The 57,671-nt window shown below is 63.4% G+C and carries 42 protein-coding genes, 2 pseudogenes and 2 riboswitches (1 of these 46 running past the window's edge); of the genes and pseudogenes, 11 read left to right on the top strand and 33 right to left on the bottom strand.

Annotated elements, in window-relative coordinates; all coding sequences use genetic code 11:
* The 6 genes from C6W55_RS04085 to C6W55_RS04060 form a co-directional block, all read right to left on the bottom strand.
* Positions 1-2,649 carry the 5' portion of an MMPL family transporter gene (locus tag C6W55_RS04085; RefSeq protein ID WP_286891610.1) on the bottom strand. 498 nt of this gene lie to the left of the window's left edge, so the window shows 2,649 of its 3,147 coding nt (coding positions 1-2,649); its start codon is at positions 2,647-2,649; its stop codon lies beyond the left edge, outside the window.
* Complete coding sequence (locus C6W55_RS04080; protein WP_286891609.1) at positions 2,646-3,140, bottom strand: MarR family winged helix-turn-helix transcriptional regulator; 495 nt, start codon at positions 3,138-3,140, stop codon at positions 2,646-2,648. The genes C6W55_RS04085 and C6W55_RS04080 overlap by 4 nt, the downstream gene beginning before the upstream one ends.
* Positions 3,141-3,306: 166 nt before the next feature.
* Entirely contained in the window at positions 3,307-4,845 is a 1,539-nt protein-coding gene (locus C6W55_RS04075; RefSeq protein ID WP_286891607.1) for a PAS domain-containing protein, read from the bottom strand.
* An 86-nt stretch (positions 4,846-4,931) separates the two neighbouring features.
* Positions 4,932-6,761 carry an ABC transporter ATP-binding protein gene (locus C6W55_RS04070; RefSeq protein WP_483316347.1) on the bottom strand — a complete coding sequence of 610 codons (1,830 nt, stop codon included), beginning with the start codon at positions 6,759-6,761 and terminating at the stop codon, positions 4,932-4,934.
* Entirely contained in the window at positions 6,709-8,478 is a 1,770-nt protein-coding gene (locus tag C6W55_RS04065) for an ABC transporter ATP-binding protein (RefSeq protein WP_041854000.1), read from the bottom strand. Before C6W55_RS04065 ends, C6W55_RS04070 begins: the two co-directional genes overlap by 53 nt.
* A gap of 115 nt (positions 8,479-8,593) precedes the next feature.
* A complete protein-coding gene (locus tag C6W55_RS04060) occupies positions 8,594-9,283 on the bottom strand; it encodes a metal-dependent hydrolase (RefSeq protein ID WP_286891602.1) in 690 nt (229 codons plus the stop codon).
* A 192-nt stretch (positions 9,284-9,475) separates the two neighbouring features.
* On the opposite strand from C6W55_RS04060, the gene add reads away from it, so the two are divergent.
* Positions 9,476-10,531: an adenosine deaminase gene (add, locus tag C6W55_RS04055; protein WP_286891600.1), complete on the top strand. Its 1,056-nt coding sequence runs from the start codon at positions 9,476-9,478 to the stop codon at positions 10,529-10,531.
* A 160-nt stretch (positions 10,532-10,691) separates the two neighbouring features.
* A complete protein-coding gene (locus C6W55_RS04050) occupies positions 10,692-11,039 on the top strand; it encodes an HAD family hydrolase (RefSeq protein ID WP_286891598.1) in 348 nt (115 codons plus the stop codon).
* A 2-nt stretch (positions 11,040-11,041) separates the two neighbouring features.
* On the opposite strand, the gene C6W55_RS04045 is transcribed toward C6W55_RS04050, so the two are convergent.
* From C6W55_RS04045 to C6W55_RS04005, 9 genes are all read right to left on the bottom strand, one after another.
* Positions 11,042-11,899, bottom strand: coding sequence for a carbohydrate ABC transporter permease (locus C6W55_RS04045; protein ID WP_286891596.1), 858 nt, complete (start codon positions 11,897-11,899; stop codon positions 11,042-11,044).
* Positions 11,892-12,875 carry a carbohydrate ABC transporter permease gene (locus tag C6W55_RS04040; protein WP_015256668.1) on the bottom strand — a complete coding sequence of 328 codons (984 nt, stop codon included), beginning with the start codon at positions 12,873-12,875 and terminating at the stop codon, positions 11,892-11,894. The genes C6W55_RS04045 and C6W55_RS04040 overlap by 8 nt, the downstream gene beginning before the upstream one ends.
* A gap of 67 nt (positions 12,876-12,942) precedes the next feature.
* Positions 12,943-14,355 carry an ABC transporter substrate-binding protein gene (locus tag C6W55_RS04035; protein WP_286891592.1) on the bottom strand — a complete coding sequence of 471 codons (1,413 nt, stop codon included), beginning with the start codon at positions 14,353-14,355 and terminating at the stop codon, positions 12,943-12,945.
* A gap of 209 nt (positions 14,356-14,564) precedes the next feature.
* The gene (locus C6W55_RS04030; protein WP_286891590.1) at positions 14,565-16,676 is read right to left on the bottom strand and encodes an ABC transporter ATP-binding protein; all 2,112 of its coding nucleotides are present in this window, start codon (positions 16,674-16,676) and stop codon (positions 14,565-14,567) included.
* Positions 16,673-18,454: an ABC transporter ATP-binding protein gene (locus C6W55_RS04025; RefSeq protein WP_286891588.1), complete on the bottom strand. Its 1,782-nt coding sequence runs from the start codon at positions 18,452-18,454 to the stop codon at positions 16,673-16,675. Before C6W55_RS04025 ends, C6W55_RS04030 begins: the two co-directional genes overlap by 4 nt.
* Before the next feature lie 613 nt (positions 18,455-19,067).
* Positions 19,068-19,195, bottom strand: a riboswitch (cyclic di-GMP riboswitch).
* Between the two features lie 56 nt (positions 19,196-19,251).
* On the bottom strand, positions 19,252-19,422 hold the full coding sequence (locus C6W55_RS04020; RefSeq protein ID WP_232427714.1) for a Dabb family protein: 171 nt from the start codon (positions 19,420-19,422) through the stop codon (positions 19,252-19,254).
* Between the two features lie 35 nt (positions 19,423-19,457).
* Positions 19,458-20,081, bottom strand: coding sequence for a ThuA domain-containing protein (locus C6W55_RS04015; RefSeq protein ID WP_286891585.1), 624 nt, complete (start codon positions 20,079-20,081; stop codon positions 19,458-19,460).
* Between the two features lie 35 nt (positions 20,082-20,116).
* Positions 20,117-20,830 (bottom strand): SDR family NAD(P)-dependent oxidoreductase, encoded by a 714-nt coding sequence (locus C6W55_RS04010; protein WP_286891583.1) that lies wholly within the window; start codon positions 20,828-20,830, stop codon positions 20,117-20,119.
* Position 20,831: 1 nt separating this feature from the next.
* Positions 20,832-21,764 carry a helix-turn-helix domain-containing protein gene (locus C6W55_RS04005; protein ID WP_286891645.1) on the bottom strand — a complete coding sequence of 311 codons (933 nt, stop codon included), beginning with the start codon at positions 21,762-21,764 and terminating at the stop codon, positions 20,832-20,834.
* A gap of 221 nt (positions 21,765-21,985) precedes the next feature.
* Here C6W55_RS04005 and C6W55_RS04000 point away from each other — a divergent pair, with 221 nt between their 5' ends.
* Together C6W55_RS04000 and C6W55_RS03995 are read left to right on the top strand one after the other, a co-directional pair.
* Positions 21,986-23,605, top strand: coding sequence for a glycoside hydrolase family 9 protein (locus C6W55_RS04000; RefSeq protein ID WP_286891581.1), 1,620 nt, complete (start codon positions 21,986-21,988; stop codon positions 23,603-23,605).
* A 112-nt stretch (positions 23,606-23,717) separates the two neighbouring features.
* Entirely contained in the window at positions 23,718-24,695 is a 978-nt protein-coding gene (locus tag C6W55_RS03995) for an HNH endonuclease (protein WP_286891579.1), read from the top strand.
* Positions 24,696-24,834: 139 nt separating this feature from the next.
* On the opposite strand, the gene C6W55_RS03990 is transcribed toward C6W55_RS03995, so the two are convergent.
* Together C6W55_RS03990 and C6W55_RS03985 are read right to left on the bottom strand one after the other, a co-directional pair.
* Complete coding sequence (locus C6W55_RS03990) at positions 24,835-25,494, bottom strand: type 1 glutamine amidotransferase (protein WP_286891577.1); 660 nt, start codon at positions 25,492-25,494, stop codon at positions 24,835-24,837.
* 154 nt (positions 25,495-25,648) lie between these two features.
* The gene (locus C6W55_RS03985) at positions 25,649-25,930 is read right to left on the bottom strand and encodes an alpha/beta-type small acid-soluble spore protein (RefSeq protein ID WP_286891574.1); all 282 of its coding nucleotides are present in this window, start codon (positions 25,928-25,930) and stop codon (positions 25,649-25,651) included.
* Positions 25,931-26,077: 147 nt separating this feature from the next.
* Positions 26,078-26,121: riboswitch (PreQ1 riboswitch) on the top strand.
* Between the two features lie 100 nt (positions 26,122-26,221).
* Between C6W55_RS03985 and queF the strand changes: the two genes are divergently transcribed.
* Together queF and C6W55_RS03975 are read left to right on the top strand one after the other, a co-directional pair.
* Entirely contained in the window at positions 26,222-26,719 is a 498-nt protein-coding gene (queF, locus tag C6W55_RS03980) for a preQ(1) synthase (protein WP_213486489.1), read from the top strand.
* Between the two features lie 14 nt (positions 26,720-26,733).
* On the top strand, positions 26,734-27,267 hold the full coding sequence (locus C6W55_RS03975) for a VUT family protein (RefSeq protein WP_286891571.1): 534 nt from the start codon (positions 26,734-26,736) through the stop codon (positions 27,265-27,267).
* A 132-nt stretch (positions 27,268-27,399) separates the two neighbouring features.
* On the opposite strand, the gene C6W55_RS03970 is transcribed toward C6W55_RS03975, so the two are convergent.
* The 3 genes from C6W55_RS03970 to C6W55_RS03960 all read right to left on the bottom strand — a co-directional run bounded on the left by C6W55_RS03970 (position 27,400) and on the right by C6W55_RS03960 (position 31,311).
* Positions 27,400-28,227 (bottom strand): 1,4-dihydroxy-6-naphtoate synthase, encoded by an 828-nt coding sequence (locus C6W55_RS03970; RefSeq protein ID WP_286891644.1) that lies wholly within the window; start codon positions 28,225-28,227, stop codon positions 27,400-27,402.
* A 5-nt stretch (positions 28,228-28,232) separates the two neighbouring features.
* The gene (locus C6W55_RS03965) at positions 28,233-28,946 is read right to left on the bottom strand and encodes a futalosine hydrolase (RefSeq protein ID WP_286891569.1); all 714 of its coding nucleotides are present in this window, start codon (positions 28,944-28,946) and stop codon (positions 28,233-28,235) included.
* Positions 28,947-29,079: 133 nt separating this feature from the next.
* Positions 29,080-31,311, bottom strand: a complete 2,232-nt coding sequence (locus C6W55_RS03960; RefSeq protein ID WP_286891568.1) for a bifunctional diguanylate cyclase/phosphodiesterase — start codon at positions 31,309-31,311, stop codon at positions 29,080-29,082.
* Between the two features lie 196 nt (positions 31,312-31,507).
* Here C6W55_RS03960 and pepT point away from each other — a divergent pair, with 196 nt between their 5' ends.
* The gene (gene pepT, locus C6W55_RS03955) at positions 31,508-32,749 is read left to right on the top strand and encodes a peptidase T (RefSeq protein ID WP_286891567.1); all 1,242 of its coding nucleotides are present in this window, start codon (positions 31,508-31,510) and stop codon (positions 32,747-32,749) included.
* 6 nt (positions 32,750-32,755) lie between these two features.
* Here pepT and C6W55_RS03950 read toward each other — a convergent pair whose 3' ends face one another.
* Together C6W55_RS03950 and C6W55_RS03945 are read right to left on the bottom strand one after the other, a co-directional pair.
* On the bottom strand, positions 32,756-34,612 hold the full coding sequence (locus C6W55_RS03950) for an FMN-binding glutamate synthase family protein (RefSeq protein ID WP_286891566.1): 1,857 nt from the start codon (positions 34,610-34,612) through the stop codon (positions 32,756-32,758).
* A gap of 42 nt (positions 34,613-34,654) precedes the next feature.
* Complete coding sequence (locus C6W55_RS03945) at positions 34,655-35,272, bottom strand: DNA-3-methyladenine glycosylase (RefSeq protein ID WP_286891564.1); 618 nt, start codon at positions 35,270-35,272, stop codon at positions 34,655-34,657.
* 127 nt (positions 35,273-35,399) lie between these two features.
* On the opposite strand from C6W55_RS03945, the gene C6W55_RS03940 reads away from it, so the two are divergent.
* The gene (locus tag C6W55_RS03940; protein ID WP_286891563.1) at positions 35,400-36,536 is read left to right on the top strand and encodes an alcohol dehydrogenase catalytic domain-containing protein; all 1,137 of its coding nucleotides are present in this window, start codon (positions 35,400-35,402) and stop codon (positions 36,534-36,536) included.
* A gap of 109 nt (positions 36,537-36,645) precedes the next feature.
* Here the strand turns inward: C6W55_RS03940 and C6W55_RS03935 are convergent.
* The 3 genes and pseudogenes from C6W55_RS03935 to greA all read right to left on the bottom strand — a co-directional run.
* Positions 36,646-37,848: pseudogene (locus C6W55_RS03935) on the bottom strand (SulP family inorganic anion transporter); the annotation flags it as partial.
* A 267-nt stretch (positions 37,849-38,115) separates the two neighbouring features.
* Positions 38,116-38,448, bottom strand: coding sequence for an ArsR/SmtB family transcription factor (locus C6W55_RS03930; RefSeq protein WP_213482969.1), 333 nt, complete (start codon positions 38,446-38,448; stop codon positions 38,116-38,118).
* A 121-nt stretch (positions 38,449-38,569) separates the two neighbouring features.
* Positions 38,570-39,046 (bottom strand): transcription elongation factor GreA, encoded by a 477-nt coding sequence (gene greA / locus C6W55_RS03925; RefSeq protein WP_286891561.1) that lies wholly within the window; start codon positions 39,044-39,046, stop codon positions 38,570-38,572.
* 339 nt (positions 39,047-39,385) lie between these two features.
* Here greA and thrC point away from each other — a divergent pair, with 339 nt between their 5' ends.
* Complete coding sequence (gene thrC / locus C6W55_RS03920; RefSeq protein ID WP_286891560.1) at positions 39,386-40,777, top strand: threonine synthase; 1,392 nt, start codon at positions 39,386-39,388, stop codon at positions 40,775-40,777.
* Positions 40,778-40,871: 94 nt separating this feature from the next.
* Entirely contained in the window at positions 40,872-41,729 is an 858-nt protein-coding gene (locus tag C6W55_RS03915) for an AraC family transcriptional regulator (RefSeq protein WP_286891559.1), read from the top strand.
* A 79-nt stretch (positions 41,730-41,808) separates the two neighbouring features.
* Here C6W55_RS03915 and C6W55_RS03910 read toward each other — a convergent pair whose 3' ends face one another.
* A complete protein-coding gene (locus C6W55_RS03910) occupies positions 41,809-46,227 on the bottom strand; it encodes an endo-1,4-beta-xylanase (protein WP_286891558.1) in 4,419 nt (1,472 codons plus the stop codon).
* Positions 46,228-46,470: 243 nt separating this feature from the next.
* Between C6W55_RS03910 and C6W55_RS03905 the strand changes: the two genes are divergently transcribed.
* Complete coding sequence (locus C6W55_RS03905; protein ID WP_286891556.1) at positions 46,471-48,606, top strand: TaqI-like C-terminal specificity domain-containing protein; 2,136 nt, start codon at positions 46,471-46,473, stop codon at positions 48,604-48,606.
* A 52-nt stretch (positions 48,607-48,658) separates the two neighbouring features.
* On the opposite strand, the gene C6W55_RS03900 is transcribed toward C6W55_RS03905, so the two are convergent.
* The 7 genes and pseudogenes from C6W55_RS03900 to C6W55_RS18245 form a co-directional block, all read right to left on the bottom strand.
* Entirely contained in the window at positions 48,659-49,195 is a 537-nt protein-coding gene (locus tag C6W55_RS03900) for a DoxX family membrane protein (protein WP_286891554.1), read from the bottom strand.
* Positions 49,196-49,391: 196 nt separating this feature from the next.
* Positions 49,392-51,005 (bottom strand): MDR family MFS transporter, encoded by a 1,614-nt coding sequence (locus C6W55_RS03895; protein WP_286891553.1) that lies wholly within the window; start codon positions 51,003-51,005, stop codon positions 49,392-49,394.
* Positions 51,006-51,052: 47 nt separating this feature from the next.
* Entirely contained in the window at positions 51,053-51,472 is a 420-nt protein-coding gene (locus tag C6W55_RS03890; protein WP_286891552.1) for a MarR family winged helix-turn-helix transcriptional regulator, read from the bottom strand.
* 193 nt (positions 51,473-51,665) lie between these two features.
* A complete protein-coding gene (cysI, locus tag C6W55_RS03885; RefSeq protein WP_286891550.1) occupies positions 51,666-53,387 on the bottom strand; it encodes an assimilatory sulfite reductase (NADPH) hemoprotein subunit in 1,722 nt (573 codons plus the stop codon).
* Positions 53,388-53,430: 43 nt separating this feature from the next.
* Positions 53,431-55,302, bottom strand: a complete 1,872-nt coding sequence (locus tag C6W55_RS03880) for an assimilatory sulfite reductase (NADPH) flavoprotein subunit (protein WP_286891549.1) — start codon at positions 55,300-55,302, stop codon at positions 53,431-53,433.
* Between the two features lie 217 nt (positions 55,303-55,519).
* The gene (locus C6W55_RS18250; protein ID WP_483316346.1) at positions 55,520-55,933 is read right to left on the bottom strand and encodes a LamG domain-containing protein; all 414 of its coding nucleotides are present in this window, start codon (positions 55,931-55,933) and stop codon (positions 55,520-55,522) included.
* Between the two features lie 283 nt (positions 55,934-56,216).
* Positions 56,217-57,431, bottom strand: a pseudogene (locus tag C6W55_RS18245) (family 43 glycosylhydrolase); the annotation flags it as partial.
* Positions 57,432-57,671 lie beyond the last annotated feature (240 nt).

Raw genomic sequence — 57,671 nt, 5'->3', positions numbered from 1 at the left:
GACGAGGATGAGCACCAGGCCGATCAGCATCAGCGTGACCGTGCGCGAATAGTCGTCCGCGGTCACATGCCGCAGGTCATTGTTCACGCTCGAGATGCCGCCGACCGCGACATCGGCGCCTTCCAGCGGCGTGCCTTCCGCCATGCCCGGCGCGGCGGCCGACAGCCGGTCGACCGTATCCATCGCCTCGACGGAGTACGGATGGTGTTCCAGCACGACCTCGAACTTCACCGTCCGCCGGTCGCTGCTCATATAGATGTCGAGCGCCTGCCGGAACTCTTCCGAAGCGATCGCTTCCTCCGGCAGATACCAGCCCGCCAGCTGCGGGTCGGGCGACGAGGACAGACCGGTCAAATATTCCCGCGCCGACTCCAGGCCGGCCGTCACCTGCTTGATGCCGTCCGCCGATTGCCCGAGGCCGTCGGTCAGCTCGCCGAGCTGATCGATCAGCCCGGCCAGGCCGTCCGCCAGCTCGGCCTGGCCGTCCGCGAGCTGCGCCGCGCCGCCCTTCATCTCGGGGAGGCGCTCCAGGATGGCGCCCTGGCCGGCGGCGGCCTGCGCGATGCCCGACTGCAGTTCCTTCAGTCCCGCGGCAATCTGCTTGAGCCCGCCGGCCAATTCCCGCTGGCCCGCGGCCGCCTGGCGCAGCCCCTCGTTCGCCTGCTCCAGGCCGGCGCCCAGCCCGCCGAGCTGCTCATTCAGCTGCGCCAGCGCCGCGCCGAGCCGGGCCGCGCCTTCGTGCAGCTGCTTCGCCGTGCCTTGCAGGCGCAGAAAATCTTCGTCCGCCGCCAGTTCGGGATACTTCTGCGGCAGTCCGTCAAGTCCGGCCGACAGCCCGGCCAGCCCCCCGGTCAGTTCATCGTGCTTGCTTGCGATCTCGTCATAGCCGGCCTTCAGTTGATCCAGGCCGTCTGCCATTTGCCCGTATCCGGCGAGCAATTCTTCCGCTGCGGCGGCCAGTTGTTCGGCGGCCGCCTGCGCTTCCGCGGCGCCGGACGCCAGCTCGCCCGCGCCGGCTTCGCCGCTGCGCAGCCCTTGTTCGAGCTGGCGCAGCCCGCCCTCGAGCTGCTCGAGTCCGGCCTTCAGCTCGCTCGTGCCCTGCGCCAGCTTTTCGGCGCCGCCTACCGCTTCCTCAAGCCGCGGCGCGTTCGCGGCCAGCTCCTCGCTCGCTTCCTCCAGCCCGGCGCCGATCTGGCTCAGCCCGTCTCCGCCCTGCTCGAGACCGCTGTCCAGCTCCGACACCTGGCTCACCACCTGCAGCTGCTCAAGCGGCTCGCCGGTCGGCCGGGTGGCGCTGCGCACCGACGCCACGCCTTCGGTCTCCAGCAGCCGGCGCGACACCTGTTCGACCGCAGCCAGCCCTTCCGGCGTGTCGAGCGGCGTCTCGCTGCGCCAGACGACCGTCGTGGGCAGCGTCTCCCCGGGACCGAAACTGTCCGAAATAATGTTGAACCCGCGCACCGAACCGTAGCGATCGCCGATCTCGTCGAGCTGGTTGAACGTGACGGCGTTCTTGTAGCCGACGAGCAGCGGCACGGCCAGCACGGCGATGATCGCCAGCGCGCCGAGCGGCCGCCGGAGGGCGAACGAACCGACGGTGCCCCACAGCCGGCTCTCCTTATGCTCCAGCGAACCCCGCAGCGGCCAGAACAGCGCCTTGCCCAGCACCGCCATGAAGAACGGAACGATCGTGACGAGCGCGATCAGCATGACCGCGACGCCGACCGCGACCGCGACGGCGGAACGGTACAGCGAGAACGTCGACAGCCCGATCGACGTGAAGCCGACGAGCACCGCCAGCCCCGCGAACAGCACCGTCTTTCCGGCGGTCCGATAAGTGCGGAGAATGGCGTCGACCTTGCCGCCGCCTTGCGCCAGCTCCTCCTTGAACCGGCTGATCAGCAGAATGCAGTAGTCCGTCCCGATGCCGAACATGACCGCGACCATGAAGATCTGCGTGAAGTTGGAGAGCGGGAAGTCCGCGTACTCCGCCAGGTAGGCCACGACCGACTGGGACACCAGATAGCTGAGCCCGACGGTGAGCAGCGGAATGAGCGGCGCGACGACCGACCGGAAGACCACGATCAGAATGACGAGGATGAAGACGATTGTAATGAGCTCGGTCTTCTTCACGCCTTCCTCGGAGCTCTGGATGACATCTTCCGCAATGACCCAGCCGCCGGTGATATAGTGGTCGACGTCGATGTCCGACAGCGCGCCGTACAGCACATCCTGCTGTTCCTCCGCCGTCCGGTCGCCGAACTCGACATTCAGCAAGGCGAGCACGGTCGTCCCGTCTTCGGATATCATCTTCGCCGCCAGTTCTTCGCTGTCGAACGGCGACGTCACCGACACGACGCCATACGTGCCGCCGTCGTGCTGAAGCTTCTCAATCCCGGTTTTCACCGCCTCAAGATCGTCGTCGGACAAGCCTGACTCGCGGTGGAAAACGAGAACCGTCGAATTCCCGCTTTCCCCCATATCGGCAAGCATCTCGTCAGCGATGACGGACGGATAGCCGTCCGGCACCGAAATCTGCCCGTGCTCCCGCACCAGTTCGGCCAGATTCGGCGACGTCATAAGCAGGCCCGCCGCCGCGGCAAGCCAAAGCGCCAGCACCAGCCAGCGCCATCTTACAATTTGTCTCATATGGTTGCTCTTCCCCTTCCTTCCATATCCGCCAACACTTCCGCCACCTTCTCGCAGGTGCCGACAAATTGCAGCGCTTCTTCCCGGCTGAATTGGTTCATGACCGTCGACAGCCGCTCCCTTATCCGGTCATCGATCATCTCGGCCAGCTTCCGGCCCGCCTCGGTCAGCGACAGATAGATGACCCGCCGATCTTTCACGTCCGGAATCCGCTCGATCAGCCGCTTGTCGGACAGCCGCGTCATGATCGCCGTAATTGAACTTTTGCCGACGCCGAACACGTCGGCCAGCTCCGATGAGATTGACCGGCCTTTCATGCGAAGATAGCGGATGACCAAATATTGATCCAGCGTGATGTCTTCATCGCCGATGCACCTGCGCAGCAGGGTGTTCACACGCCGATGCATGCGGTACGTCGCTTCCTCATATCTCTTGATAATGGAGGCCAGCAGATCCTGATCCATCTGCCCGTCTCCTGCCTCGCGCTTCACCGCTCGTCCCTCCCCTCCTGCCGTCCGAAGATAGTTCGACGATCGAACAATTTTACAGTAAAACTTTATCACATCCCCTCTGGCCCCGTCAAACGCGATTCCCGGCGCCCGCAAAGAATAAAAGCCGCGCTCCGCGGGAGTCTGCCACTCTCGCGGCGGGCGGCTTCTATCGTTCCGCACAAGACTGCGGCAGCCGGATTGACACGGTCGTTCCTTCACCGCTCCGGCTGACATAACGGATATTCCCATCGTGTTCCTCGATGATTTTGTGGCTGATCATGAGTCCGAGACCCGTACCCTTCTCCTTCGTCGTGAAGAACGGCTCCCCGAGCCGGCGCAGCTGGTCTTCCGGAATGCCGCTTCCCTGATCGATGACGTGCACGAGCACGTCCGTTTCATCCCGCTCGATTAAGATGATCAGCAGGCCGCCGGACGGCATCGCCTCGATCGCGTTTTTCACGACGTTCATGAACACCTGCTTCAGCTGATTTTTGTCGCAGCGGACGATGCACGCTTCCGGAGTCGCCTGCTCCTGGATGATCACGTTGTTCAGAATGGCCTGGCTGCTGAGCAGATCGGCGACCTCGTGCACGATCAGCCGGATGTCCCAATCCTGGTAGACGGAGGCCTGCGGCTTGGCCAGCACGAGCAGCTCGCCGAGGATCATCTCGATCCGGACAAATTCCTGGTCCATGATCTCGTAATACCGGTCGGCCTGCTCGCCGGTCGCCTTGCGGAGCAGCTTGGAGAAACCTTTCAGCGATGTCAGCGGGTTGCGAATCTCATGGGCGATGCCCGCGGCAAGCTGTCCGGCCATCTTCAGCTTCTCCGACGTGCGCAGCAGCTCCTCGGTCCGGCTCTCGATCGTAATGTCCCGCACGATGCCGACCAGCAGCGGGGCTTGGCGGTACTCGTCCCTCATCCATTTGCCGATCGTCTGAATGGTCCGGACGCTCCCGTCCGGCATGAAGATGCGATATTCGCACTTCAGTTCTTGGTCCGATTCGCGCCCGAGCCGCTCGACAAAATATTCCCGCAGAACGGGTCTGTCCTCGGGATGCACGATCTTCTCGTACGCTTCCCAATCGCTGGCGAAATCGGTCCGGCTGAAGCCGAAGACGGCGTACATTTCGTCGGACCAGTACAATTCATTCGTCTCGGGATACCATTCGAAATGGCCGAGACCCGCACATCGATGCGCAAGCTGCAGACTTGCCCTGCTTCGCCGCAGTTCCTCTTCCGACCGTTTCTTGTCCGAAATATCGCGGCCCACGGCGACGATCCGCTCGACCCCACCCAGCTCGTCCCGCACGATGCTGAACGTTGCCCTGCACCAGATGTAACGGCCGTCCCGATGGCGCACGCGGATATCCCGAACGCCGAAGTTCGCCTGATAATCCTCCGTCACTTCGGCGACATGCGGCACTGATGATGCTGCTGCTTCTTCCGTTCCGTCGTCTTGGTCGGCGGGCAGGAGATGAATCCCGATCCGCGACAGGTCTTCGGGCAGAATGTACAGCACGCCCGACTTGCCCGTCACTTCTTCCGGACGGTATCCCAACACGCGTTCGACCGACGGCGATACGTATTCGATAGTCATGTCCGAATTCAAGCTGACGTAGATGTCATCCGATTGCCGGATGAGCGGGGCGAACAGGTCACCCGTCATGCGGCTGCCGTGTTCCCGTTCCTTCCGATTCCGCATCGCTGCACGCTCCCGTATCGAATCCGAATGGCCTGGTTGATTGATGCTGCTTATACGCTATTCGCGGGATCCGCGTACACCACTGCTTATTCCGAGCCTGCGAATGCCGCCTGCTGCCCGCTGCGCACGAGGCTGCTGTAGAAACCGGAAAGCGCCATCAATTCCTCGTGGCTCCCCTGCTCGATGATGCGGCCTCTGTCCAGCACCAGAATGCGGTCAGCACGCCGGATCGTGTTCAGCCTGTGCGCGATGACGATGCTCGTGCGCCCGGCCATCAGCCGGTACAGCGCCTCCTGGATATGTAATTCCGTAATCGTGTCGATGCTGCTCGTCGCCTCGTCGAGCACGAGGATGGCCGGATCGGCAAGGATCATGCGCGCGATGGCCAGCAGTTGACGCTGTCCCTGGCTGATGCCGCTGCCGTCCTGCCGCAGCATCGTATCGTATCCGTGCGGCAATTTCATGATGAACCGGTGCGCGTTCGCTTCCCGGGCCGCCTGTTCGACTTCCTCATCCGTCGCGTCGAGCCGGCCGTAACGGATGTTCTCCCGGATCGTCCCCTCGAAGAGGAAGACGTCCTGGGGCACGAATCCCATCGCTTTCCGGAGCGACTTGCGCGTAATGCCGCGAATGTCCCGGCCGTCAATCAGAATCCGCCCGCTGTCCGGCTCGTAGAATCGGGCAAGCAGCTGCACGATCGTCGTCTTGCCCGCGCCGGTCGGTCCGACCAGGGCGATCATTTCACCCGCGGCGACGCGGAACGATGCGCCTTCGATCGTCGGCACGCCCGGCTCGTAGGAGAACGAGACGTTGTCGAAGACGATCTCGCCCTTCACCTGTCCGATCGGCACCGCACCCCGTTCGTCCACCGTCTCCTCCTGTTCGTCGATCACCTCGAATACCCGTTCCGCGCCGGCGACGGCCGACAGGAACGTGTTGAACTGGTTCGCCAGATCGTTCAGCGGCCGGGTGAACTGCCGCGCGTACTCGGCGAACGTCACGATGATCCCGACCGAGACGATCCCTTTCAGCGTGAGCAGGCCTCCGGCCCCGGCGACGACGGCGAAGCTCAAGTTGTTCAGCATGTTCATCAGCTTCGGGATGAAGCCGGAATAGACTTGCGCCCGGTAAGCGGACTCGCGCAGTTTGGCGTTCTTCGCCATGAACGCGTCGATGACAGCCCGCTCGCGCGAGAAACTTTTCACAATGCGCTGCCCGGATAGTGTTTCCTCAACGAAACCGTTGAGCGCTCCCGTGTTGCGCTGCGTCTCCTTGAAATAACGGCCGGTCCGGTTCGTGATCCAGCGCATGCCGGCGAACATGACCGGCACGATCGTCAGCGTGATCAGCGTCATGATCGGGCTGAGCCAGATCATGAGCCCGAGCATCCCCGCGAATGTGAGCAGGCTGGAGATGAGCTGGATGAAGGAGCTGTTCAGCGTCTGGCTCACGTTCTCGATGTCGCTTGTCATGCGGCTCATCAGTTCGCCGTGCTGCCGCTTCGTGAAGTACGCGATCGGCAGCCGGTGGAGCGCGTCGAACAGATCGGCCCGCAGCTTCGCGACAGTGCGCTGCGCGACGCCGATCATCCAGAAGTTCTGCAGCCAGCCGGCCGCGCCCTGCGCGATGTAGGATGCGCCGAGCACGAGGATCAGCAGCGCGAGCCCCTTGTAATCGCCGGGCACAAAATAATCGTCGATCGCCCTGCCCAGCAGATAGGGGCCGAGCAGCCCGAGGGTCGAGCTGATCGCCGTCATGGCGAAGATGGCCGTGAGCAGCCGTTTGTGATCGGCCAGATACGACCAGATGCGGAGCAGGGTCGGAACCCATTGTTTCGGCCGCTGCCCGCGCTTGCCGCCGCGGTCAGCCACGGTGTGCCGCCTCCTCTCCGTACTGCGACCGGATGATGCGCGCATACAGCGGCGACGTCCGGAGCAGCTCTTCGTGCGTCCCCATCGCGTGAAGCCGGCCGTCCTCAAGGATAAGGATAACATCCGCCTGCATGGCCGCCGATATCTTCTGTGTGACGAGCAGAATCGTGCAGCGGTACGCTTTCAGCGCGGCCAGCAGCGCCGCCTCCGTCTTCGCGTCGAGGGCGCTCGTGCTGTCGTCGAGCAGCAGCACCCGCGGCTTGCGAAGGAGCGCCCGCGCCACCGAGAGCCGCTGCTTCTGGCCGCCGGACAGATTGACGCCCTTCTGCCCGATCATCGTCTCGTACTGGTTCGGCAGCCGCATGATCGTCTCATGGATCTGCGCGGCGCGCGCCGCTTCCACAATCTCCTCCCGGTTGGCGTCATCCTTGCCCCAGAGCAGGTTGTCGCGCACCGTCCCCGAGAACAGCACCACTTCCTGCGGCGCATAGCCGATTTGCGCGCGCAGCCATTCCGGATCGCAGGTTCTGACATCCCGTCCGTCGATCCGCACGGCGCCTTCGTCGGGATCGAACAGCCGCGGGATGAGCTGGATGAGCGATGACTTGCCGGAGCCGGTCGCGCCGAGAATGGCCGCCGTCTGGCCCGGCCGAACGGTGAACGAGATCCGGTCCAGCGCAGGGTCGGCCATTCCCGGATAGCGGAATGTGACGCGTTCGAACGCGATCTCCGCGCCTTCGTCCGGAGCGGAAGGCGACGAGGCCGCATTCTCCTGCCTCCCGTCTTCGCCGGAGCCTTCTGCGCGAGTCGTCGTCTCCTTCTCCTCCGTCTTCAGCACTTCCGTGATCCGGCCGGCCGACGCCCTCGCCCGGGCCAGACCTGTCACGATCCAGGACAGCATGGAAAATGCGGCCATGATGCGCATCGCATAGTTGACAACGGCGACGATCTCGCCGACTTCCGCACGGCCCGCCTGCACTTCCGCGCTGCCGAACCAGAGCAGCAATAGAATGCCGACATTCATGACCATAAGCAGAGCCGGCACCGTCAGTTCGACGACCCGGATGGCGGAGATCGTGCGCGTCATCAGATCTTCATTCGCCTGCATGAACCGCTCCCGCTCGCGGGCGTAGCGAACCATCGCCTTGATGAGCCGCATGCCGAGCAGGTTTTCCCTCAGCAGCCCGTTCGTCCGGTCCAGCCGGGCCTGCACCGCCTGGAACAGCTTGAACCCGCGGTTCATCATCCAGACGAGAACCGTGAACAGCACCGGCGAGATCAGGAGCAGGACCAGTCCGAGCCGGACATTGATGGCCAGCGCCATGATAAGGCCGCCGGCCATGATCAGCGGAGCCCGCATCATGACGCGCAGGCTCATGAACACCGCGTTCTGCACCTGGGCGACATCGCTCGTCATCCGGGTCATGAGCGTTGCGGCGGAGAAGCGGCTGAACACGGCGTAAGGAAAAGACTGCACGCGTTCGTACATCCCGGCGCGGACGTCGAAGGCGAAGCCCTGGCTCACATGCGCGGCGAAGTAGCTGTTCACGATGCCCGAAGCGAAGCCGAGCAGCGCAAGCAGCGTCATCCAGGCGCCGATCCTGAGCACCGCGCCGGTATCCCGGGGCAGGATGCCTTCATCGATGATGCGGGCCATCAGAACCGGATGCCACAGCTCGACGACGAGTTCCACCAGCATCAGGATGAGGGCAATGCCCGCGGCCAGACGATACGGTTTCAAATATTTCAGCAAGTATCGCAATCCCGCTCACCCCTTTTGCGTGGTTGGAATCGTTTACATCCGGACGTCGGGATGAGGCGGCTTCATCCTGGGCCGCCGACGCGCCGCGCATGCGGCTTGCAAAGCGGCAAGCCGCTTACAGTTCGATCGATTCGCCGGGCGCCAGCGGAATCCCTTCGATGCCGGCGGCTTTCAGCCGGCCGGCAAATGCCTGCCCGTCCTGCTCAATGAGCGGGAACGTATTGTAATGGACGGGAACGACCCGGGCCGCGCGGAGCCATTCCGCGGCCGTCAGCGCATCGTCCGGTCCCATCGTGAAATTGTCGCCGATCGGCAGGAACGCGAGGTCGATCGAATGGCGCTCACCGATGAGCTTCATGTCGCCGAACAGCGCCGTATCGCCCGCGTGATAGATCGTTCGGCCTTCACTGGTCAGAAGCAGGCCCGACGGCATGCCCATATAGACGAAGCGCTGCTCGCCCGCCACTTCATAGCCGGACCCGTGCAGCGCAGGCGTCAGCTTCACCGTGCCGAAATCGAACTCGTGCCCGCCCCCGATATGCATCGGATGCATCTTGCAGCCTTGCCAGCCGGCATAAGTGGCCAGTTCGAACGGCGCGATGACGACCGCATCGCACCGTTTCGCAATTTCAAAGGCGTCGCCGACATGGTCGTTATGCCCGTGCGTGAGCAGCACATAGTCCGCCCGGACTTCGGAGGCGGCAACCGGCGCCGTCGGATTGCCGGTCAGGAACGGATCGATAATGAGTCTCCGGCCGGATGTTTCGACCAGAACACAACTGTGGCCATAATAAGTCAGCTTCAACTTTCCCCACCTCGGCATTACATTGTGTTAACACTTATATTTCCATTATCCGAAAATCCCGCGCGAATGTCTATGCTTGTTAAGCAAGTTGACACGGCCCCCGGCTGCCATTACGATGGGGGAAAAACAAGGCGCTGCCGGGAGACGTTGCCGCCCGGAGACCGCGCAGACAATGAGAGGAGGAAGTTCTTGATGACCAGGCCTTTGGACCTGATCGCGGCCATGCCGAAGATCGATCTCCATCTCCATCTGGACGGCTGCGTCCGGCCGGAGACGCTGATCCGCCTGGCCCGCGAGCGGAAGCGACCGCTTCCGGAGACGGAGCCGGAGCGGCTGCTGCCGTACATGCAGGCGGCGCCCGACAACGCGAACCTGACCGAGTACCTGACCAGGTTTGATTTCGTGCTTCCCCATCTGCAGGATGCGGAAGCGCTCGAGCTTGCCGCCTTCGAATGCGTGCGGCAGACGGCGGACAGCGGCGGCCTGTACGTTGAAGTCCGCTTCGCCCCGATGCTGCATACCCGGGAATCCTTGAGCGCGGACGACGCCATCCGCAGCGTCATCGCGGGCCTCAGGCGCGGCGAAGCCGAATGCGGCATCCCGGCGCGCGCCATCGTCATCTGCATGCGCCATCACGACGAGGCGCTGAACATCGCCGCCGTCGAGGCGGCCGCGCGTTTCGCCGGGCACGGCGTGGGCGCCGTCGACCTTGCCGGGGACGAGTCGCGCTTCCCGACATCCGCCTTCCGACGGGTGTTCGAAGCGGCCGCCGCGCTCGGCCTGCCGGTCACGATTCACGCCGGCGAAGCGGCCGGACCCGAGAGCATCCGCGAAGCCGTCGAACGGCTCGGCGCCGTTCGGATCGGCCACGGCGTCCGCGCCCGGGAGGACCCGGAGATACTCGCAATGCTCAGAGAACGCCGGATTCCGCTCGAGATGTGTCCCACGAGCAACATCCAGACGCGGGCGGTTCCCGGGTGGGCCGCGTACCCGCTCCGCCGCTACGCGGCCGAAGGGCTCGTCGTCACGGCGAACACGGACAATCCGACGGTATCGGGCACGACGATCGCGGACGAGTACCGGCTGCTGCATGAGCGGCTGGACATGGCGCCGCGGGAGATCGCGGCGCTCGTCCTGAACGCGGCGGATGCGGCCTTCCTCGAGCCGGAGGCGAAGCAGGCGCTGAAAGCGCGGGTGCTGTCCGCGCTCGCCTCCCTCGGCCTTGCCCCGGACCATAAGGGCGCATGATAACGAGAAGACCGCCCGGTAACCGGCGGTCTTGGGTCACACAAGACAGAAAGAGGCCCGACGCGGCCATTCGCATCGGGCACGACGAGAGGAAGCCTGGCTGTCCGCCGCCTGGCCCGGCCTGGATATTGCATCGGCCCGTCAGGCGCTTCTGGACAGCATGAAGCCGCTCCCGGCGCTGAATCATCTTCAGGCATGGAGCAGCCTCGCCGATCTGCATATTCTGAGCAACCACCGCGCGGAATGGCTCCTGCCGCAGCTGGATCACCGCATCCGGCTTTTCTCCGGCATTACGATTTCAAGCGAGGCCGGCTTCTTCAAGCCGGACCCGAGAATCTACGAGACGGCATCTGCGAAGATAACGCCCGGCGCGCCCGTCCTGTTCGTCGATGACCACCCGGACAACCTGCGCGCGGCGGAAACCTTCGGCTGGCATACGCTGCTTGCCGACGAGGCCGACAGCGGCTGGACGGAACAGGTCGAGCCGCTGCTGCGCAGGCTCGGTTGACCTTACTCCTTCACGCTGCCCAACGCCACGCCTTCGATGATGTATCGGGACAGCAGGAAGTAGATAATGAACAGCGGGATTGCCGTCAGCGACAGTCCGAGATAGATGGAACCGTACTCCGTCCGGTAAATGTCGCCGCGCAACAGGCTGACCATGATCGGAAGCGTGTATTTCTCCTTCTGTGTCAGCAGAATGAGCGGCATGAACAGGTTGTTCCAGTTCGCCACGAAGACGAAGATCGCCTGCGTCGCCACCGCCGGCATCATGATCGGCAGGATGATCCGGTTGAACGTGCCGAATTCGCCCGATCCGTCCACCCGCGCCGACTCCACGATCTCGAACGACAGCGCCCCGAGCAGATACTGGCGCATGAAGAACACGATCGCCGGCGACGCAATCGCGGGCAGGATGAGCGGCAGATGATTGTTCGTCCAGCCGAGCTGGTACATGAACTGATAGAACCCGACGGCGCTGGCCTGCGCCGGAATCAGCATGACGAGAATGATGAACGTGAAGAACGGCTGCCGCAGCTTCCAATTGTACGCCACAAGCCCGTACGCGGTCAAGGCCGAGAAATAGACCGCGCACAACGTCGCGCCCGCGGCGATGATGAACGAGTTCACGAACCCGGTGATCGGATCGAAGCTCTTGTCGAGCAGAATCTCCAGGTTCCTCATGAGATGCCCCGAAGGCAGAATGGCCAAGCCTTGCTGGATCTCCGACGTCGAACGCGTCGCGTTCACGAACATGATCCAGAATGGCGCGATGCTGAGCAGAGCCAGGAAGATGCAGACGATATAAATGATTGTTCGATTGATGTTCAGGGCGATGGCGTTGCTCTTCCTCAGTTGACTATGCATGCGTTACGCCCCCTTGTGACGCCGCTTTCGCCGCTTTGCGAATCCGCCGCTCTTCCCGTTTGAGACGCGCCGCGTCGCGGTCGCGCATCAGATAGAACAGGAACGCCGACAGTACGGCCGCGATCACGAACAGAATCATGCTGGCCGCGGCTGCGCGGTTGTACAGGTAGCTGCCCCTGAATGCCTGCGAATAGATGAACATCGTGGCGGTGTAGGTCGAGTTGTCCGGTTGGCCCGCCAAGAACAACTGCGGAATGTCGAACATTTGCAGACCGCCGATCATCGACGTGATCAGCGTGAACAGCATGATCGTCCGGAGGCTCGGCAGCGTAATCCGGAAGAACGTCTGGAATCCGTTCGCGCCGTCGATGGCCGCCGCCTCATAGATCGCCGGGTTGATCCCCAGCACGCCCGCGATCAGGATCAGCATCGTATGGCCGTACCACATCCAGAACTGGATGAACGCCACGATCCCCCTCGCCGTCGTCTTGTCCTGGAGAAAATTGATCGCCTCGTTCGACCAGCCGAACATTTGGTACATGCTGTTGATCGGGCCGATCGGATACGCGAACAGCGAGCTGAACAGCACGGCGATCGTGCCGGCCGTGATGATGTTCGGCATGTAGAACAGAATTTTGAACGCGCCCTGTCCCCGCAGTTTGAGGCGCTTGTTCGTGAACCAGGCGGTGAGCAGGAGCGCGAGCCCCAGTTGCGGGATGAAGTTCACGATCCAGATGAGCGCCGTATTCATGAGCGACATCCGGAACAGCTCATTTTCGAACAGCAGGTTTTTGAAGTTTTCCAGCGGATCGTCCAGAATGTGGGGCGTTTTCGGGACGACGCCTTTCATGTCGGTAAACCCGATGAATGCCGTGTACAGGATCGGATACAGCGAAAAAACCAGGAACGCCAATACGAAGGGAAGGCAGAAGAGATAGCCGTACCTGGAATAGTGGAGTTTGCTGCGCCGGCGCAAAATCGATCACCTCCCGATGATGTTAAAGGGGCGGGGGATACCTACCCGCCGCCCCGTCAAGGCGCCCTTACTCGCTGTCAATGCCCAGTTCGTCTTTGACCCGTTTCTTGAAGTCGGCAAGCGCCTGCTCACGGCTCTTGTTGCCGGCAGCGTACTCGCGGACCTGGTCGCGCCAAATGAGGTTGATCGATTCGTCATACTGCGTCAGGTTTTTGCCCGTTGCGTTGGCGTTCGCCGGCACAAACACGTCGAACATGTTCTGACCGCCGAGGATGTCGAGTTCGCCGTTCGATTTCTCCATGACGACGGAGGATGCGACGGAGTCCTTCGTGCCTTGCTCGCCTTCGACCATCGTGCCGTTCGCCCAGAAGTATTGCAGACCCGTCTCGGACGTATCCAGTGTTACCCACTTGATGAAGTCGGCGACCGCTTGCTTCTTCGCTTCGTCCTTGAGCACTTCCTTGTTGGCCAGCAGCCAGGTGCCGCCCCAGAAGAAGCCCGTCGTCGGCTCGGTGACCGCCCAGTCGCCGAAGGTGTCGCCCACATTGTCCTTCATGACATAGTTGATGAGCCATGCCGGACCGAAGAAACCGAATACCGGTTTCGGACCGCTGCCGTTCATGTCGGCGAACCAGGCTTCCTGCCAGTCGCGGGTGTCGTTGTGATAACCGTTGTCCTTCAGACGCTTGGACATGTCGAGGAATGCTTCACGCTTCGGATCAATGTGCAGTTTGCCGTCAACGATCCAGCCCTGGTCCGAGCTGTTCTCGATCGGGTGCCAGATGTCGCCGTCGCCGGAGACGATCGCATAGCCTTTCGCTTTCAGCTTCTCGGCCGCTTCGAAGAATTTGTCCCAACCCGGGCCGATCTCGTCCTTGATGACTTGCGGATCGTCTGTGCCGAAGACATCCTTAGCGATCGAGCGGCGATAGATGAACGCGCCGCCGGTTGCCTGATAGCCAAGCGCTTTCAGCACGCCGTCCTTGGAGCCGATTTCAACCGTGTACTCGGCGATGCCGGCTTCCTTCACCATGTCGTCGGTGAGACCCAGATCGGCATAAGCAGCCGCAAAATCGGACATGTCGCCTTGCGTGTACTTCAGAACGAACGCCGCTTCGGCAGCATAGATGTCCGGAGCGTCGCTGCCTCCGCCGACAATCGCCTGGTCAAGCGCCGGCTGATACGCGCCTTCCGTGGTGGCGATGATGGTCGGATTGAATTCGACGTTCTTCTCGGGGAACAGTTGAACGTACTTTTCCGCCATCTTCGGAATTTCGTCCGTGAACGACCAGAGGTTGATCTTGATCTTCCCGCCCGAGCCGCCGGAGCCGCCCGAGCTGCCGCCGGTGTTGCTCGACGTATTCGAGGAGCCGCCGTTCGAGCCCGCGCCCGATTTGTTGTCGTTCTTGCCTCCGCCGCAAGCGGCAAGCAGCGAAGCGAGCATGATGATTGCCGTAATCAGTGCCAGCGTCCGTTTCATTTTTTCTTTCCTTCCTCCCTTTTCAATGCATATCCGTCTTGCCATGCACATGTATTGTAAACGCCATCAGTATTATAGAGCCGATGTTGTAAGCGGATAAGGATACGGCCGTTGGGTATCCTCCATCTTTTTTTGTGTATGAGTTTCCGAGTTTCAGAAACAGAAAACCCCGGTCCCGCTTCATGCGGTCCCGGGGTTCCCCGTCCTCTTCACTTTGCCGGTCCGGCGCCTGCCGCGGCGCCCGCGGCGGAAGCCTCTCCCTGCTGCAGCTGATACATTTGATAATACTTGCCGCGCCGCTCCATCAGCGACTCGTGATTTCCCCGCTCCACGATGACGCCGCGGTCGAGCACGAGAATCAGATCGGCGTTCTTGATCGTCGACAAACGGTGCGCGACGATGAACGTCGTCCGCCCCTGCTTGACGACCTCGAGCGCTTCCTGGATGATCGCTTCCGTCTCCGTATCGATGTTGCTTGTCGCCTCGTCCAGGATGAGGATCGCCGGGTCGAACGCGAGCGCGCGGGCGAACGAGATCAGCTGCCGCTGTCCGGCCGACAGCGTGCTGCCCTTCTCCAGCACCGGCTCGTCGATGCCGCGCGGCAGAGCTTTCAGCACCCGGTCGCCGCCGACTTCGGCCAGCGCCTTCGCGGCCTTCTCGCGCGTGATCCGGGAATCGCCCATCGTAATGTTCGATTCGACCGTGCCGGTGAACAGGAACGGATCCTGCAGCACGATGCCCATATGCGCCCGGAGCGCCTGCCGCGGGATATCCCGCACGTCGACGCCGTCGATGGAGACGCTGCCGCTGTCCGGATCGTAGAAGCGGAAGAGCAGGTTGATGATCGAGCTTTTGCCCGAACCGGTATGGCCGACGAGCGCGACCGTCTGCCCCTGCTTCGCCTCGAACGAGATGCCTTTCAGCACCGGTTCGCCTTCCTTGTACGAGAACCAGACGTCGCGGAACGCGACATCGCCCTTATAGCGGGGAATCCGTTCATCCGACACGTCTTCGCCCGGCTCGTCGAGCAGGACGAACACCCGCTCGGCCGAGACGAGCGCCGTCTCGAGATTCGGCAGCTGGTTGACGATGTTCACGATCGGGTCGAACAGCCGGTTCAGATAGTCGACGAACGCGTACAGCACGCCGAGCGACACGATCGCCTCCGGACCGGTCAGCCGCTCCGCGCCGAAATACCAGATGACCGCCACATAGGCGAAGTTCCGGATGACGCCGACCAGGTTGTAGCCGGTCAGCGAGTTCAGACTGAGCAGCTTGTTCTTGTAGACGAAGCTCCGGTGGTTGTACGCCTCGAACTCTTCCTCCACCTTCTTCTCGCGCCGGAACGCCCGGATGACGGCCATCCCCTGGATCGATTCGTTGATCCGGCCGTTGATCTCGCTCAGCGTCGCGCGGATCACGCGGTTGTACCGCCGGGCGAACCGGCCGTAGACCCGGATCCATACCGCCAGGATCGGGATGATGATCAGGCAGATCGCCGCCAGCCGCACATCCAGCAGGAACATCGCGCCGAGAATGCCGACCATGTTGACGCCGCCGGTGAAAAAGTTCGCCAGCACCGTCACGTACAGCTCGCGGATCGCCTCCGTATCGTTCGTGATGCGGGAGACGACTTTGCCGGCCGGCAGATTGTCGAAAAAGCGGACCGCCAGCCGGTTCACTTGGGCGAACACGTCGTTGCGCATTTTCAGGATGATCCGGTTCGCCGCCGCCTGCAGATAGTAGCGCTGGCCGTAAGCGAAGAACGCCGACAGCACCGTCAGCCCGAAATAGAACAGGCAAAGCCGCAGCATGCCGTCGACTTCGGGACGGTAGAACCGGTAGATCTCCTTCGCGCCGATCCGCTCGGCCGGATAGACGGCCGTCTGCCCGCCCTGTTCGATCGTGACCGTGCCGTCTTCGTTCACCGTCCGGGCGCCGTCGAACGCGACCGGCTGCGGAATGAAGTAGTATTCCCTCCCGATCTGCAGGATGCGGACTTCTCCGCCCCGCTCCTCGCCGGGAGCGAAATGGTCCGCCCGTTTGTAAAGCTTGCCTTTGTATTCGGCCGTATGGGCATCCTCCGCGGACACTTCATGCCACGGCTGCTCGATGCCCGAAATATGCACGTCGATCAGCCGCTTCGCCACGAACGGGCCGGCCAGGTTGGTGGCGACGGATATGGCCAGCATGACGATGGCCAGGAGCAGCTGCCATTTGTACAGCATGGCATACCGGATCAGGCGCCTGACCGTCTCGCCCTTGCCGGCCGACGCCCGGTCGATGTCCAGATCCCGCCCGAAAATGTCTTCCGTGCTCATGCATGATCACCCGCTTCCGATCCGACCGCTTCTTCCATCCGCTGCCTTTCGTACTGTTCCTTGTACCAGCCGCCGCGCGCCAGAAGCTCCTCATGCGCGCCTTCCTCGATGATCCGTCCGTCTTCGAGCACGATGATCCAGTCCGCGTGCTGGACGGCGGACAGCCGGTGCGTGACGATGATCGTCGTCTTGCCCTGCCGCTCGCGCCGGATGTTCGCGATGATCTCCGCCTCCGTCCGCGCGTCCACCGCGGACAGCGCGTCGTCGAGCATCAGAATCTCCGGATCCCGGACGAGCGCCCGGGCGATCGCGACGCGCTGCTTCTGGCCGCCGGACAGGGCGACGCCCCGCTCGCCGACGAGCGTATCCAGGCCGTCCGGCAGGAAGGCCAGGTCTTTCTTGAACGCGGACGCCTCGATCGCGCGCTCAAGCTCCTCCTCGCCCGCGTCGTCGCGCGCGAACAGGATGTTGTCGCGCACCGAGCGCGAGAACAGGAACTGCTCCTGCGGCACGTAGCCGAACCACGACTTGAGCCGGTCGGTCGGAATCCGCTCGATCGGCACGCCGCCGATCGTGATCTCGCCTTCGCCCGGCGGATATTCGCGCAGCAGCTGCCGGATCAGCGTCGTCTTGCCGGCGCCCGTCCGCCCGACGACGCCGAGCGTTCCGCCCTGCCGCAGCACAAACGAGACGTCCCGCAGATTGTCGACCGGCGACCCCGGGTAGCGGAACGTCACGTTCCGGAAGACGATGTCGCCCGGCGTCTCCGGCGCTTCCGTCTCCATCGCCGCTTCCGCGTCCGGCACGTCCGGCACATCCGGCTTGTAATTCAGCGTCTCGTTCACCCGGTCGAGCGACGCGTTGCCGCGCTGCATGATGTTGATCATCTCGCCGACCGCGAACATCGGCCAGATGAGCATCCCGAGATAGACGTTGAAGGTGACGAGCCCGCCGATCGTCAGCTCGTTGTGGAAGACGAGGTATGCCCCGTAACCGAGGCCGATCAGATAGCTCGCCCCGACGAAAATTCTGACCGTCGGCTCGAACAGCGCCTCGATGCGCACGACATCCAGATTTTTCTTGTAGACGTCTTCGGTTACCGCTGCAAACCGGCGTTCCTGCGCCCGCTCCTGCACATAGGCGCGGATGACGCGAATGCCGGAGATCGTCTCCAGCACGCTCTCGTTCATGTCGCCGAACGCGTCCTGCGCCGCGGTGAACCGGTTGTGGATCCATCTGCCGTACACGCTGGCGAGCACGGCCATGATCGGCAGCGGCAGCACCGCCATCAGCGTCAGCTTCCAGGAGACGAAGACGGACATCATGAAGAGCAAGAGCGCCATCCACAGCGTGGAGTCCATCAGCGTCAGCAGGCCGAAACCGGCCGTCAGGCTGACCGCGTTCAGGTCGTTCGTCGCGCGCGCCATCAGATCCCCGGTGCGGTTTTTGTTGAAGAACGCGGGGGTCATCTTCAGGAAATGCCGCATCAGCGTGGAGCGGAGCATCCGCTCCACGACGAACGAACCGCCGAACAGGTTGTAGTGCCATGTATAGGAAATGACATAGACGATGACCGTCAGGCCGGCAAGCGCCGCCAGCGTCGTCGTCAGGCTCTGCCACGTCATCGTGCCCTGATAGATCGCGTCAATCGCATCCCCGACCATCATCGGCGGCAGCACCTCGATGAGGCCGCTGACGAGAAGCAGGGTAAAGGCGATGAGGTAACGTTTGCGTTCCAGCTTGAAGAACCAGCCCAGTTTGCGCAGCACCGCCAGCATGTCTGTCTCTCCTCTCTCCGTCCTTGGATCTCGACCGCAAAAACAAAACGCACACCGCAAAAGGTGCGATGTGCTCCCAAGTTCCCGTTATGGGTACACGCCGCGCCCCTCCCGCGGCATGCGCATGTCAGCGCTTCATTCGGCAGACCGCCGGCGATGGGCCGGAGCCGGGATGAAGCGGCCGCGGGCAATATGAACCTCGCCTCCAGATGGCATAAGGAGGATATGATCCATCCGATTGCCGTTCATCGCCCGCAGCTCCTTTCCGTTGCCAATGTGTCATCTTTATGACGTACAGTATCACGCCGTTCAACAAATTGTCAACGGATTTATCCTATAATAATCGTTCTCTGCCGATCAGTCCGATTATACCCGAACGTCCAGTTTCGCACCGACCATCAGCGCGGGCGGCACCGGTACCGGCTTCTTTCCCTGCCCCCCGTTCCCGGGCTGTTCCGACTGCTGACCCGCGGCTTTCCCGGCCGCCTCCTTGTACGAATTCGCAGCCGCCGGCCACAACCTGCCTTTTCTGTCCTCGGTCTGGTGCGCTACGGAATTTCCGGATGTTCGCTCCGGAAAAGCGGAATCCATCCCAACGCGGCCTCCTTCCTTGTTCGGCAGCTGGCTGGCATGCGGCGCGAACCGTCCGTCCGCCCGAATTGCGGAGGTCCGGTCCATCCCGCCGATTAGCCCCTGCAGCTTTGCGTCCTTGCGCTTTCGCGCAGGTTGCCTTGATCCCAAGCAGGACTTGCGCACCCCAAGTATAGGAAACGATTACACCGCCGTCAGCGCATGCCTCAGACGTTCACGAAGTCGATCTCCTGGAAGCGGACGACCTCCTTCTTCCACCGCTCCTCGACGAACTTCACGTGATCCGGATGCGCGGTGTACGCATCGTAGTCGGCCTGGCTCGCGAACTCCATCGAGAAGCCGAAGTCGAAGTCCGTTTTCTCTTCAATGGCTTTCATCTGATTTGACATCATTTCCGTCTGTGTGAGTCCGGTCAGGCCAACAGCAGCCGCAGCCGCTCCGCCAGGAACGCCTGGAACTTCGGGTCGAGCAGCGCTTCGCGGGCATGGGCGGGCGTCAGGCAGCACACCTTGCCCGCTCCGTAGTCATGCTCCCAGCCGGCCAGCGACTCGCCGTCCGCCGAGCGCGAGCGCAGGAACACGTTCGTCCTGGACTCTTCCACTTCCACAAAATAATGCTCGTCGAACAACGTCATCACTTCGGCACCGTCCGAAGCGCGCGTGTAGGTGACGTCGTTCATTTTCGGGTGGTGCAGGAAGCGGCCGCGCAGCATGTCGACGTAGGCGCCGTCCTTGTCATAGCCGGCCATTCCCGTATGCCAGGCCAGCCAGCGGCCGCCGTCTTTCACATACCCGGCGATCGCCGCCTCGATTTCGGGCGACATCCACGGCTCGAACGGTTCCTGCGGCCCGTTCAGCGGGTTCTGTTTGAACAGGACGACCGCGTCCGGCCGCTCCTTCAGCCGATCCGCAAGCTCCCCGTGCTCCGCGAACGAGAGCGCAATGCAGCCGGCCGATTCCGCCGCCTGCCCGAGCGCTTCCCGGATCATTTCCCCGGCATGCCAATAGTCGCCGACGAGGGCGATGACCTTCTTCATTCGATCCTTCCTCCCGGTCGCTGGATTCGGCCGAATCACCAGGGCAGCGGTTTGCCCGTGTAGTCCGTGTACGACGGCAGCGACGTAATCTCCTGCGGCTGAAGCACCTGCGCGATGATGCCCTTCGCCGAGTCGATCGCCTCGACCGTCGCCTTGTCGTTGAACTTGCCCGACATCCAGGAGCGCACCCACCCCGGATGGAAGCACATCACCTTGATGCCGTATTCCTGCAGATGGTTCTGCAGAATCGCGGACTGCATGTTGACCGCCGCCTTCGTCATGCAGTAGCCGTATTCGCGCTTCCGCCAGTTGTCGGCGATGCTGCCGGCCTCGGACGAAATGTTGACGAGCCGCTTCCCTTCGCCCTTCACCAGCAGGTCGATGACGGAGTTGGTGACGCGCAGCGTGCCGAGCGTGTTGACGTTGTACATGTTCAGCATGTCGTCGAAGTACAGATCGCCGAAGATGTCCTCCGAGCGGTCCCGGTAAATGGCCGCGTTGTTGATGAGGATGTCGAGATGGTCCGTCTCCGCCTTCACGATGTCCGCCGCCCGCTGCACCGATTTGTCGCTGCCGATGTCCAGCGGCACGATGCGCAGCTTCGGCTCCTTCTCCGCCAGTTCGCCGAGTTCGGGCCAGTCGGCGATGTAGCTTCCCGCAAACACACGGTACCCTTCGGTCAGCAGCACTTTCGCCAGCGCAAGGCCGAGCCCGCGGTCGCAGCCCGTTACGTAAGCCGTCTTCTCCATCTCAATTCCCGCCTCCCGTTGTTGTCGGTATCGGATCAAGCCCCGCCGCGCCGGGATTCTGGAGAAACCGCCGGCGATACTCGCGGGGCGTCACCCCTTCATTTTTCACGAAACATGCGGTGAAATAGGCGGCCTGCTGGAAACCGACATCCTGCGCAATCTGGCCGACAGGCAGATCGGTCTGAAGCAGCAGCAGCTTCGCCTGATCGAGCCGGTATTGCAGCAGATACTCCATCGGCGAGCAGCCGAACTGCCGCTTCATGCAGCGCGCGATGTACACCGGGTGAAAATTGAGCGCCTCGCCGAGATCCTTCGCCGTCAGCCGCTCGCGGTAGTGTTTCCGCAGCCAGGACGCGGCCTGGTCCGCCACCACGGCGCCCGGACGCGGCGAACGCGCGTCGGCGCCGGCGGCGAGCATCATCAGCACCTGCTGGAACAGGAACTGCTGCTCCCAGCGCACCCAATGCAGGTGGGAATCGCGCTCGAGCGCAACGAGCTGCCGCAGCACCTCGTACATCTTCGCCGGCTGCACCAGGCGGCTGAACTGCGGCACGCGGATCCGGAACGTCTGCATCCGGAACGTCCGGCCCGGCGCCGGCGCATCGTCCGCTCCGCCCGCGGCCTCTTCCCCTTCGTCATCCGTCATTCGCCATGAGCCGGCCGTATGGAAATGAAGCCAATAGGAAGCCGTCCGCTCCGTGCATTCGGCCGTCGGATAATGGTGCAGATCCGGCCGCAGAATGAGCGCATGGCCTTCCGCCACTTCATATTGCCGGTCTTCCTCCCCAATATACAAGCAGCCTTGCGTGACGACAAGCAGGTCGAACTCGCCGATCGCACACCGCTCGGGATGCTTCCGCCCCGGTCCGGCCAGGCTGTAGCCCGCGCGGATGTAGTGGGGAAGCGGAAGAGCGGTGAATTCGATCGCCGGCATGCGCGCCAGCCCCTTTCTGATCAGGTTGAATTTGTGATAGAAAAAGTTGTCCTCCTGATACTTCCATGCCCGCAAACCGCCTATAATCAGAGAACAACCGTATGTACGCGCTTTCGCAAAAAAATGTGCGCCGGTTTTGTCAGCGATATTTTTCTGCGGAACTCGCCTGCATCCTCCTGTATTATCGCATACGCAACAGATCGAATGGAAGGAGCGATTGGATGAATCACGATATCTGCTCCATCGCGGTCAATCAAATCGGATACCCCGTGCGGGCGGCGAAGATCGCCTGCTTCACGAAGGCGGGGGCATTCAGAGTCGTGGACGCCGCGACCGGCGAGGCCGTATTTTGCGGCCGAACGGGCGAAGCCGTGCCGGACCCGAACAGCGGCGTCAGCGTCGCGCATGGCGATTTCACCGGCCTGACCATGCCCGGCCGCTACCGCATCGAGATGGACGGCGAATCGTCCGCCGAATTCGAAGTGTCCGAGCGCCCCTACGACGAGCTGCATCGCGGCCTGCTCAAGGCATTCTACTATTTCCGCTGCGGCATGGACCTTGTCCCCGAGTTCGCCGGAAAATGGGCGCACGGCGCCTGCCACCTGGCGCCCGCCATCGTGTACGGCGATCCCGGGCGCCGGATCGACGGCTGCGGCGGATGGCACGACGCCGGCGACTACGGCAAGTACACGGTGCCCGCCGCGAAAGCGGTCGCCGATCTGCTGCTCGCCTGGGAAAGCTATCCGGAAGCTTTCCGCCGGCCCGTCCCGATCCCGGAGACGGACGGCCGCATGCCGGACGTGCTGCACGAGTGCCGTTACGAGCTCGATTTTCTTTTCAAACTGCAGGATGAGGCGACGGGCGGCGTGCATCACAAGCTGACGACGCTCCGCTTCCCCCCGCTGGACATGAAGGCGGAGGATGATCTTGGCGACCTGTACGTCATGCCGATCTCGCCGACGGCGACGGCCGATTTCGCGGCGGTCATGGCGCTGGCGGCCCGTGTTTACCGGCCGTTCGATCCCGCTTGCGCCGACCGGTGCCTGGCGGCGGCCCGCCGGGCGTGGGACTGGCTCGAGCGGAATCCGGACGCGCCCGGGTACCGGAATCCGCCCGACGTGCTCACCGGCGAGTACGGCGACCGGCGCGGCGACCGCGACGAACGGTACTGGGCGGCGGCCGAACTGTATCGCACGACCGGCGAGGATGTTTTCCACGAAGCGTTCAAGCGGTTCAAGCGGGACGACTTCGACAAATACGCGCTCGGCTGGGCCGACATGGGCGGCTACGGCACGATCGCCTATCTGCTGAACGGCCGCGACAAAGCCGACGCGGCCCTGTATGACGAGCTGCTCGACGGGCTGCGCGCCGAAGCGGACCGGATCGCGGCGATTGCCGCCGCCGAAGGTTATCGGGTATCGCTGGAGCGGCACGAGTACATCTGGGGCAGCAATATGCTCGTCATGAACGACGCGATGCTGCTGCTTGTCGCCCACCAGTTGCTGGGCGACATCTCCTGGCGGGCGGCGGCGCTCGACCAGATCCATTACCTGATGGGCCGCAACGTGCTGGGTGTCAGCTTCGTGACCGGCTTCGGTTCCAGGGCGTACCGGAACCCGCATTATCGTCCGGGCGTCGCGGATGGCATCGACGATCCGGTGCCCGGATTCGTCTCGGGCGGGCCGAACGCGGGCCTGCAGGACGACTGCATGCGCGGGGCTTTGCAGGGCAAGCCGCCGGCCCAATGCTACATCGACCACCAGGACAGCTACGCCGGCAACGAGGTGACGATCTACTGGAACTCGCCCGCCGTGTTCGCGGTGTCGGCGTTCGCAATCTGATTCGGGAACAATGAAGCCCGGCTGCAACCCAACGCAGCCGGGCTTTTCTCGATCACAGCCGGGAGATCGCGTATAATAAGGATGTATTGTGAATGACCGGAGGATCAGGCGCATGGATCGCAAGCGGCAGGACGCGGCGGAATATCCGCAGACCAAAAAATGCACTTATTGCCATGCCGAGCGGCCGCTCGAGGAATTTCAGCGGCGGACCGGCCAGCGCGCCGGGCCGAACTCGCGCCGCGGCGCGTGCCGCGAGTGCCGCCGCCGGATGCGGGCGGCCGGTGCGGCCGGGGCCAGGGCGACGATGGCGGCTGGAGCGGACAAGCCGTCCGCGGCTGCTGAAGCGCAGCAACCCGTGGCGCCGGAGGTGCAGCCGGACGTCGGCGGGCCCGCAGTCGACGCCGGTGCCGGAACGGGTGGCAAACGGCGCAAACGCCGCGGGAAGCGCGGCGGACGGAAGCGGAACAGACACCGGCAAGCGCAGGCCGGAGGCGCGGCAACCGTTGAAACTTCCGCGCCGGAGCAGGCAAGCGCGCAGCCATGGGCGGCGCAGACCGCCCCGGAGCCGCCCGCCGGGGATTCGGCTCGCCGGGAGGACGCGGCGACTGCGAAGCCGGAAGAGAACGGCCGCCGCACGCGCCGGAAAGCGGCGTCCATCCTGCCGCCGATGCCCCTGCCGCCTCGGCCCGTCGGGCCGGACCCCTCCGTGCTGTCCCCGGGCAAATCCGGCGTCATCTGGATGCGCGGCCGGACCGACAAGGGCCGCCGCTGGCGGCAGGAGACCGACCTCGAGACCGCCGTCACGCTGGTCCGCGAGTATGCCGCCGTCGTCGTGAACCGCCGGACGATCCGCAGGCTGTACAGCAACAAGGCGTTCCGCGAGTATATTTTGAAACGGGATAATTACACCTGCTATTTCTGCGGGAAGTACGGCGACACGATCGACCACATCGTGCCGCGGGCGAAGGGCGGCCACACGACGCCTGTCAATTGCGTGACCGCGTGCCGCGAATGCAACCAGAACAAGGCCGCGCTCGACCTGGACGAATTCATGGAGCGGCTGCAGCCGCATTCCGGCGAGCCGACGTGACAATCCGGATGCGGGGCCGGCCTGCTTCGGGCGGCGCGGCAGCTCCGTCGAATTCGGCCGCGCTCGCCGGCAGGGCAGCCGGTGTCGCCCGATCGCCGCTCACCTTGTCCGACGCATCGAAGGTCCCCCGATCGCCCGCTCACCCCGCCGCGCGTTCCCCCGCATGCGCCGCGAGCATCCGATCCAGTATCTTGCGCAGACAGGCGGCGGAATCGGCGCAGCGGGCGGTTTTCGCCAGCATCGCCGCGGCCGACTCGATCCACCGGCCCGGCACCAGTTCGTCGGCCCACGCTTCCGTCATGGCCGTCATGCAGGCCGGCGTCGTCTCCAGATGGAACTGCAGGCCGAGCAGCCGGTCGCCGAAGGCGAACGCCTGGTTGCGGCACGCGCCCGAGCTGGCCAGATGAACCGCGCCCTCCGGCAGTTCGAACGTGTCGCCGTGCCAGTGGAACGACCAGAACATCTCCGGCAGCCCGGCGAGCAGCGGATGGCGCGCTTCCGTCCGGCGCACCGGATGCCAGCCGATCTCTTTTTCCCCGTTCCGGTACACCCGGCCGCCCAGCACTTCCGCCAGCATTTGCGCGCCGAGGCAGATGCCGAGCACCCGCTTGCCGCTCCGGATCGCTTCCCGCAGAAACGCTTTCTCCGCAATCAGCCACGGATGCTTGTCTTCCTCGAAGACGCTCATCGGACCGCCGAGCACGATCAGGAGATCGAAGCTTTCCATCGGCGGGAACGGCGGTCCGGACGGCGGCTCGAATACTTCGGCGGGACACCCCCGTTCTTTTGCCCATGTCAAGAAAACTGACCCGTCATCAAAGGAGAAGTGTTTCAACAACAGCAGACGCATCATACCACCTCCAATGTGTCAACTATTTTAACACAATCTGTCCCCGATCTGCGCTTCCCGCTTTGATAAAAAAAATCAGGCACCCCGATAAGGGATGCCCGATTCACTGCCGCTCCGCCAGCCTTTCCTTCGCCATGCGAATCATTTCGCGCACCATCGGTCCGCCGATCCGCCCGCCGACGGCGCCCGCCTGATCGGTGCGCAGCTCGCCGCCCGTGCCCGGCTGAAGCGGAACGCCGATCGACCGCGCGACTTCATATTTCACGTCGCCCGGCCGCGCCGGATTGACCGCCCAGCCTTCGCGGCGCATCACTTCCGCTTTCAGCGCTTCCAGCGCCGGGCCCGCTCCGGGAACGAGCGGCCGCCTTCTGCCTCTCCGCGCCATGTCCGCCGCCTCCTTTCCCCGCTTAACTTCCCCGCGCGGCCGGAAAATAGTCCAGCGATTTGTTTCCAGCGCGGACGGGCTGGGCAGAGCAGGTCCGTTATGCTATACTGACGAAGTCAACTGCATAAGAAAATCCGGAATCACCGTCCGGGAGAGGTTCGCGAACTCCCTCTATAAAAAACTAAGGCTGAACGATCGCCCTGTCGCAATCGTTCTTTTGTGTTTTGCATGGGAATCGGTTCGTCGAATCTCGTTTCGCTGCAGGAACCACACGCGAAAGGAGATTTTTTTATGGCCGGAAGAGGACACGAAGACTTGCAGGATTTGACGCTGCTGGGCAGCCGGAACACGCGGTATGCGTACACCTACGACCCCAAGCTGCTCGAGACGTTCGAAAACAAGCATCCGGGGCGGGACTATTTTGTCAAGTTCAATTGTCCGGAGTTCACCAGCCTGTGCCCGATGACGGGACAGCCGGACTTCGCGACGATCTACATCTCGTACATTCCCGACAAGCGTCTCGTGGAGAGCAAGTCGCTGAAACTGTATCTGTTCAGCTTCCGCAATCACGGCGATTTCCACGAGGATTGCGTGAACATCATCATGAACGATCTGATTGAAGCGATGGACCCGAAGTACATTGAGGTGTGGGGCAAATTCACGCCGCGCGGGGGCATCTCGATCGATCCGTACTGCAACTGGGGCAAGCCGGGAACCAAATACGAGGCGATGGCGGAACACCGGTTGCTCCATCACGACCTGTATCCCGAAAAAGTGGACAACCGTTAAGGGAGGACGCTGACATGAGAATCGGAATCATCCTTCTGTATCTGGCATCCATCGTGATCGCGAACGTCGTCACCGCGCGCTTTGCGCCGCTCGAGTTCGGTGCGTTCCTCGTGCCGGCCGGTTCGGTGTTCATCGGCGCGACGTTCATCCTGCGCGATTTCGTGCAGCAGGCGATCGGACGGAAGCGGACGTATGCCGCGATTCTGACGGCCATGCTGCTCTCCGCCGCCACGTCGTGGCTGCTCGGCGACACGCTGTGGATTACGGCCGCGTCGGCCGTGACGTTCCTCGTCTCCGAGTCGACGGATACGGAGATCTACAGCCGGCTCAAGCTGCCGATGGCCTGGCGCGTGCTGTACAGCGGCTTCGCCGGCGGCGTCATCGACAGCGTGCTGTTCGTGCTGATCGGCCTGTCGCCGCTCGGCGCCGGCATCCTGCCGTGGGAGGCGGTCGGCAGCGCGATCCTCGGCCAGCTTATCGTGAAGACGGGCATGCAGGCCGCCGGGGCCGCCGTGGTGCGGATGCTGCCGGTCGGCCGAACGGCCTGAGGCAAGCGAAAAACGGCAGACGCCATCCCCTCGGACGGACCAAAAAAACTTCGTCTGTTCACGGCATCCTTCCATTCCGCCGGAACAGACGAAGTTTTTATCATCGGGAAGGCGCCGGATGCGGGCCGCGATTCAGCGCAGCGCCGACAGGTCGAACGCCGGCACGAGCCCTTCCCGGGCGGCGCGGCCGAGCAGCGCTTCGACCGCCGCGTAGCCTTCCTCGCCGAGATCCGCGGTGAACGCGTTGACGTACAGATCAATGTGCGCCTGCGCCACCTCGGGCTTCATCTCCTGCGCATGGCGCATGACGTAATCGCGCGACGCCTCCGGATGCGCCCAGGCGTATTCGACGGAAGCGCGGATCCAGGACGCGATCGCCCCGCGGTCGAGCGAGCGCCGCGCCACGATGGCGCCGAGCGGAATCGGCAGCCCGGTGTCCTCTTCCCACCACCGGCCCATGTCCTCGACGAGGGACAGGCCGTATTCATGGTAGGTGAATCGTGCCTCATGGATCACCAGGCCGGCGGCGATCTCGCCGTCCCGGACGGCGGGCATGATGCGGTTGAACGGCATGACGACGATCTCGCCGACACCGCCCGGCACATGCCGGGCCTCCCAAAGGCGGAACAGCAGGTACGCCGTCGACCGGTCGCTCGGCACGGCCACCCGCTTGCCCGCGAGCGCCTCCGGACCGGCCGGGCGGGCCGTCAGCACGAGCGGGCCGCAGCCGCGGCCGAGCGCGCCGCCGCACGGCAGAAGGGCATACCGGTCGAGCACCCAGGGCAGGGCGGCGTACGAAATTTTCAGCACATCGAAATCATCGGATTCGGCCGCGTAATGGTTCGTCTTGTCGACATCGGCGTAGGTCACGTCCAGCTTCGGCGCCCCGGGCACGAGGCCGTGCGCCAGCGCATGGAAGACGAACGTATCGTTCGGACACGGCGAGTAAGCAATGCGCAGCGTGTTCATCTGCTTTCGAAAACCTCCTTTGCGGCGGCGAACGCCGATTCCAATGCGGCCAGCGCGTCAGGGATGCGCCACGCGGCGCGGTCGCGCGGGCCGACCGCGTTCGAGACGGCGCGCAGCTCGGCGACCGGCACGCCGGCAGCCGCGGCGGCGGCCGCCACGCCGAAGCCTTCCATCGCTTCGGCGGCGGCGCCGGGCACGCGGCGTGCGCGTTCGGCCGCGGTGGCGGCCGTTCCCGTCGCGGTCGAGACGGTCAGCACCGGACCGCGGCGAAGCGGCAGACCGGCCGCTTCGATGCGCCGCGCCAGCCGGGCCGACCAGTCCGGATCGGCCGCGATGCGCGACGTGCCGAAGCCGAGCTCGTCCACCGGCAGGAAGCCGTCCGGCGTCTCGACGCCGAGATCGGCGGCCGCGATGACGTCGGCCAGCACGAGGTCGCCGATGCCGGCCGCACCGGCAAACCCGCCGCCGATCCCCGCGCTGATGACGAGGCGCCATCCGCCCCCGGCGAGCGCCGCCGCGGTCCGCGCGGCCGCCGATGCCGGGCCGACGCCGCCCAGCCGCACCTCCGCCCGCGGGCAGCCCGCCAGCCCGCGCAGCACCGCGTCCCGTTCCGCCTCCACCGCCGTCATGATCAGAATGTCCGGTTTCGCCGCCCGGCCGGCTTTTTCCGTCTGACCGTCCGTTCCCGCCAGACGCTTATCGTCCCTCATCGCCGCACCTCCACCCTTCGGGCATCCGCCCGCAGTATCCGCAGCATGGTGCACAAATGCACGATATTTGCTCACGAAAAGCTGAAGTATCTTGATGTGCGCTCCGCCCGGGCAACCATGCCAGGCCGAACCGCTACGTCAGCCCCGGATTGCGGTAACGGACCGCATACCGCTCGAACTCCGCCCGGTCAAGCGGCTTGCTGAGCAGATACCCCTGGGCGTGCGTGCATTGCATGCCCCGAAGCATTTCGAGCTGCTCCTCGGTCTCCACCCCTTCGGCGATCGAATCGATGCCGAGCAGCGACGCGATGGACAGGATGACCTTCACGAGCGCCCTGTCCTTGCTGCCGTCATGGATGCGCGAGATAAACGAGCGGTCGATCTTGAGCACGTCAACATCCAACTGATTCAGCACGGAAAGCGACGAGTACCCGATCCCGAAATCATCCAGCGCGATCAGGATGCCGAGATCCGACAGTTCGCGCAGCGTCCTGGCGATCACATCCATCCGGCTGATGACCGCGCTCTCGGTCAGTTCCAGCATCAGCCCGTCCGGATCACAGCCCGTTTCGGCCAGAATCGTCCGCACGGTGTCGACGAAGCCCGGCTGTTCGAGCTGGATGGCGGACAGATTGACGGACACGCGATCGATCGGCAGCCCGCTGCGCCGCCACAGACCGAGCTGAGTGCATGCCTGCCGCAGCACCCATTCGCCGATCTCGATGATCAGGCCGGTGCTCTCCGCGATCGGAATGAACAGATCCGGCCGCACCGGGCCGAGCTCCCTGGAATGCCATCGCAGCAGCGCCTCCGCGAACAGGCCGCACTTCCCTTTCGCGATCGCCTGGATCGGCTGATAGACCAGCGCCAGCTCGCCTTCGGCCACCGCTTTGCGCAGATGCTGCTCGATCGCCACCTCGCGCGTCGTCTGCTCGACCATCGATTCGTCATAGCAGACGAGGCAGCCGCCTCCCAGCTTCTTCGCGCGGTACATCGCCAGATCGGCGTTCCGCAGGAGTTCGCCGCCGCTGGCCGCATGTTTCGGATAGAAGCTGATGCCGGCGCTGCCCGTGACGATGAATTCGTGATGTTCGAGCCGAATCGGCTCGCGCAGACGTCCGAGCACCCGCTCCGCTTCGGCGATGCCTTCCCCGGGGGCCTTCAGCGCTTCGAACAGCAGGACGAACTCGTCCCCGCCCAGCCGGTACAGCCGCTGGCCTTGGCGCAAGGCGGCGCCGAGCTGGCCGGCGGCCGCGATCAGCAGCCGGTCGCCGACGTTGTGGCCCAGCGCATCGTTGACGTTCTTGAAACGGTCCAAATCGATGAGCACGAGTCCGATCAGCCGGTCCTCGGAGAACGGATGGCTGCGGATCAGCGCGTTGAGCGCCTCCCTGAGCTGCAGCCGATTCGGCAGCGCCGTCAGCAGATCGTGTCTGGCCGCGTGGCTCATCTGGGCCAGCCGCTTTTTCAGATCGCGGAACCGGGAGGCGAAGCCTTGATGAAAAATGTACAGCAGAAGCAGCAAAACGGCATCCAGAAGGGCGAAGCCCGCCGCGGTCCGCCAGAAGCCGCTGCCCGCCGATGCCAGCAGCAGCCGGCCGGGAGCGGCGGCCGCGAGCGTCCAGGGCGTCCCCGCCGCCTTTCCGTATATTAACAGAAAATCTTCACCGTCCCGCTCGAACCGGATCACCCCGGAATCCGCAGCGTCCCGCGAGCCGATCCGGCCGGCCAGGCCGGGATCCTCCGCCGGCCCGCCGCCCTCCGTCAGCCGAAACGCGGCATCGCCGGCCAGAAAGTAAACCGTCTGTTCCTCCGTCAGCGTGTATGTATAAAACGTCTCGTGCACCCAGGCCAGCGGCACGAAGCTGCCCACGGCTCCGCCGGGCGCCCCGTCCGTCCGTTGATAAGGAAAGGCCAGCACGAGACCGATCTCGCCGTGCGGGCCGTCGACCGGGCCGTAAAGCATCCCGCCGCCGTCCGCTTCATGCGGGACTGCGCCGTCTTCCTTCACGGACGCCGATGATCCGTCCGGAAAGACGATCGTTCCGTCCGGACCGATCAAGCCCAGGAGCGGAAGGTCCGCGTGCCTCGTCCGTTCTTCGGCCAGATAGGGCAGCGCTTCTTCGTCATTTCCCGACCGGACGGCGGTTGTGCCCGCCATGACGCGCAGCTCGGCGATCCGCATCTTCGTCCAGGCGGCGAATTCGTCCGCCCATGCGGCGACCGCCGCCGCAGCTTCATATTTAAGACGTTCGGTTTCGTCCAGCTTCTGTTTCTGATAAACGATCGTTCCGACAGACAGCACAAGCCATGTCGTCAAGACAGCGGCGCCCCAGAACCATCGGCGCATCCCCTTGTCCTCCACGTATGTTCCTCCCCACCGGCTGCCGCCTGTCACCATTATAACCGAAGGACCGGGGATCTGTAAGATTCATCCTGTCGATTCATGTCGAAATTTGCAAATTGGCCTAATCCCTGCCGGCCTGTTTTCCGTCGGTTGCGGCCGGTCCGGGCGAATGCCTATAATATCCCATAATCCACCTGTTTAGGAGCGATCCGTCGTGAAAAAAGAGCTTATCGAACGCCTCACGCGTTACGTTCAAGTGGACACCCGGTCGAACCCGGACAGCGGCACCTGTCCCTCGACACCCGGCCAGCTCGAACTCGGCCGCATGCTCGTGGATGAACTGAAGGCGATCGGGTTGACCGACGCGGCCATGGACGACAACGGCTATGTCATGGCCACCCTCCCGGGCAACACGGACCGCAGCGTGCCGGTCATCGGCTTCCTCGCCCATCTCGACACGGCCGCCGACTTCACCGGCAAAAATGTCAAGCCGCAGATCGTCGAAGCGTACGACGGCGGCGACATCGTGCTGAACGCTGAGCAGGGGATCGTACTGTCGCCGCGCGACTTCCCCGAGCTTGCCGGTTACCGCGGTCATACGCTCGTCACGACCGACGGCACGACGCTGCTCGGCGCGGACAACAAAGCCGGCATCGCGATCATCATGACGGCAATGCATCATCTCGTCCGGAATCCCGGGATCAGGCGCGGCGCCGTGCGCGTCGCCTTCACGCCCGATGAAGAGATCGGACGGGGGCCGCACCGGTTCGACGTCGCGAGGTTCGGCGCGTGGGCGGCCTACACGGTCGACGGCGGCCCGCTCGGCGAGCTGCAGTACGAAAGCTTCAACGCCGCCCAGGCGGTGATCGAGATCCGCGGCAAGAACGTCCACCCCGGCACGGCCAAGGGCAAAATGATTCACGCCTCCAAGATCGCCATGGAGTTCCATGCGAAACTGCCCGCCGAAGAGGCTCCCGAATACACGGAAGGGCGCGAGGGATTCTACCACCTCATCCGGTTTGAAGGCGACGTCGAGCATGCCCGGATGCAGTACATCATCCGCGACTTCGACCGGGAGAAGTTCGAAGACCGGAAAGCGTATCTCGCCCATGTCGCCGCCGAACTGCAGGCCGCATACGGCGAAGAACGGATCCGGATCGAAATGAACGACCAGTATTACAACATGCGGGACAAAATCGAGCCGGTACGCGAAATCATCGACATCGCCGAGGAGGCGATGCGCAGCCTCGGCATCGAGCCGGTCATCCGGCCGATCCGCGGCGGCACCGACGGCTCGCAGCTGTCCTGCATGGGGCTGCCGACGCCGAACCTGTTCACCGGCGGCGAGAACTTCCACGGCCGCTACGAATACGTGTCCGTCGACGTGATGGCGAAAGCCGCCGAGACGGTCATCGAGATCGTGAAGCGGTTCGCCGAACGGGACTGGCCGCAATAACCCGCTTCACCCCGTGCGTGCCGAATCGGCGGCGCGCGCGGCCGGCGACGGTTCGTCCGGGTACGGGCATAAGCGGTCCATCCGGACGGCGGACGCGTTCCGGTCCTTGAACGTGACATGCTCCCGCCTGAAGCCCGCCGGCGAATCGAGTCCGCACGAAGCGGCCAGCATGTAGACGCCTTCGCGAACCGTCGTCAGGTAGTTGGCCGTGCGGAACCTTTTCTCCTCGATGACCAGCCCCTTCTTCAGCTCCGGCTTGTGGCTGGTGACACCGGTCGGGCATTCGTTCGTGTTGCATTTCAGCGCGTTGATGCAGCCGATCGTGTTCATCGCGGCGCGGCCGACGTTGACGAGATCGGCGCCGAAGGCCAGCGCGATCGCAATGCGATCGGCGGTGGCGAGCATGCCGCTGGCGATGATCTTCACCCGGTCGCGCACGCCGTGCCGCCGCAGCGCGTTGTCCGCGAGGAGCAGCGCGGAATAGACGGGCAGCCCGAGGGAATCGGCCATCTCCATGTTCGCCGCGCCCGTGCCGCCCTCGCCGCCGTCGATCGTCAGGAAGTCCGGTCCGGTGCCGGACTCGCGCATGAAGGCGGCCAGCTCATCGATCGCCTGCTCGCTGCCCACGACCAGCTTGATGCCGACCGGCTTGCCGGACAGCTCCCGAAGCCGCTCGAGGAACGCGAAGAGCGACGGCAGGTCGCGGAAATCCTCGAACCGGTTCGGCGACTCCACATCGCCGTCGTAATCCATCGGAATGCCGCGGATGCGGCGGATCATCGGCGTCAGCTTGCTCTTCGGCAGCTTGCCGCCGCGCACCTTCGCCCCTTGCGCGAGCTTCACCTCGATCATCTTCACCTCGGGACGTCCGGCCGTCCGCATGAACGCCTCCGGATCGAACGTGCCGCGCGCGTCCGAGCGGGCGCCGTATTTGGCCGAGCCGATCTGGAAGATCAGATCGGCTGCCTTGCGCGTCAGCACGCCGGCGGCGGCCATGCGCTCCGCGGCTTGGATGTACGGATTCTCCTCCATGTCGAAGACGCGCATGTCTTCATGCGGAATGTCCGCAAGCTCCCGCAGAATCTCGAAATTCGAGACGATACGGCGCTTCCGCACGAAATCGAAAACGGCGGCTTCATGCCGGTCCCGCGGCCTTGCGGCCTGTCCGTCCCGCAGCTCGTACACCTTCGACAGGTGATAGGGCGACAGTCCGCCTTCCCCGGTGTTCATCCAGGTGTGGCCGGCGATCGCCGCGCCTTGGGCGAGCGCCAGGACCGCGTTGTCGGAGAGCGCGCCGAAGCTCATGCCCGAGATGCCGACGAAGCCTCGCGTCTTGTACGGCATCCGCACCTTGTTGTAATCGCCGATAACGACAGCATCCCGCTCGGTCAGCGCCCAGGGCAGCGATGTCGCGCGGATGCGCCGTTCCTTGCGGGAGATCAGTCCTTCGCTCAAGATTTGATATTTGTACGTCGTCGTGACGACATCCGTCTGGTCGACGGCCAGTTCGTCCGTGTTCTTCGGGAAGAGCGCGTTGTTCAGGAAGAACCCTTCCGTCTGGAAATCCCGGCGCGAGCCGAATCCGATGACGGTCGAGCCGTATTTGCCCGCCTTGGCAATATACGCCTGCGTGTCCCGGTCCACCGGCCGCCCTTCCTTGTCGCCCCAGATGAAATATTGCCGGAATTCCGGTCCGAGCATCTCGAACACGTACCTCAGCCTGCCGATGACCGGATGCGTTTTCAGAACGGAATGCTGACGCTGAAGATATTTGTCCCAGACATACAACGCGATAAGGGCAACGGGCACCGCCAGCACGATGACGGTGGCGGCAATATCGAGCAATTGACCGACAATTTGCATGGCAACCCTGCCTCCTTGTCTTGATGACGTGATCCGACAGCGTCATTCCCGCGCGGCGGCGCCTCTGCCCCTGGACACATACGGATTGCCCGCTTCCCAGAACCGCCAGGGGTAGAACCGCGCTTCGCCGCTTCCTTCGATGCCGATCCGCGGGCCGCATGCCACCGCTTCGGCCGGTCGGCCTTGCGCGATGAACAGCGGCGGCGCGGTCAGCGGACGGCCGTAGTCCGCCTTCGTGATGCCGAGCGCCTTCGTCAGCTTGCCGGGGCCGTTCGTCAAATCGAACGGCCGCTTCACCGGCCCGCGCCGCGCCCGCATCAACTCCAGTCCCAGGACAGGCTCGACGGCGCGGACCAGCACCGCTTCGGGTTTCCCTTCCTTCCCGCTCGTCACATTGAACAGACTGTGGGTATGCATGACATAGACATAGGCCCTTCCGGGCGGGCCGAACATGACTTCCGTCCGCGGCGTGCGCCGGTTGCCGCAGGAATGGGCGGCGCGATCCTCCGGACCGATATACGCTTCCGTCTCCACGATTCGGCCGGCGGCCGCGCCTTCCTCCGTAACGCAGACCAGCAGCATGCCGAGCAGCGCCTGCGCAAGCTCCAGCGTCGGCCGGTCGAAGAAGCCGTCCCGCACCGGTTCCATCCGCACGCTCATCCCGCCTCCTTGCTTCACAAGAAGCGGTCCGACCATACCGCTTCTGCCCCCAGTATAACATGGATGCGAATGGATAACCTACCGGCAGGCGATGCCATTTCGACACAGGCGGAGGGATGTCTCATCAATGAAAGCCGTCACGTACCAGGGCGCCCACAGCATCGAGGTGAAAGAGGTCGCCGACCCGCGCATTGAACGTCCCGATGACATCATCGTCCGGCTGACGGCAAGCGGCATCTGCGGCTCGGATTTGCATCTCGTGCACGGCATGGTCCCGGATCTGCCGAAGGATTTCGTCATCGGCCATGAGCCGCTCGGCATTGTCGAGGAAGTCGGTCCGGAAGTCACCCGGGTGAAGAAAGGCGACCGGGTCGTCATCCCGTTCAGTGTCAGTTGCGGCGAATGTTTTTATTGCCGGAACGGGCTGGAAAGCCAATGCGACAACTCGAACGAAAACGCGGAAATCGGCGCTTATTTCGGTTTCTCCGACAAGGGCGGGGGCTATCCCGGTGCCCAGGCCGAATACTTGCGCGTGCCGTACGGCAACTATCTGCCGTTCCGCATTCCGGACGACTGCGAGCTGACCGACGAGCAGCTCGTCATGATCTCCGATGTGCTGACGACGTCTTACTGGAGCGCTGAAAACGCGGGCGTGATGCCGGGCGATACGGTCATCGTGCTCGGATGCGGTCCGATCGGTCTGGTGACGCAGAAGATTTGCTGGCTGATGGGAGCGAAGCGGGTCATCGCCGTCGAACCCGTCGGCTACCGGCTGGAGCATGCGAGGCGGACGAACAATGTGGAGACGGTCGCGTTCGAATCACCGACGGAGACGGGAAAGCTGCTCAAGGAGATGACGCGGGGCGGCGCGGACATCGTCATCGACTGCGTCGGCATGGAAGGCAAAATGACGCCCGTCGAGTATGTCGAGACAATGCTGAAGATGCAAGGCGGTTCGTTGGGAGCGCTCATCACCGCCGCGCAGGCGGTGCGCAAAGGCGGGTTGATCCAGGTCACCGGTCTGTACGGGATGCGCTACAACGGATTTCCCTACGGGGAAATTTACTCCCGAAACATTACAATGAAAGGCGGCCTTGCACCGGTCGTCCACTACATGCCCGTCGTCTACAACCTGATGAAGCAGGGCCGCCTCGATCCGGGCGACATTGTCACCCATGTGATGCCGCTCTCGGAAGCGAAGCAAGGATATGAGATTTTCGCACAGCGGAAACAGCATTGCATCAAGGTCATTCTGCGGCCTTGACAGCCGGTCATCCGCGCCCTCTCCGCCTGGACAGCGGGACGGAATCGGCGACCGCGCCGGCGGGCGTACGGACCGCGCCGCGCCTCCGGACCGCTTCGCGGAGCCGGTACAGCAACACGAGCGCGAGGCCGCAGCCGACGCCGGCAATCAGGTTGATGAACACGGTCAGGGCGAACGTCGCGACGAGCACGACCGACTCCGGCGACCGCTTCCGCAGCAGTTCCTTGAAGGCCCGCCGCTCGCTCATGTTCCAGGCGACGACCATCAGCACCGGAGCCATGGCCGCGAGCGGGATCTTCGACGCCTGCGGGGCGAGCAGGACGAGCACGAGCAGCACGACGACGCCGTGGATGACGCCGGACATCCGGGAAGCGGCGCCCGTCCGGATGTTGGCCGCGGTGCGGGCGATCGCGCCGGTCGCCGGGATGCCGCCGAACAGCGGCGTGACGATGTTCGCGATGCCCTGCCCGACCAGTTCGCGGTTGCTGTTGTGGCGCGTGCCCGTCATGCCGTCGGCGACGACGGCCGACAGGAGTGATTCGATGCTGCCGAGCGCGGCGATCAGCAGGGCGGATGGCAGCATCGTCACGATGGTCCCCCACGACAGATCCGGCAGCGCAAGCGCCGGCAGCGACGACGGAATCGTGCCGTAGACCGACTCGATCGTCGCGGTCCGGCCATCGAACAGCAGCAGGGAAACCGCCGTGGCGGCGGCAATGCCCGCAAGCGCCGGCGGAACCTTCGTCGTCACGCGCGGCAGGATGAGCATCACGGCAAGGCAGACCGCCGCGACGCAGACGCTCTCGAAGCTTGCGGTGGGCAGCCGCCGCAGCACTTCCCCGATATTCTGCAGGAAGAACTCATGCTGCTTCATCCCCTGAAGTCCGAGGAAATTGCCGATCTGGCCCGTGAAAATGATGACCGCGATGCCCGTGGTGAAGCCGACCGTCACCGCTTTCGGAATATACGCGATGATCGAGCCGGCCTTGAGCAGCCCCATGATCACGAGCAGGATGCCGGCCAGCAAGCCGGCGGTCAGCAGCCGCTCGTAGCCGTGCTCCAGCACGATGGCGAGCAGCACCGGAATGAAGGCGCCGGTCGGCCCGCCGATCTGGTATCGGGAACCGCCCAGCAGCGAGATCAGCATGCCCGCGATCACCGTCGTGTACAATCCGTACTCCGGCTCGACGCCGGAGGCGATGGCGAACGCCATGCCGAGCGGAATGGCGATCAGACCGACGATGATGCCGGAGACCAGATCCCTGCGGAATTTCTCCCACCCGTATCCGCCTGTACGTTCCGTAGGTTGCAACCCGGATGCGCCTCTTTTCTCTGTTTTTATGGTTATCTAAATATTTAAATTTTCAAATATAAGAAACACAAGATGTATCCTACTCCCGCTTCCTCCTTCCTGTCAAAGGCGGAATTCGCGCGAAAACGGACGCGGCGCCCCGAATTTCCGATTCTTGTCCGTTCCGGGCTGTCCGGGCGAAGCTTGGAGACCGCAGCCTGCCCGAAAGACGCGGAACGGCCCGGATTCCGCCAGCGGAACCCGGGCCGTTCTTGCGTCTGCTTCCATTCACAACGGTTCGTTGCGAATCTCTTCAAGCAATTGAATCTGGTCGATCAGATGGTTGTCGAAAATCTGTCTCGCCACCTGCAGCAAATCCTTGATCAGCGGATCACGCAGGGAGTAGACGACCGTCGTCCCCTCTTTCACCCCGTACACGACGTTCTTGTTCCGGAGCACGGCGAGCTGCTGCGAAACGGTCGAGCCTTCCGATTGCAGGAGGCTCTGGATTTCGTTCACGCTGCGGTCGCCTTCGCAGAGAATCTCGAGAATGCGGATTCGCAAGGGATGCGCCAGCGCCTTGAAGAAATCCGCCTTGAATTGCTGAATGCTGTTGGCCATGTCCGATTCCCCTGTTCAGGCCTGCCGGCCCGTAATGCTTCTCTCTATAGTAACATATTGAAGCGCGGGGCAGGCAACCCCGGCGAAGGCGCGAGCGCCGCGCAGGGTGATGCGGGGACGCTCAGCTTTTGACCTCGAGCACCTTGTATTCAATGATGCCCATCGGAGCGGTGACGCTCACCTTGTCGCCGGCTTTCTTGCCGATGAGTTCCTTGCCGAGCGGGCTCTCGTACGAAATTTTGTTCTCGTTGACGTTCGCTTCCGCCGGGCTGACGATCCGATACTCGATCTTCTCGTCGAATTCGAGGTCGTGCACGAGGACGGTCGAGCCGATCTGGACCGAGCCGTCGCCCGCCTCGTCCGGGCTGACCACCTTGGCGGTCCGCAGCATCCGCTCGAGCTGCAGAATCCGCGTCTCCATGAACGCCTGCTCTTCCTTCGCGGAATGATATTCGCTGTTCTCGCGGAGATCGCCGTAACTGATCGCGACCTTGAGCCGTTCGGCGAGCGCCTTGCGCTTCGGGCCTTTCAGCTCGCGGAGCTCTTCCTCCAGCTGTTTGTACCCTTCCGGAGTCAATATCAGTTCGTCGTTCGCCATGGTTTTCCACTCCCCATTGATTGCATAACCCTCTATATTTTACCCCATGTCCGCCCGTTTCGATAATGGATTTGATGCAAAAAAATTTCGCGGCTGCCCGCCTTTCCGCGCTTGATCCTCTGTTCACGGGCACGTGGTGCATTTTTGCACCAGATCCGCCGCCCTCTGCGAAAATCGCCCGCAGGTAGTGCATATTTGCACCATATCCGCCCCCTGCCCCTCATCTCGCGAGGAGTCGACCGGAACGGGCATCCTGATGTACAATAGGGGGCATGGAGGAAGCGGGCAGGCGTGCGCCGGCGGCCGCTTCACACTCAATGCTGCGACAAGGAGATCGATATGAAGTATATCAGCACCCGGGGCGGGGTCGCCCCGATCGGATTCACCGACGCCATCCTGATGGGGCTCGCGGACGACGGCGGGCTGCTCGTGCCGGAGCGGCTGCCGCGGCTGTCGGACGACGCGCTCAAGGCGTGGCGGAAGCTGTCCTACCCCGAGCTGGCGCTGGAGCTTCTGGCGCTGTTCATGGAGGAAGACATCCCGCGAGAAGAGCTGGAGCGGCTCGTCGACGCAAGCTACGCGACGTTCCGCGATCCGCACGTCACGCCGGTCGTGAAGTTGCGCGACGATCTGCACGTGCTGGAGCTGTTCCACGGCCCGACGTTCGCCTTCAAGGACGTCGCGCTGCAGTTCCTCGGCAATCTGTACGCTTACGTCTCGCGGAAGACCGGTTCGGTCATCCATATCCTCGGCGCGACGTCCGGCGACACCGGGGCGTCGGCCATTGAAGGCGTGCGCGGCAAGGAAGGCATCAAGATCTGCATCCTCCACCCGCACGGCAAGGTCAGCCGGGTGCAGGAACTGCAAATGACGACGGTGCAGGACGACAACGTGCTCAACCTCGCCGTCGAAGGTACGTTCGACGACTGCCAGCGCATCATCAAGGAACTGTTCGCGGACGTTCCGTTCAAGCGGCAGTATCATCTGCGCGCCATCAACTCGATCAACATCGCCCGCATTCTTGCACAGACGGTTTACTATTTCTACGCGTACTTCCGTCTGGCGGAACAGGGGCATGCAGGCCCGGTCAATTTCAGCGTGCCGACCGGCAACTTCGGCGACATCTTCGCCGGCTACATCGCGAAGCGGATGGGGCTGCCGGTCGGCAAGCTCGTGCTCGCGACGAATGAGAACGACATTCTCGCCCGCTTCGTCGCAAGCGGCGTCTATCAGCCCGGCGAATTCCGCGGCACGTACAGCCCGTCCATGGATATCCAGGTGGCGAGCAACTTCGAGCGCTATCTGTACTACCTGTATGACGGCGATGCCGGCACGGTCGCGACGCTGATGGAACGGTTCAAGTCCGAAGGCCGGATCGAAGTGCCGCAGGACGTGCTGCTTAAAGTGCGGGAAGACTTCGCCGCTTACAGCGTGTCGAACGAGGAATGTCTCGACACGATCGCCCGCTATTACGAATCGTACGGCTATCTGCTCGATCCGCACACCGCCTGCGGCGTCGCGGCCGCGGACAAGCGGTCGGACGAAGGCGAGGTCACGATCTCGCTGTCCACCGCCCATCCCGCCAAGTTCGACGAGGCGATCCGGCTGCGGAACATCTCGCAAGTGTATCCCGAGCCGATCCAGGCGCTGTTCGGCAAGCCGCGCCGCGTCACGGTCGTCGGCAATGCGAACGAACAGGTGAAGGAACAGCTCGAAGCGTTCTTCGGCTGAACCGACGCCATCGCCGCCATCTGTCATCGGAGAGCAAGCCTGAACAGGCGGCTTTGGAACCCTCATGTTACGGTGGATGAGGAGGACGATGCGGATGGATTGGCTGGACAGAATGAACCGGGCGCTGGATTACATCGAGCGTCATTTGGAAGACGGGGTGAGCATCGAGGAGGCGGCCAGGGCGGCTTACTCGTCGGCGTTCCATTTCCACCGGCTCTTCCATATGGTGGCGGGACTCACGGTAACGGAGTACATCCGGCGCAGGCGGCTGACACTGGCGGCGCAGGAGCTGGCATCGACGCAGGCCCGGGTCGTCGATGTCGCGCTCAAGTACGGGTACGATTCGCCGGAATCGTTCGCCAAGGCGTTCCGCAGGCTGCACGGCATCGCGCCGTCCGAAGCCCGCAATCCCGGCGTCCGGCTCAAAGCCTTCCCCCGCATGGAATTCCAACTATCCTTGAAAGGAGTTCATGCGATGGATTATCGGATTGTCGAGCGGGAAGCGTTTCATGTGATCGGGAAAGTGCTGGATACGACGACGCGGGACGGCGAAAATTTCAGAGAGATTCCGAAATTCTGGAACGCCGGTTATGCGGACGGCTGGATCCCGCGGCTCGAATCGCTCACCGGCAAGATGGCGATGGGGGTCGTGCTGCCCATGGATCCCGGCCAGGAAGATTTTTCTTACATGATCGCCGTCGAAGCCGGACCAGAGATGGCCGGAGATGAATGGACCGGCTATACGGTGCCGACGGCATCCTGGGCCGTATTCACTTCCGTCGGCCCGCTGCCGGGCGCCATTCAGGACGTGATCCGGCGCATCTTCCAGGAGTGGTTCCCGTCAACGAACTACGAGCATGCCCACGGACCGGAGCTGGAAGTTTACCTGGACGGAGATTCGTCCGCACCCGATTACCGCTGCGAGGTCTGGATTCCGATTGTGAAGAAGTAACGTGCAAAAGCAAGGGGCCGTTCCCCGGCAGCCAAGGCTGCCTGCGGGACGGCCCGTTTCATTGCCATGCGGCTTTCGCTCAGTGCGCCCAGATTCGGTACAGGATGACGGCGGCTTCCGCGCGCGTCAGACGGTTGCCGGGAACGAGCGTGCCGCCTGCTCCCTGCACAATTCCCGCCGCCACCAGCTTCTCGGCGCTGCTCCGGGCATATGCGGCCACGTCGCCGGCATCCTTGAACCGGAGGAGAGAGCCTCCTTCCGGAAGCGGTCTGCCTGCGGCCCGGAGCGCCAGATCGACCATCACCATCATGTCCTGGCGGGTGATGGGGCTGTTCGGATTGAACCGGTTAAGCAGGTTTCCGCTGACGATGCCGTGCTGTTTGGCAATCCTCACTTCGTCATAGAATTTGTCCGTCTTCGCCACATCGCTGAACATCGCGACGGTTTTGCCCGTATCCTTCAGTTCGAGCGCGCGGACGAGCAGGGCGGCGAATTCGGCGCGGGTGACGAAGGCGTGCGGATCGAAGTTTGAACCGCCGCTTCCGTCGATAATATCGCGGGAAGCCATCGCTTCGATCGCCTGCTTCGCCCACGGCACCCGGTCAATGTCGTCGAACGTCTTCACGACGTAAGCGACGGCATAGACACTGAAATGGGTCGTGCGGAACACGACGGCGCCGGATTCGGCGTCGTAGCGGCCGTTCGGCACGGCCGTTGCGCGGCCTTCCCCGTCAATATACCAGACAACGAGATGACCCGGATTCGCGAGCTCTTCCGCCGTCGGCTCGTACGGGATGGACACGGTGACCGGCGCGTTCGGGTTGTTCCAGGCGATGGCCTCGCCGTCCGCCAGCACATTCAGGCTGATCGCCGGCCGATCGCCGATCCGGTTGCGCACGGCTTCATCCAGTTCGAGGTCGTCGACGCCGGAAATGGCGATGGTGATCGTCTCCGCATCCCCGGCAATGCCCGCCAGCATGTTCGACGGCAAGTCGACGATGCCCAGCGGCGTCCTGAGCCGGATGACATACGGCTCGTCAGCGGCCAGGAACCCGGCCGGCAATTCCACGTCGACGGCTTCGGCGTCTTCCGCATCGATGTCAAGGACGACGATCTTGCGGCCGGTGTCGTCCGCCGCCGCGAGTTCAAGCGCCTGCGAGAGCGTGCCGCCGCTCAGGCTCGCCTTCGCCCGGCCGTTCGCGATCGTCGGCTTGACGGTCACGGTGCCGTCTTCCGCCACGGCCGGCTCCGGAGCGGGCGCCGGCGAGGGCGTTGGCGACGGACCGCCGCCGCTTTGCGGCTTGCCGGTCAGGGTCAGCACGCCGAATACGGACGGATCCTGCCAGCCCTGGCCCGTCAGGTCGTTCCAGATCGCCACGCTCTGGCGCACGCCGTCTTTCGCGTCGTTGATCTGCGCGTCGAATCCGATCTTGCGGCCGTTCGCCGGCGTGATCGTCTTGAACGGAATTTTCATCTCGACGGTGTAGTTCGTGCCGTTCACGACGACCGCGGACTCGAACCCTTCGGCAATGCTCTCCGGATTGAACGTGGCGGCGTTCTCGTAGTTGACCCGGTACTGGCCGATCCCCGGGCCGTAGGACGGCGCCTTGCTGTTCGTCTCGTCAAGGAAGACTTCGACGGAATCCTGTTCGTACGGCAGATCGCTCGTCTGATCCAGCGCGGTATCCTGAACCTTGATCAGCACGTACAGATTCCGGTCATCCCAGAGCACCCGGGCCGTGCCGGTCGCGCCGTTGTGCGCCGTCTGGAAGCGTGCGATCGGCAGCTCCTCCGCCCGGCTCCATACCGCGTCCTCCGTTCCGTCCACGGCGGGTGTGCCGTAAGCGGCGGTGCCTTCCTGGTACTCTTTTTCCGCCGGCGGATGATCTTCGATGAACTTGGCGGGATCCATGACGGCGTAGTACGCCGGTTTCGCCTGATAACGGCCGTCGAACAGCAGCGGGCTGTTCTCCGATCGCCAGCTTGTGCCGTCGTCGACGCCCCAGAAGGTGACGCGCGTGATATGATCGGCATATTCCTTGTACAGTTGGAACAGCTGCGCGTACAGCCAGCCTTGCCGGATCGCCTGGTCCTCGGTGATCGTGCCGTTCGTTCCGGCCATGACGTCCAGCTCGGTGATGCCGACCTTCAAGCCGAGGCCGATGATCCGTTCGATCGATGCCCGCACATTGTCGGGGTTGGTGTTCAGGTTGTAGTGCGACTGCATGCCGATGCCGTCAATGAGCTTCTTGTCGCTGTTCGTTTCCGCCGCGTACCGCTCGTTGAGCTCTTTGACCATGTTGGCGATAGCCGTCGCCTTGTTCTGGTTGTCATCGTTGTAGTCGTTGTAGTACAGCTCGATGTCCCAGCCGTTCTCGTCGATCACTTCGCGAGCGGTCTTGTAAGCTTCATAGATGTAGTCCGGACCGATCGCGTAATACCATCCCGAACGGCGCAGCGAATCGCGCCAGTCTGCCGGGTTGGGCGGGTTGTCGTTCATCGCTTCGTTCACGACATCCCAGGAAATCACCCGGTCGCCGATCGTCTTGACGACGGTCCGGATGTGGGTGCGGAGATTGTTCAGCGCCTCTTCCTTGTCCAGATAGAGAATGTTGCCGTTCGCATCCCGGAGCGGAGTGCCGTTGGCATCCACCTGGGTATGCAGCCAATCCGGTGATTGCGAGTGCCATACGAGGACGTGGCCATGCACCTTGAAGCCGTTCGCGATGGCCTGCTCGGCCAGCGCGATCTCGTCCGTCAGGTCGAACTCCCGGGTGCCCGGTTTGTAGGCGTACTCCGGCTTCATCGCGTTCTCCGCGGTCAGCAGATTGTAATGATGCTTCAGCATCTTCGACCGGATTTCGTCGTCGAAATTGCCCGGGTTCATGATGTTGCCGATCAGGAATTGGTCCTTGTAGATGTCCTTGATCGCCGGGAGCGTGAAATCCGGATTCGGTCCGGCCACCGGCCCGATGTATTTCAGTTCGAAATCGTCGATCAGGAAGGTTCGCGGCCCGCCGTAATCGTTCGCCACTTCCACATAGGCGTTCAGGTGATCGCCGGGCGTCACGGACTGCGTGTACCGGCCGCTCAGCTTCACCCACTCCCCATCCGTAACCGTAACGTTCGGGGATACGTTCGCAAAGCCGCTCTCGCCGTACTGGATGCTGATCCGGAGTACCGTCGGCTCTTCGCCCCGGGCCATTTTCACCCACGCCGACAGTTCATACTGATGACCGCGGGCCATCTTGCCGTGCACATCGAGCAGCGGACCGTCGTATTGGGCCGAAGCGGTCGTCTTCAGGCTGTGCTTGCCGCCCTCGGTGTGGTTGTCCTCCTGCGTCACCTCGATGCCGCCCGCGCCGAACCGGCGCACCCAGTTCCCGATGCCGCTCTCAAAATCGTCGAAAATGCCGCTCGTATCGACATCACCCGGATCCTCGCCGCCGGAGGTGACGTCCACGATCAGCACTTCGTCGATGTAAATGTCCGAGGTCAGCGTGTTGCTCTCGGCTGACTCGATCCAGAGCAACACTTCGCTCGTGTCGGCCGGAATCTCGACTCCCTTGGCCGCGAACGTCGTCCAATCGTTCGCCGTGACGTCCTGGTTGCCGACCAGCCACGGGTACTGGTTGTCCAGCAGCGGTGAATTGATCTTGGAGGCAATATGGAATTGTCCCGAACCTGCTCCGAGCCTCACTTTCAGCGAGACATCGTACGTGCGTCCCGACTTCATGACGCCGGTCGCGTTCAGGAGCGGTTGGCTGTCAGCGCTTTCACGATTCGTGAATTTCAGCGACTTGGAGCCGTCCGATGCGACATCCGAAGAAACTTCCAATGTGCCCTGACCGCCCCAGCTTTTGCGCGACCATCCGGTGTAGTCGCCGTCTTCAAAACTCTGGGACAGGACGACCTTGCCGTCCGGCTCGTCCGGTCCGCCCGTTCCGGTCAGGACGAACTTGATCTCGCCGATGTAGAAAGGAGTTGCTTTGCCGGCGGCATCCGTCTGGATGCGGAATGACTTGTCATGGTCTTCCACGGTGAACGTTTCGGTCAGCGTCGCCGGTTTGCCCGGCTCGAGCTCCACCGACTTTTGCTGCCGGTATTGATCGTTCTTCGTGACCACCGCGGCGACGATCGTAAGCTTGTCCAGACCGTTCAGATCGGCCGGATCCGCATACACCGACGCGGTGACGGTGTACGTAATCCCCGTCTGCAGCGGAATGGACGAGACATAGTAGTCCGCGGCATCCCACTCATTCTTGCGGTTTGTCACGTACAGCGCGCCGCCGTCGGTGTTCCCGTCGAAGTACACGCCCGTGGCGTGCTGCAGGCTGGCTCCGCCGGATTGCTCGGTTTTGCCGATGCCATGCTCGAACGTCTCGTGGTAGACGACCACGGGATCGTCCACCGCCGACGCGGGCGCGGCCATCCCGCCGGGGATCAGCAGGAGCAGCGCCAGAAGCGATGCAACATGTTTTCGCAGTTTGCCTCTCATGAAGACGTATCGGCCTCCAATCCACGAAAAATTTTAAGCGCTTACAATCCGCACCTTCTATATATACCACCTGCTGTTAAAATGTGGAGTTGAACAATTATAGATTTTTCTTTCAAAATCTTAGATGTTCGGGAATTGAGTCGATGGTCCCGGTCTGTGAGCCACGCGTGGAGGCCGACAATTTTCGCTATAATGGAGATCATCAGTGGAGATCAACGGGTTGCGGAAAAGGGGGGACACGCCATGAAGGAGCTGATCTCGGCCGCCGAAGCGGCCCGCATCCTGTCCATCTCGGTCGCGTCGGTGCGCAACTGGACGAAAGCCGGGCGGCTGTGCAGCATCCGCAGCGGCCGGACGCTCGCCTTCGACCGCGCGGAAGTCGAAGCGCTGAAGGAAGCGCTCGCTTCGGGCCTCACGGCGCGGCTCCGCAGCCGCCGCAACAAGACGGCGGCGGACGGCGCGTTCGTTCCGGCGGGCTACGTCCGGACGAAAGCGCATGAACGGCTGGCCAGGCAGGCGGCCGAGATCGCCGCGGACCGGCTCGATCCACGGCTTGCGCTCCTCGAGCTGGCGCTTAAGCTGCTCGTGAGCCGCGGGCATCTGCCCGCGCAGCCCGAAGCCGGCGGAGCCAGCCTGGCCGAGCGGTTCCTGGACGGCCGGCTGGATGCCGGCGGCTTCGCGCCCCTGCTCGACGGGCTGTGCGGGCGCGGCGGCGAAGACGAGGCCCGGGGGGACGGCGTCCCCCCGCTCGACGCGGACGCGCGGCGCCGGCTGCGCGAGCTGGCGCGGCTGCCCGCCGCGTACGCGGAGGGCGACGACCTGCTCGGCCTCGTCCATCTGTCGCTCGCCCGCCTGCGCCGGCGCAAGCAGACCGGCGCCTACTACACGCCCTCTGCGATCGTCGAATCGCTCGCGAGCGAAGTGCTGGACGTCTGGCCGGAGGATGCCGGCCTGCCGCGCGTCATCGACCCGTGCTGCGGGTCGGGCAACATTCTGATCCGCGTCTACCTCGCGCTGAAACGCCGGCTCACCGCCCGGGGCTTGAGCGCCCGCGAAGCCGACCGGATGCTGCGGGCGCATGGCGCGCTTGCGGGCTTCGACATCGACGGGACGGCCGTGCATCTGGCGCGGCTCAACCTTGCCCTGCTCGCCGAACCCGACGGCGGCGGCATGCCGGCCGGCTTCCCGATCCGGCGGCAGGACGCGCTGCGCACGCCGTCCAGGCATCCCGAAGAGCCCGAAGGCGGCCGGTACGACCTCGTCATCGGCAACCCGCCCTGGGGCTATCAGTTCGCCCCGGAAGAAGCGGAGCGGTTCAAGCGCCGGTTCCGCACCGCGGCGAGCTTCGGTCCGGAGTCGTTCGGCCTGTTCATCGAGGCGGGCCTGTCGATGCTGAAGGACGGCGGGCTGCTCGCCTACGTCCTGCCGGAGTCGCTGCTTACGGTCGACCGGCACGCCGAGACGCGCCGCCTCATCGCGGAGCAGACCGAAATGCTCGGCATCACGCTGGCCGGCAGCCCGTTCGCGGGCGTCAGCAGCCCGGTCGTTACGCTGACGCTGCGCAAGCGTCCGCCCGACCCCGGGCACGTCGTCATCGTCCGGGACGGCCGCTGCCGGGCGGACGCCATTCCGCAGCGGCGGTTCCGGACGAACCCGGGCTGCGCGTTCAACGTGCGCGCCGCGGACGCGGAACAGGCCGTTCTCGAGCGGATGCGCGCCGCGCCCGGCGTCTGGTATCTCAAGGACCGGTGCGACTTCGCGCTCGGCATCGTCACCGGCGACAACCGCACCCATGTGCGCGAATTCCCGGACGGCCGGGTTCCCGAAGGGTGGGAACCGGTGCTGCGGGGCGCCGATGTGTCCGTGTACAACATCCGCCATGCGGGACGGTACATCCGGTTCGAACCGGACCGGTACCAGCAGACCGCGCCCGAGCCGCTCTACCGCGCCCCGGAGAAACTGATCTACCGGTTCATCAACGCAGATCTCGTGTTCGCCTACGACGACCGGCGGACGCTTACGCTCAACAGCGCGAACATCATCATTCCGCGCGCGCCGGGGTACCGCATGAAATACGTACTCGCCGCGCTCAATTCCCGGCCCGCCCGGTTCTATCACACCTACGCGCACGCTTCCGTCAAGGTGCTGCGCCGCCACATCGAAGCGCTGCCGATCCCGGCCTGCCCGCCGGCGGAGCAGGACCGGATCGCCACGCTCGTCGACCGGCTGATCGCCTGCGAAGATCCGGCCGGACGCCGGGAGCTGTACGAGGCGATCGACCGGCGCATCATGGCGCTTTACGGCCTCCGGGACGCCGAACGCCGCCTCGTCGCCGGGCGGATCGGCCTGCCCGGAACGCTGTGCCGCCCCGGAACATGAAAGAAGGCTGCGATGCACGGATGCATCGCAGCCTTTGCCGAATCATGACGGTTTATCGGTTGACCCTGCCCCACGGCGTGCCGAGGAGCGGAAGCGCCCAGCGGTCGAGACCGTACCAGCCGGCCACCTTCCAGGCCAGCACGAGCCAGGTCGCCAGAATGAACAGCAGCGGGTTCGTGCTCAGCGTCCCGGCGAACAGGAAGCTGACGTTCATGAACGAGCCGAAGAACGCCGCGATGCCGGTCAGCAGGCCGAGAATGAGGCCGAGGCCGACGAGCACTTCGCCGAAGGCGACCATGTAGCTGAACACCTTCGCATTCGGCAAGACGACATGCTCCAGGAACGATGCGTACCAGCCGGTCACATCCTTCCCTTCCTCCGCCTTGGCGAGCGCGCCGCGGACGAAGCCTTCGACCGACTTGCCGGCGTTCGCCCCGACCCAGGCGTCCGAATTGACCTTGTGCCAGCCGGCTTCCAGCCATTTCCAGCCGAGGTACAGCCGCACAATCAACCAGATCCAGGCCGAACGGGTGCTGTTAAACAGAAAATGCGATACGGGGTTTTCAGGTACAGTGATTGTTCTACTCATGCCTCATTCCTCCGTCAACCATGTGTCGGACGCCTTCCGCCGGCGCCGCAGTCCAAGTATTTCCACAGTGCCATTGTATCATTGATGGGGGCAAAGGGTAAGGTCGATTTTATGAAAATTGTATCTGCTTTTTTTCATAATGAAAAAGAACCGGCGGGGACCTGCCGATCCCCCGCCTGCCGAAACCGCCCGTCCGTCAACGGGCCGGGTGAAGCTCCGCGGAACGCTCCTTGTCCGCGCCTTCCTGCGGCGGCTTGTTGGATGTGCGGAGCGGAATTTCCCGCAGGAAGAATGTAAGCACGCCGGCTGCGGCGACGATCGCCGTACCCCACAGGAACACAACCGTCAGCGACGAAGAGAGCGCGTCCCGCAGCGCCCCGACAATCTGTTCGGCAATCAGCTGCACATCCGCCGGGAATGACGCGATGACTTCCTTCAGCTTCGGCTGATCCAGGAGCATGTTCGGGTCCATCAGCGCGGACAGCTGCGACCTCGTTTCCTCGTCGAGCTGCGCCGATGCGGCTCCGCCCTGCGCCATTTTCTCCTTCAGGTTCGAGCTGAGGCTCGTCGACATGACCGTCCCCAGCACGGCGATCCCGATCGTGCCGCCGAGGTTGCGGAACAGCTGCGAGGATGCGGTCGCGACGCCGAGATCGGCCGGGCTGACCGCGTTCTGCACCGTCAGGGAGAAGACGGGCATGCCGACGCCGAGTCCGATGCCGAAAATGATCATCGCGGCCACGGCCAGCCAGACGCTGTCCATAAACGCCATGATCAGCATGCCCGCTACCATGACCGGCATACCGAGCAGGGCATATCGCTTGTACTTGCCGGACTTCGTGATCATCCGGCCGATGACGGTGCTCATGACGACCATCGCGATCGACATCGGCATCGTCACATAGCCGGCGTACGTCGGCGCGATGCCTTCGACGCCCTGCACGAAGAACGAGATGTAGATGAGCGCCCCCATCATGCCCGCGTTCATCAGGAAGCCGATGACGTTCGAGATCGTGACGATGTCGCTCTTGAACAGCGAGAGCGGCAGCACCGGACTTTTCGCCCTCATTTCCACCAGCAGGAAAATCAGTCCGCAGACGAACGCCGCCGCGAACAATCCGATAATTTCCGGCGAACCCCAGTCATAGCGCGTTCCGGCCCAGGAGAATCCGAGCAGGAGCGCGATGATCGTCAGGCTGAGGAACAGCGATCCGAGATAGTCGATCGTCTCGGACTCGCGACGCGCCGTCTTCGGGAACAGCGCCAGGATCAGGACGAACGCGACGAGTCCGAGCGGCAGGAAAATCCAGAACAGCCAGTGCCAGTCCATATGGTCGACCAGCCATCCGCCCAACGTCGGTCCGAGCACGCTGGAGAAGCCGAAGGCGGACATCATGACGCCGCTCCATTTGCCGCGCTCGCGCGGCGAGAACAGATCGCCGACGGCGGTGAAGGCCGTCGACATGATGATGCCGGCGCCGATGCCCTGAATGCCGCGGTAGGCGATCAGTTGAAAAATATTTTGCGACAGCCCGCACAAGAATGCCCCGACCAGAAAGATCAGGATGCCGCCGAGCAGAAACGGCTTGCGCCCGTAGATGTCGGACAGTTTCCCGACCAGGATCGTCGCAATGGTCGAGGTCAGCATGAAAATCGTAATAACCCAGGTATAATGTTCCATCCCTTGCAGTATGGCGATGATGCGCGGCATGGCCGTGCTGACGATCGTCTGGTTGATGGCGGCGAAGAACATTGCCGTCAGGATGGCGGCCATGATGGCCATTTTGCGCTTGTGTGACAGTTCTTCCATGTTGTTCTCTCCTCACTCCCAAGGTGCCGCCAACGGCCGGGATTGGATCACGTTTCCGCTCCGGCCAGCCGCTCGAGCAGATCCGCAAGCTGCCGCACTTCTCCCGCATCCAGGCGGTTCGCGAAGCGGCTGAGCAGCTCGCTCCGCAGGTCGCTCGCCTTGCGCAGCACTTCCCGGCCCTCCTCCGTCAGCTCGACCCGCACGGCGCGGCGATCGTCGGGATCCTGAACCCGCTGCGCGAGCCCGCGCTTCTCGAGCCGGTCGACCATCACGGTCACGGCGCTCGGTTTCACCTCGATTTTCTCGGCCAGCGCCGTCAGCCTGATCGACCCGTGATGCAACGTCATGTTCAGCAGCATGAGCTGCGGCAGCGTAACCGGCATCTCCGGATGCTGCGCCAGGGCTGTATTGAGCTGCTTCTGCAGTCTCACCAGCGACGCGGCGATCCTGCGGACATCTGACTCCATGGTGACACCCCGTTTTAGTTCATCTATTTAAAATTTATACACTTTAACAATATAGATCGGCCCATCCGCGATGTCAACCCGCGCTTTAGTCCCAAAATAAGGAAAATTCTTCGCTTATTCGATGACGGGACAGTTCGGCAAAAGAAAACGGCCAACCCGGAATCAACATCCCCGGATTGACCGTTTTGCCATATCAACTATGAAAATCGCGTCCGTCTTTCACTTCTTTCACGTAGCCCGCGCGGATGCAGAAGTCGCCGAAACGCTCGCCTTCCCGCCGCTCCTTCGCGTAATGGAACAGAATCAGGCGCAGCTCGCGCAGGATTTCTTCCTCGCCGATATTTTCACGGTACAGCTTGTTGAGCCGCTGGCCGGCGAAGCCGCCGCCCAGGTACATGTTGTACTTGCCGACCGCCTTGCCGATGAACGCCAGCTCGGCCAGCGCCGGACGGGCGCAGCCGTTCGGGCAGCCGGTCATGCGGATGACGATGTCTTCATCCTTCAGGCCGGCTTCTTCCAGTATCGGCTCGATCTTGTCCAGCAGCGTCGGCAGATAGCGCTCCGACTCCGCCATCGCGAGGCCGCACGTCGGCAGCGCGACGCAGGCCATCGAGTTCCGGCGCAGCGCGGAGTAGTTCTTCCCGTCCGTAATGCCGTACGCCGCGATGATCTCCTCGATTTTCTTCTTCTTCTGGCTCGTGACGCTGCCGATGATCAGGTTCTGGTTCGGCGTCAGCCGGAAATCGCCCGTATGGATCTTCGCGATCTCCCGCAGCGCGGTCATCAGCTTGTAGTCGTCATCATCCTTGATCCGGCCGTTCTGGATGAACAGCGTGAAATGCCATCTGCCGCCCACACCCTTCACCCAGCCGTAGCGGTCGCCGTTGTGCTCGAAATGGTACGGCCGCGCCGGTTCCAGCTCCCAGCCGAGGCGCTTGTGCAGCTCGCCGATCAGCCAGTCGAGCCCGCGGTCGTCGATTGTGTATTTGAAGCGCGCGTGCTTCCGCTCCGCCCGGTCGCCGTAGTCGCGCTGGATGGTGACGATTTTTTCCGCCACGTCGACGACCCGCTCCGGCACGGTGAACCCGATCACTTTGCCGACCTGCGGATAGGTGGCCGGGTCGCCGTGGGTCATGCCCATGCCGCCGCCGACCACGACGTTGAAGCCGAGCAGCTTGCCTTCCTCGTGGATCGCGATGAACCCGAGATCCTGCGAGAATACGTCAACGTCATTGGACGGCGGAATGGCGATGCCGATCTTGAATTTGCGCGGCAGGTAGACCGGGCCGTAGATCGGTTCCTCCTCCGCGCCGTCCCGGCTGTCGTACACCTTCTCCTCGCCGAGCCAGATTTCGTGGTACGCCCGCGTGCGCGGGTCGAGGTGGCTGCTGATTTTCTTCGCCCACTCGTAGACTTCCGCGTGCACTTCCGACTGATACGGATTCGGGTTGCACATGACGTTCCGGTTCACGTCGCCGCAGGCGGCAAGCGTTGAGAGCAGCGCGTCGTTCACTTCTTTGATCAGCTTCTTCATGTTCCACTTGATGACGCCGTGGAGCTGGAACGACTGCCGCGTCGTCAGCCGGATCGTGCCGTTGCCGTATTTCCGCGCGAGCTCATCCATCACCAGCCACTGCTGCGGCGTCACGATACCGCCGGCCGCCCGCACCCGCACCATGAACTGGTAGGCCGGCTCCAGCTTCTGCTTCGCCCGCTCGTTCCGGAGGTCGCGGTCGTCCTGCATGTAGCTGCCGTGGAACTTGAGCAGCCGGTTGTCATCTTCGGGAATCGAACCGGTAATCCGGTCTTCGAGCGTCTCTGCCAGCGTGCCCCGCAGATAGTTGCTCCGCTTTTTGATATCCTCGACGTCGCTGTGGGGCTTGCTGTTCGGATTCAGCAGGTTGTTACCGAACATGTCACGTTGCCTCGCTTTCGCTAGTTTCATTTCAAGCAGGCTCTTAGTAAACGTCGCGCTGATAGCGCCGTTCCTGCTGCATCCGCTTCAGATACTCGGCGGCTGCTTCCTCGCTCAGACCGCCTTCCCTGCGGATGATCGTCTCCAGCGCCGCGTGGACGTCATGCGCCATCCGCGACTCGTCGCCGCAGACGTAGACGACCGCGCCTTCCTCGAGCCAAGCGTACAGTTCCTTCGCCTGCTCGAGCATCCGGTGCTGCACGTAGATCTTCTGCTCCTGATCGCGGGAGAACGCGACGTCCATGCGCGTCAGCACGCCTTCCTTCAGCCAGCGCTGCCACTCGACCTGGTAGAGGAAGTCGGTCAGGAAATGCTGGTCGCCGTAGAACAGCCACGTCTTGCCGGATGCGCCGGTCTCCTCCCGTTCGCCGAGGAAGGCCCGGAACGGCGCGACACCCGTGCCCGGCCCGATCATGATGATCGGCGTATCGGGGTCGGACGGCAGCCGGAAGTTCTCGTTCTGCTGGATGAAGACCGGAATTTCCGTGCCCGGTTCGGCCCGCTCGGCAACGTACGTCGAGCAGACGCCGTACCGCGTGCGGCCGTGCGCTTCGTAGACGACTTTGCGGATCGTCAGATGCACTTCGTCCGGGTAAGCCTTCGGGCTGCTCGCGATCGAGTAGAGCCGCGGCGGAATCTTGCGGAGAAGCGGCACGAACGTCTTCGCCGGCACGCCCTTCAGATCGAAGCCGCGGATCAGGTCGACGAGATCGCGTCCCGCGATATATTCGCGCAGCGCCTGCTCCTGTCCCGGCGCCGTCAGCTCCTTCAGCTTCGAGCTGCCGGTCAGCTCCGCCGCCTGCTGAAGCAGCGGTTTCGTCAGCTGCGTAATCTCGTAATGGCGGGAGAGCGCCTCGCGGAGCGGCAGCTCGCCATCCTTGCCGGCCGGCACGAGCTCATCCGCCCGCCAGCCCGCCGCCTCGATCAGCTCTTCGACGAGCTGCGGATGATTCTCCGGATAGATGCCGAGAGCGTCGCCCGGCTCATAGGTCAGCCCCGAACCTTCGAGCGAGAGCTCGAGGTGGCGCGTCTCGCGCGCGGAGCCGCGGCCGTTCAGGTTCAGGTTCTCGAGCACCGCGGCGCGGAACGGATTCGAGCGGGAATATTCGATCGCTGCCGGCGCCGCCGCGGAGACGGCTGCCGCGGCCGGACCCGCTCCCGCCGGAGCCGGTCCGGCCGACGCTGCGGCCTCCTCGCCGGCCAGCGCGGCGAGCACGCTGTCCATCCACCCGTTCGCCGCATCTTCGAAGTCGACATCGCAGTCAACCCGCGGCGCGATCCGTCTGCCGCCGAGCTCCTCGAGCCGCTTGTCGAAGTCCTTGCCGGTCTGGCAGAACTTCTCGTAGGACGTGTCGCCGAGCGCCAGCACGGCGAACGGCATGCCGTCGAGCTGCGGCGCCCGCTTGCTGTGCAGAAACTCGTAGAAGCCGAGGGCGTTGTCCGGCGGGTCGCCTTCGCCGTGCGTGCTGACGACGATGAACAGCCGGACCACTTTCTTCAGCGTGTTCGGCTTGAAATCGTTCATCGCGCTGACCGTTACCTCGTAGCCCTGGCCTTTCAGGCGCTCGGCCAGCCGGTTCGCCAGCTTCTTGCTGTTGCCGGTCTGCGAACCGTAGAGCACGGTTGCTTCCTTCGGCAGCGCGGGCGCCGCGGGCGCGGCGGGCAGAGCTTCCGCCAGCGCTGCCGCCGCCTGCGGCGCGGCAGGCGCGGAAACCGCCGTGACGGCGCCGCCGACGGAGGCGGCCAGATAGCCGCTCAGCCAGATGCGCTGTCCGTCCGTCAGCGTCGGCAGCAGCTTGTTCAGCAGCTCCGCCTGATCCTGACGGAACGGGCTGTTCGTCTCGTGAAGAACCAACGTTTCCACCTCGCTGTGTTGCTTTCCGGTTTCTATTCCAAGTAAAGAGGTATGCATTATTTATTTAGAGTAGCACAGGGTGGAACAGGATTCAATGAAAAGGATCTTATCGAATTTATTAGTTTTCAATATAAATGAGAGAAGCCGGCGGAGGACCGTTTGGCCTTCCGCCGGCTTGTGCTTGCAACATGCCGTTGTGTGCGCTTTACGCGGCTGATCACCCGCCCGCGCCCGCGAGGGCGGCAACTTCGTACGGCTGCAGCGCGCCTTCATAGATGCGCAGCTCATCCATCAACCCCTGGTACGGCGGGTCCCACCAGTTCACGCCGAGCGCAAAGACCGCGTCCGGCACGGTGAACACGTGCGGGAAGTTCGCGCCCCTGAACCGCTCTTCGCCGTTCACGTAGACGACGAGTTCCCCGCCGTCCACCGTGAACGCGAGATGCGACCATTCGCCGGTCGGGATTGTGAGGCCCGCGGCGCCGTCATACCACGCGCTGCCGGACCAGACCATCGTCTGCCCGCCGGCCGGGCCGCGCGGCACGAGGCTGACCCAGTTGTCGGGATTTCGCGCGCCGAAGAACGTCGTCGTGTACATCGTGAGTTGCTCGGGCTTCAGCCAGACCGACACGGAGTACGCGTCGCCCTGAATCAGCCCGTTCGGCAGCCGGACGCCCGATGCACCGTCGAACACGGCGGCGCGGCCGATCTTCCCTTCGGCATAGCCGATCGTCCCGCCGACGCTGTCGATCCGGTCGCCGATTGGCGTGCCGGAGGCGAACGATTCCGTAGCATCGTCCAGATTGCCTTCGAACGCGTAGTGCGCGGCCAGCGTCGCCGGCCGGCGCGGCAGCACCGTGATCGGGAACGTCTTCACCGCGCGCTCCGGGCCGTACGTGATCGTCGCGGTCAGCACCGCTCGCGCGAACGTAGTAGACGGAGTTGTGGCCGGGCGAAACGTAGCCGTAGCCGATTCCTTCGCCGGGTTCGCCGATGCGACGCTCGAACAGGAAGTTGCCCATCAGCTTGATGCCGTAGGGGGTATGGTCGACGTTGCCGGGCAGCACGGCATTTTGCCCCAGCGTGTCCACATACGGCCCGTCCGGCCGTCTCGAACGGAACACCCGGATGTTGTAGCCGCCGTCCGAGCCGAGCCAGCCGTAGGACATGTACAGATAATAATAATCCGTCTCCCGGTCGTAGACGATGTACGGGCCTTCACCGGATTTCGTGTAGCCGCCGGCGATCTTCGTGCCGAAGTAGCGGTCGATCATCCGGCCGTCGGGCGTCGTGCCGTCCTCGCCCGGATAGATCGGCCGTCCGGTCTGCTTGTCCAGTTCCAGAATGAAAATGCCGCCCGACCACGAGCCGTATGTCATCCAGAGCCGGCCGTCCTTGTCATAGAACACGTTCGCGTCGATGGCGTTCGGATACAGGGTGTTGTTGTACGAACCGTTCGCGTTGAACCAGTTCGGATTCGGCCCGTCCAGGACGCCCCTCTCGACGAGCGCGGACAGGTTCGTGTTCGTCCACTTCTTGTTCACCCTGCTGTTCGCGTCGTACGCCTCGTCGCGGGTGAAGCCGGAATAGACGATCGTATCGACGTAGGTGTAGGGGCCTTCAATATGCTTCGATGCGGCGAAGCCGATCGCCGAGCGGATGTAGGTCGACGACGCGCTGTAATAGATCAGCCACGCCCCCTTCGTACCGTCTTCGTTCACGAAATGTTCGTTCCAGAAGACGTCGGGCGCCCAGACGGCGAAGCCGCCGAGACTGTCGGCGTCGTTCTCGCCCGCCCAGGCGAAGGAGCCGGCCAGGTTCGCGGACAGATCGCCGTACAGCGTGTTGCCCGGCGTCGTGTAGCCGTTCGTGAACCGCGTCCAGTTCATCAGATCGGTCGATTTCGCGGCTTCGATGTGCGAGCCGAACACATAATACGTGCCGCCGTGCCGGACGATGGACGGGTCGTGCACCGACACTTCCGTAAATGCCGGCGGCTGCGGATCGCGGGTCGGCTGCCCCGGCTTGCCGCCGCGATCGGCATTCGCTCCCGCGGCATGTACCGGCGCGGCAAGCGCTGTCAAGAGAAGGCACACCAGCATCATGAACAGCGGACGACGTCGACGCATGAAAGCATCCCTCCAATGTGGTGTTGGATCTGGATGTGTTTCAATGATGCGCAAAATGATGAAATCGTTCTCATGTGAATCAAACACACATCAATAATTCGGAATATTCGATTTTATTTAGTTGCTCCTGAAAAAGTCCGATCGTGAACATCACCTCATCCCCATCCTTTTTCAGGACTGCCCATTTACCTTATTCTTCCTTATTTTGCTGCCTTCGCGAGCATTTTGGCCGCTCTGTCC

The organism is Thermobacillus sp. (assembly GCF_003390775.1).
GTDB classification, from domain to species: Bacteria; Bacillota; Bacilli; order Paenibacillales; family Paenibacillaceae; genus Thermobacillus; species Thermobacillus xylanilyticus.
Note: the sequence above shows the minus strand (reverse complement) of the source record. Positions and strands in the feature narration are given on the sequence as shown.

Coding starts and splice junctions, on each gene's coding strand:
- C6W55_RS04075 (WP_286891607.1), bottom strand. CDS start 4,845: ATGCGGAATCGGAAGGAACGGGAACACGGCAGCCGCATGACGGGTGAC.
- C6W55_RS04070 (WP_483316347.1), bottom strand. CDS start 6,761: ATGCGCGCATCATCCGGTCGCAGTACGGAGAGGAGGCGGCACACCGTG.
- add (WP_286891600.1), top strand. CDS start 9,476: ATGACCAGGCCTTTGGACCTGATCGCGGCCATGCCGAAGATCGATCTC.
- C6W55_RS04050 (WP_286891598.1), top strand. CDS start 10,692: ATGAAGCCGCTCCCGGCGCTGAATCATCTTCAGGCATGGAGCAGCCTC.
- C6W55_RS04045 (WP_286891596.1), bottom strand. CDS start 11,899: ATGCATAGTCAACTGAGGAAGAGCAACGCCATCGCCCTGAACATCAAT.
- C6W55_RS04035 (WP_286891592.1), bottom strand. CDS start 14,355: ATGAAACGGACGCTGGCACTGATTACGGCAATCATCATGCTCGCTTCG.
- C6W55_RS04030 (WP_286891590.1), bottom strand. CDS start 16,676: ATGAGCACGGAAGACATTTTCGGGCGGGATCTGGACATCGACCGGGCG.
- C6W55_RS04025 (WP_286891588.1), bottom strand. CDS start 18,454: ATGCTGGCGGTGCTGCGCAAACTGGGCTGGTTCTTCAAGCTGGAACGC.
- C6W55_RS04020 (WP_232427714.1), bottom strand. CDS start 19,422: ATGAAAGCCATTGAAGAGAAAACGGACTTCGACTTCGGCTTCTCGATG.
- C6W55_RS04015 (WP_286891585.1), bottom strand. CDS start 20,081: ATGAAGAAGGTCATCGCCCTCGTCGGCGACTATTGGCATGCCGGGGAA.
- C6W55_RS04010 (WP_286891583.1), bottom strand. CDS start 20,830: ATGGAGAAGACGGCTTACGTAACGGGCTGCGACCGCGGGCTCGGCCTT.
- C6W55_RS04005 (WP_286891645.1), bottom strand. CDS start 21,764: ATGCCGGCGATCGAATTCACCGCTCTTCCGCTTCCCCACTACATCCGC.
- C6W55_RS04000 (WP_286891581.1), top strand. CDS start 21,986: ATGAATCACGATATCTGCTCCATCGCGGTCAATCAAATCGGATACCCC.
- C6W55_RS03995 (WP_286891579.1), top strand. CDS start 23,718: ATGGATCGCAAGCGGCAGGACGCGGCGGAATATCCGCAGACCAAAAAA.
- C6W55_RS03985 (WP_286891574.1), bottom strand. CDS start 25,930: ATGGCGCGGAGAGGCAGAAGGCGGCCGCTCGTTCCCGGAGCGGGCCCG.
- queF (WP_213486489.1), top strand. CDS start 26,222: ATGGCCGGAAGAGGACACGAAGACTTGCAGGATTTGACGCTGCTGGGC.
- C6W55_RS03975 (WP_286891571.1), top strand. CDS start 26,734: ATGAGAATCGGAATCATCCTTCTGTATCTGGCATCCATCGTGATCGCG.
- C6W55_RS03965 (WP_286891569.1), bottom strand. CDS start 28,946: ATGAGGGACGATAAGCGTCTGGCGGGAACGGACGGTCAGACGGAAAAA.
- C6W55_RS03950 (WP_286891566.1), bottom strand. CDS start 34,612: ATGCAAATTGTCGGTCAATTGCTCGATATTGCCGCCACCGTCATCGTG.
- C6W55_RS03945 (WP_286891564.1), bottom strand. CDS start 35,272: ATGAGCGTGCGGATGGAACCGGTGCGGGACGGCTTCTTCGACCGGCCG.
- C6W55_RS03940 (WP_286891563.1), top strand. CDS start 35,400: ATGAAAGCCGTCACGTACCAGGGCGCCCACAGCATCGAGGTGAAAGAG.
- C6W55_RS03930 (WP_213482969.1), bottom strand. CDS start 38,448: ATGGCCAACAGCATTCAGCAATTCAAGGCGGATTTCTTCAAGGCGCTG.
- greA (WP_286891561.1), bottom strand. CDS start 39,046: ATGGCGAACGACGAACTGATATTGACTCCGGAAGGGTACAAACAGCTG.
- thrC (WP_286891560.1), top strand. CDS start 39,386: ATGAAGTATATCAGCACCCGGGGCGGGGTCGCCCCGATCGGATTCACC.
- C6W55_RS03915 (WP_286891559.1), top strand. CDS start 40,872: ATGGATTGGCTGGACAGAATGAACCGGGCGCTGGATTACATCGAGCGT.
- C6W55_RS03910 (WP_286891558.1), bottom strand. CDS start 46,227: ATGAGAGGCAAACTGCGAAAACATGTTGCATCGCTTCTGGCGCTGCTC.
- C6W55_RS03905 (WP_286891556.1), top strand. CDS start 46,471: ATGAAGGAGCTGATCTCGGCCGCCGAAGCGGCCCGCATCCTGTCCATC.
- C6W55_RS03900 (WP_286891554.1), bottom strand. CDS start 49,195: ATGAGTAGAACAATCACTGTACCTGAAAACCCCGTATCGCATTTTCTG.
- C6W55_RS03895 (WP_286891553.1), bottom strand. CDS start 51,005: ATGGAAGAACTGTCACACAAGCGCAAAATGGCCATCATGGCCGCCATC.
- C6W55_RS03890 (WP_286891552.1), bottom strand. CDS start 51,472: ATGGAGTCAGATGTCCGCAGGATCGCCGCGTCGCTGGTGAGACTGCAG.
- cysI (WP_286891550.1), bottom strand. CDS start 53,387: ATGTTCGGTAACAACCTGCTGAATCCGAACAGCAAGCCCCACAGCGAC.